Origin of the sequence: Donghicola sp. XS_ASV15, assembly GCF_041224595.1 — a bacterium.
Classification (GTDB): domain Bacteria; phylum Pseudomonadota; class Alphaproteobacteria; order Rhodobacterales; family Rhodobacteraceae; genus Donghicola.
The window spans coordinates 1-57,671 of the sequence record NZ_JBGFGN010000128.1 but is presented as its reverse complement, the minus strand read 5'-3'; the positions used below and the strand labels follow the sequence as shown (position 1 = coordinate 57,671).

Below are 57,671 nucleotides of genomic sequence, written 5' to 3'. Positions count from 1 at the left end.
CCGCGACGCTGGTGTTTGGCGCGGCAGCCGGTTTGGCAACGGGGGGCGATCACGAACTCCGTGCCCGCCGCATCGGAACCGCCCGCAAACCCGCCCGCCGTTGGCCCACCTGGGCCCATATCGTGATGATCTGGCCGTTGCCGTTGCTGATCCTCGCCCATGTTTTAACCAGTTACGCGTTCTAAGGAGGGCAACAGATGTCACGCAACGCCCTTCTTTGGATGCTCTGGAGCCTGCTGACCTTTGTCGGTGCAGGCGCTGTTTTCGCAGCGCTTTATATCGGCGGCGACCGGACGGTCCTGCTGCCAGGTCAAACAGCTGGGGCCCACCACCAGCTTGAGATCGCCTGCGAAACCTGCCACACCTCGGACCCGTTCGACAGTCAAGCCACGGTCCGCAAGGACATCAACAAGACCTGCACGACCTGCCACAAAGACGAGTTGAAAGAGGCTGACGACAGCCATCCGAAAAAGAAGTTCACCAACCCGCGGATGGCCAGCTACTGGGAAAAAATTGACGGGCGCTTCTGTACGTCCTGCCATTCCGAGCACCAGCCGGAAATCACACTGCCGATGATGGTGACCCTGCAAGGCGATTACTGCGTGGCCTGCCATTCCGAAGGCGAGCAGGACATTCGCAAAGACCGCGAGAGCCACGCAAACCTGACCTTTGACACCTGTGCCTCCTCGGGCTGCCACAACTACCATGACAACCGCGCACTTTATGAGGATTTCCTTGTAAAGCACGCCGATACACCGTGGCTGATGGACGAACCCGTGGTGGCCGCAGCCGCCCTGCCCCAACTGCCCCGCGCCAGCAGCACAGACGAGATAGAGAGCTATTTGGCCTCGCTCGACGCGCCTGTTCAGGATGACGAGATCGCCCACGATTGGGCTGGCACGGCCCATGCTGCGGCGGATGTCACCTGCACGAGTTGCCACGCCCCCGAAGAACAGGCTTGGACCGACCACCCCGAAGAGGGCATTTGTGCGGACTGTCACAAACCCGCAGCCAAGAGCTTCTCTCTCGGCCGTCACGGGATGCGCCAGCACTCGAAAATCTCGAAGCCTCGAGACGCAGGCAAACAGCTGAAATCTCTGGGCTGGAAAGATGCCCCCGAAGATTTAGTCACCGCGCTGAATGCCTTTCTTAACGACCCGACACCGCCTGCGATGATGAGCACGGACGAGGCTTTGGTCGACCTGTCGGAGGACGTCCACGGTCTGGGAATGACCTGTACCTCCTGCCATTCTCCGCACAAGGAAGCACCACAGCAAACAGCCGTAACCGCCTGCCTTAGCTGTCACAACGACGATCACAGCCAAAGCTACGAGGAAAGCCCGCACTTTGCCCTCTGGCAGGCAGAAGCCACAGGCACCGCACCCGCGGGCACCGGCGTGACCTGCGCCACCTGCCACATGCCGCAGTCCGAGAAAAAAGGCTTTGCCGTCACCAACCACAACCAGAACGACAACCTTCGCCCGAACGAGAAGATGATCCGCTCTGTCTGTCTAGACTGTCATGGATTGGGCTTTGCGATCGATGCGCTCGCCGACCCTGCGCTGATCGCGAACAACTTCAAGGGCCAACCATCCCGCCACATCGAAAGCATCGATTGGGCGACAAGCCGCGTGGAACCGTCCGACCAAGGCGCCAACCAATGAACGCACGGTCCCACGCAAACCCCTGCCAAATCATAATCCAACAGGAGAGATAGTTATGACCAGCTACGGAACAAAAATCAAAGCAGTCCTTCTCTGCGGCGCAATGGCGTTCAGCGGAGCCACTGCCGTCCACGCCGAAATGGAAGAGCAAGAAGTTGCGGACCTGCTGCACCTTGTCATGTCTTCGGACCGCACAGTCTACACACGCATGATCGTCAACCGTCTGGCGGTCAAAGAAAAAGTCATCACCGCCTCCGAACACTTCGAAGATGAAAAAGCGCTGGTTCTGCCCGCACAGATGTTCCGCTTTGGCGCGGAGATGGTGGCCGAAGAAACCGATGCTTTCTCGTACTCGCTGTTGTCGCTCTGGCCGATTAACAAGCAGAACGCTCCTGCAACCGACCTCGAAAAAGAGGGCCTACAGTACCTCGTCGATAACCCTGGTGAGAACTTCTACGGCGAAGAAGAGCTTGGCGGTCAGAATTACTTTACCGCGTTTTACGCCGACGTCGCTGTGGCCGAGGCGTGCACCTCGTGCCACAACGATCACAAGGACTCGCCCAAGACTGACTTCGAAGGCGGTGACGTGATGGGCGGTGTGGTTATCCGCATCCCTGTGGAGTGATCTGGTGCGGCGTGCGGTGATCTGCGCGGCGCTCCTTGTGGGCGCCCCCGCAGCGGCAGAAGTCGCCTTGTCCGACGTGCTATCTGCACGTGGGCTTGACGGTTTTGTCACAGTGGACCGACTGCCCCAGCCGGACACCCCAATGCTGATAGAAGGCCAAGGTGTCTGGGAGGGCACCTGTATGGCCTGCCACGGCGGGAACAAAGCTACCGGCGCCCCAAAAATTACCGCAACCAACAAATGGCAGCCCCGCATCGCGCAGGGGCTGCCCACCCTAATCGAACATGCCACGCAGGGCTTTGTGGGCAAGACCTACACCGAAATGCCCGCCCGCGGCGGCAATCCCGACCTCAGCGACGCAGAGATCGCAGCATCCGTGGCATTCATGGTTTGGGCGAGCGGCGGCGCGGATGAAGCACTCGCCTTCATCGCAACAAACAAGGAATGAGAGAAATGACCCCTGAGAAAATTACCCTCGTGCAAGACAGCTTCAAAAAAGTCGCACCGATCGCTGGCCCCGCGGCTGACATCTTCTACGACAAGCTCTTCGAACTTGCGCCGCAAGTGCGTCCCCTCTTCCCCGAAGATATGACGGAGCAGAAGAAAAAACTGATGCAGATGCTGGCGATCGCTGTAAACGGCCTCACTAAACTGGACGAAATTCTGCCCGCCGTTCAGGATCTTGGCCGCCGCCACAACGGTTACGAAGTGACGCCCGAGCACTACGGTTATGTCGGCGAGGCCCTGCTCTTCACCCTCGGCAAAGGCCTTGGCGATGATTTCACCCCCGAAGTCAAAGAAGCGTGGGCAGAAACTTACGGCGTCCTCGCAGGCGTGATGATTGAGGCACAAAACGAAGCCGCCGCCTGATCTTTCCGGGCCGAGCGACATAGTTCGGCCCTTCTCGCTCTAGCGCCAGGATGGACCCTCCCACAACGCGTTGCGTGCTTTAAGGCTCTGAAAATCGAGCCGTTCGCTCACCCCGCGTTTCGGACACTGATTTAAGATTCGATTTTTTATCTGCAAACCTCTCGCGGAGAGGAGATCAGAGTTGCCGAAGCCGACGAACAACTCACCCAAGTTCAAAGCGCAAGTCGCGCTTAAATGCACTGAGCTTCATCTGGTCCAAGATCAACATGACCTGCCGCTGAACAATCATAGAGCGGCGTTAACAGCCTGATGGGCGTCAATCTGGCCAAATATCTTGGTCGGCGAACTCAAATCGCCAGATCTTAACGCGACTGTACCTGTTGACCGAAAAATTCAGTCAACAGCCCTTCAATGGATGTTCACAGCACAAAAGTACGGCGATCAGCGTTTGAATAGCTTGCTTCTCGCTGGTCGTTGACCATTTCCAAAACTCTGAGAGTCGTCGCGGTAGAATGAACCACTTCTCGCCATTTCTGCCCCTGCAGTATGCAACTTCAATCCGATCAGAGCATCTGAGTCATCAAGCCCTGAGATTTCGACCGCGCTACCAACCTCTTTACAGAAACCTGCTCTCTCATACAGTGCTTCAACTTCGATACGCTGGTCACGATCAGGGCCATCAATCCAGATTTCTAATCTGGTCAAAGGACGCGCCCGACCGCGCGAGCCGAGGAACTGACCAGGATGCGCCACTTGACCGGTGTTCGCATCACGCACGACGATATTTACATTGTTCTCCGCTGGCAGCAGAAGGCCTTCGATCGTTTGGTTTGCGCCATTGCCGCGCGCCCAATCGCCCGCTTTAACGGTGACATCTCCGACATTTGCAATATGGGCAATGACGCGATCTTCGTAACTGGGCTCACTCCGGTATTGGCTGGAGGCTGCGTTGCGATCTCGATAATCGATGCGCTTCGCCGCAGACGAGGAATTCCATTTCTGGGCAGACTTCTCGCCAAGGTATTCGACCATAACACCAGCGCGCGCAGGTTCACCAGGATGGATTGATTCGATCTCCAGGCTGAGGATCGCTGGCCTTTGGCACCGCACAACCCAGCAATCGCCGGGTTCGGCGAGGACGTCGCTCTGCGCATTGGGATCAGTGATCAAGGTCAAGTTATCGCGAGATTGCGTGGGAATGTGGGCCCGAATGATGGCATTTGAGCGCCCACCTTTTGCTTCGTAGCGAATTAGGGCGAGGCCCGTGGTTAGTTTAATGTCCTCAATCATAGACTTGCTTTCTAATATCTTATTCTTCGCGCATTGCGCTGTCCCAACGCCGCAAAATGGGTGTGAGAACGTATTCCAATGCAGTTCTCTCGCCAGTTGGCAGAATGACTGAGACCGTCATACCAGCAACCAACTTATCCTTAATCTCATCCGGCACAGTTTCTGAAAGCATGTGCACTTCGGCTTCATAATAACTCTCATCAGAGGCTGAATCGACGATTCTATCCCGCGAGACTGCGAAAAGCTCGCCCTTGGCTGGCGCCATTTCGATACTCGCAAACGCAGGGAAGGTAATCAGTGCCTCAATTCCCGGAAGAATGTTCTCAATGTCGTTCGGAGAAATTTTGGCCGAAATCACATAATCCGCCGTGTTTGGCGCAATCTTCATGATCGTCTCACCAGAGCCGATGACAGCTCCGACATTGCTTAGGATGCTCTCCTGCACGGTGCCCGAAACAGGGGCCTTGACCTCGATGCGCTTCAGGGAATCGCTACTGACGATCAGATCACGCTCCAATGCACGGATCTCTGTGTTCACTTCGTCGAGTTCTTCAGCTGCAGTCTGACGATAGGTTTCAACCGACTGACGAATCTGCAACTCGAGACCCGAGATTGACTGCTTCGTTCTTGCAATGTCGATTTCCGCCTGCGCAATCTTCTCCTGAAGCTCTAACTGCTCGCGGAGCAACGTCAGAACCGCCGCCTGATTGGTCAGCCCACGATCAAACAAACTCTGCTGATTCTTCAAATCCCCTTCGACAAGCTCCAGCGCCCTCTCCGCAATACTGCGCCCGAGTTCTAGGCCCTTGATCTCTTCTCGGTACTGCTCGATCTGTGTGCGGAAAAGTTCTTCATTTTGCTCCAATGTCGTTTTCGACAGTGAGAACTGACGCATTTCGTCGTTGAGTTGCTTTTGAAATGCCGGACTATTTTGTGCAGCCATCAAAAGATCCTCTGGGAACTCCAATACGTCTCCAAGCTCGATCTCTTGTTCCAATCGAACGCGTTTTGCTTGTGATCCGAGCAGCTGTGTATTGTAGAGTTCCGCAGTAGCTTCACCGGTCGTAGGGTCAAGGCGCAAAAGAACATCGCCCTGCTCAACTTCTTGCCCATCCCGCACCAAGATTTGGGAGACAATCCCGCCCTCAAGGTGCTGGATTATCTGAGTATTCGCAGCATTCTCGATCACACCTGATGAGACCGCAGCGCTATCCAATCGCGCTGTGTACATCCACCATCCAAGTCCGCCAAAGAAGATAACAATCAGCAGGACACTATTGCGAATAGCGCGGTTTAGAATTCGATCCGTATGCAACAGCTCTGGCCGTTTGCTGGTCTCGGGCGCAGGGAGTGTGTTTGTGTTAACCATGTAACTGCGCTCCTTTGGGGGCATCAGTATCGTCGTTGGTCGCAAGCAAGCGATTTCCCGACTGCTCAAGCCTTCCGATCATATCATCCTTGGAACTGAATGAGTGCATGTAGCCGTCTTTGATCACCAGAACATAGTCGCTGATTTGAAGCATATTGGTCTTGTGCGTGCTGAAAACAGTCGTCGCCCCGGAGCGCTTCATCTCGAGAATGCCGTAGGCGAGATTTTTTTCTCCTTCGGAATCCAAAGCGGAATCGGGCTCGTCCATGATCAGAATTCGGGGCGAGTTATAGTAGGCGCGTGCCAAACCAATTCGTTGCTTTTGTCCACCGGACAGCGGCGCACCATCTGGTGCTAGGTTAAAATTCAGGCCACGCTCAAGGCCTTGGACCATCTCCAACGCCCCGGCACGGCCGAGCGCTTCGAAGATCTTGGTGTTGTCTGTCTGGTTTGGATCAAACCGAGAGACGTTTTGCGCCACCGTCCCCGGCAATAGGTCCACAGTCTGAGGCAAATACCCGATCGAAGCGCCGCGCTGTGCCTCGGGCCACTGCGCCATAGGAAAGCCATCAATTTTCACATTTCCAGCGCTGGCCTGCTCTGCTCCTGCAAGCAACCGGAGCAGAGTAGACTTCCCGGCACCACTCGGGCCGATCACCGCAACAACGGACCCTGCTGGAACACTGAAATGGACCCCAGAAAGCAAGCTTTTACCTGCCTTGGTCCTGTAACCAACATGTGCGCAGGTGAGGTGGCCAACCATAGTCGGCAGAGCGGCTTTCTTCACTTCCTGATTCTTCTCGAGAACCCCGTTCAACCTTTGCATCGCGTCGCGGGTCTCTTGAACCACAGACCAATTCTTTGCAATCGCGACCGCTGGCGACACGCCTCGCATCATAACAATAAATGCAGCCATGCCCGTCTCCGCTGTTACCTTGTCGAGCAAAAACAATACCGCCCCGACGAAAATGACCAGCACCATCATCCCACGGTTCAAAACGTTGATATACGTCTCCACATATCGCGCCGACATCTTGCCTGTTATTAGTTTATCTGAGGCATCTGCTTGTAACTTGCCCCATCGGTGGCGGACACCTTCCATGAGCCCCATTGCGCGGATCACATCGGATTTTGCCGCTGTAGAAAGACCAAAAGCATAGGCTTCATCTTCCAATGGCTTTGCTTCTTTCCGAGCGAGTTTCCAAATTTTGCGCGCCTGAAAACTGAACAGTGTAATCAGAGCGATGAGCACAATAGAGACCCAACCAAATACAGGGTGCAGAATGAAGAGCACACCAACAAATAGGGGCGTCAGTGTCGCATCCATCAAGTTCGCTGTGAAATTTCCAGTGACCCCGTCGCGGAAAATGGCAATATCAGAATAAGAGCGAAAGGCATCTTTCTGACCGCTTCTGTGCACCGCACCAAAAACTAATGATCGTAGGTCATTATCGATCTTGAAACCGATCGCAGAAAGGCCATTGTCACGGTAGTAGCCGATGGCACCCCAGACGATCAAAATGAAAACGACCAGCCCAGTCAGGAACCAGAGCGTCTCCCAACTGTAGCTCACGAACACACGTGAGCTGACCTGCAAGAGGTAGATGAAGGGGCTCAGCGCCAAGATCGCAACAAAAGAGCTTACAAACCACAGTGTGAGGTATTGGGAGCTATATCGCTTTAAAAGACTTGCAATATTCATTATCTGTCCATTGCCCAATATATTCAGGGCCTAGCAAAAAGGTCTCCGAACTTGTATCAATCTTTCATTCCTCTTCAAGAGCTTTGGGATACAGCTCACAGGATCTTTGATCCATTTTCATACAAGCCAACACTGCGCGAGAGATTTGTACCAATCTGCATGGAGGAAAGCTTCGCTCTGAGTAGTCACTACCCGATTGTTTGGCGACGCAACGATGTCGGCGGGCTCGAGCTAGTTGCCGTCCGCACCTTACTGAGAGATGCTGAAATTCCGGGCATTAGGAGGCTGGGACTTGATGCCTTGCCCACACTTTTGCAGGCCTACCCCTTCAGACACAAAAATCACTTGCTTGGAGATTTCGACATCGGCTTGGATCGCGCCGCGCCAGCTTCAGAGCGAAACGCCGGCTCCTACATTTACGACCACCTTGGGAATATGAGCTCGGGTGCTGAGCTGAAACTGAAGAAACTTGAGCTGTTCACGCGTACCGCTAAGTGGGAAAATTCTCTCACATCGGCACTAGTGCGGCATAACATGCTTGAACCGGTTGAGTTGCCATCCGATATTCAGGAGCGGTTTGAGGTTCCTGAGTTTTTCACCGCAATTCTAGAAATCAACCATCCTATTTTACTGGCGGGGATCCCAAGCGAGAGCTGGAAGTTAGCTTTAGCATTTCTCTCAGCCCAGCGGCTATCCCTTTTCCGTATGGGTCAGATTATTCGACGAAACGAGCGGGAAATAGAAATTTCATGACTGAGTGGTACGCAAATCTACCAGGGAAGCCCAGGCCCGATCCCATCAGCGGGAAGCACCTTGCAGCATGGCCAGACGATGGACCACTGAACTTCGGACAATCACTTGGCTTTTGCCCATTGACCTACAGTGAACTTCATATGATCGCCTATCACCTTCCCATCGCAGCGATTGCAGGCAGCGAAGGGCCAGAGATAATGCTTGATTTACGGCGAGACCGCCTTGTCTCTCCTCCAACCAACGTGGCAGGCGAATGGAAAATGCATTATTTACCAATGGCGTTGCGGCTGTTGCCATTCAATGCAACAGCCTCTGGGAAGGAAGAGAGGCTCCTAGACCTGCATATCGGAGAAAACAAAGCTCGTAGCCCCGAAAATCAGGCTTCATTGAAGAGACTTCTCGTCAGATTCGCTCAGGGCAGAAAACGTTTAACGACGTCAGCGAGAATTCTTGTCGAAGAAGGCTTCCTGACAAATGACATCAATCCAGCCATTTACGAAATTGATCAGAACGCTCTGCTTCAAAAAACGTTGCAGCGACCCCACGCGCAAGCATTTCGGCTATTGATGGTCATGTTGTTTTCCCAAAGGAACTATGTGACCACACAGAGGTTCTCTGCCTTTATGCTGCACGACTCTCCGAGTGAAATCAAAGAAAAGAAAGACGGGCTGGATATCTCCAAGTTCCTTTCATCTGGCAGCTCTATTCAGTTTTAAGCATGACAAGATGCGTCTACCAGCGCAGCTCGCAAAGGAAGCTTTATGGCAGTAGATGGGACACGATTTCATCCACTGCTTTCCAAACTTGTCTTTCAGGCGCCATTAGTCGTTTGAAAGTTGCTTTTTTGGGCCTTTCCCCAGAAAGCTGACCTGTTTCGACTTGGTACTCCTTGTGCCAACTCTTCATATCCTCAGCAGAGAACTGGGAGATTCTTTCCGACGCCTCTCGCAGCTTTTTTATCTTCCTGTCTGAAAAAAATTGACTTGCATTCAAAGACTGAGGGGTCTCGATCGAAGTTTCGATTGCTCGGAGTAGTTCACTTTCCATCAAGGGGCGTTGGAAGAACTCAGCATCAAGCGCACGTGCATCATCCTTGAAACGCGCGTACATTTTCTCGGCATTCCGCTTATCAAGGCGAAGCTTGGTCCATAACCTGTTCGATTTACCGCTCAACTGTCTGGCGACGGCCGCTCCCAAAGGAAGTCGCAAGTGTTTGGGAACACCTCCCTGAATGAGCCCCTCTTGAACGATTAATAGGCCCGATAGTTCCTCCAGCGACAGGCTTTCGTTCGACGGCTCAACAGATTCCAGTTTGTACCTTTCGCCCCCCAGCAGATGGGAAAAAAAGTCATCAACGATGTCGTTTGACTTTAACTCACCGTACATAAAGGGACGCAACGTAAACCGCTCTTGTAGGAGCTTTTTCCATCCCAGAAACCTCGGATGATACTGAAGCAGCGTGCCACCGCACATAATACCTGTGAATTCATCCAAGTTTCCGGTGAAGGCCCCAGTTTTGATGCGTTGTGCGTAGCCAGAGATCAAACGACCTGAATGAGATCTGACATATGCGATCGCTCGGACATCTTGAGAATACTCTGGCAAGTGCTCTTTCAGGGCTGCATCGAACTGAGCAGGGGCAACTCTTTCAAAAAACTCTGCAGATATAATCCCCACGTCAGCAGTATTACTTTCGCACCACGCTCGCTTGGCATTCAATAATCTTTTTATTCTCTGCTGATTACCTTTGGCAATTACATTGGCGAGCACACTCGCGTTGGTTTCGGGTTGGCTTACGAGCGTTGTTTTCTCTGGTACACATGCATTTTTACGCATCGCCGCTTGAATTGCAGTCGACCCACATTTCGGATCGCCGATGTGAAAAACAAGATTTTTAATCACGAACAATTCTCCCGCAGAAGGGGTAGCGCAAAGCTATGATTATTGTCTCAGCTTTCACTGAGGTTCTTGGCACGTGTCTGAATGCGCAGATCTTCAAAGTGACGGACCCAAGGTTCGGCTTGCTTCTCAAAAGCACTCGCGAACATTTCTGAAAAGAGCGTAAGCGTTCGCAGTTCTGACTCTGAAAAGTAGTCCTCAGGCAGCATTGATTGTGGCGTATCGCAGGCCGAACGGACAGCGTCATCCAACGCTTCAGCTAAGAATGGCGTCTCCGCAAAAAAGTCTCGGTCCATCGATTTGGCATCCTCGAGGAACCTGTTCTGCGCTTTCTTCGCCAAATCTTTGTGAATCTGGACTTTTGTCTTCGGGCCAGCCTTCGCTTTGTCGTGCCCCTGCGTCATTCCAATCACCCGATGGACTTCCCACCCCAGATGATGACGAAAGATCCAAGGCTTATGCTCTACGAATTCGTGCAGAAAGGAGATCCGAAGGAGATCCTCAAGGCCAAGCGAAACGTTGCTCCGATCAAGTCGTGTCAAATCAGCTATTTCGTAATTTCCAGAGCCAAACGCATATTCAGAGAAGTCGGAAATGACTGACTGAGAAACAAGGAGCCGACGAGAGAAAGGCCGCAGAACAAAAGCCTCGCCAAATACGGCTTTCCATTCCGAGAACCTCGCATGATACGGGAAAATGTTATCTCGCTTCATGCGGCTGAGATAGAAGGCCTCAAGATCACCTTTGAAATTTCCAATCTTCAGGCTTTCTCCAAAGGTCGCCAGAATCCAAGAAATATGCGGTCTAACATATGCAATGACCTTCAGCTCGCTAACATGCGGCGCAAAGAACTCATCGTAAATCTTCTTGAACCGGGTCGCAGAGATGTCCGCCAGCAACTCAGCAGAGATAACACAAATATCCGAGTCAGAATGAGCTATCCCGTTCGCCATTTTGGTCAGCGCTGATCTTGCTTGTTCCTTGCTCTTTTCTTCACTGCCCTCGTAGTTACGGATGTGCTTCACGATCACATTGTGGGCGAGTTTGGAGTTATAATAAGGAAGCTGCCCGTTCACCGAAATTCGGTTTGTCGCAAGCGCGTCTTGAATTGCAGTTGATCCGGTTTTGGGGTCGCCGATGTGAAGAACCAGAGTTTTCTTACTCGAAATAGTCATCTTACTACGCCCCGTCATTCAATGCGTATTCGTCCTGCAGTCGGCCAGCCAGGTCACCCAAGCCGCCCAACCCTTTAGTGGGCGCACTTAGCCAACAATGTCGGGAGGGTGCAAGACCTGAGCCCATAGAGCGCGTTCTCTGTCATCAAACAGCGACATTTTGAGCAGGACAGCGAGCAACCTTGCAAAGATCCGCCAAACATCGTTCGCTGCCACTCATAAGCGCCCTGAATGTTAGGCGTTCAGACCGGTGCGACGAAGAATGCGGGCACCTTGACGCCCTTTTGCTGCGCCTCAACGAATCCACGCGCAGTGTCCAGAGCCTCGCGAATTGTGACGTCCATATCGAGGTAGCGATAGGTCCCCAAGCGGCCAACAAAAGTGACGCCAGACGCCGCGTTGGCCAATTCCACATACTCAGAGAGCAGAGCTTTCTCTTTGACCTGACGGATCGGGTAATAAGGAATGTCTGCAGGCTCAGCCGCGCGGGAAAACTCTCGGTAGCAGACCGATTTTTCGTGGTTTTCCCAAGGGGCAAAGTGCTTGTGTTCGGTGATGCGGGTGTAGGGTACGTCGACCTCGCCATAGTTCATGACGGCGCAGCCTTGGTAATCCCCTTCATAGTTGAAGCGTTCAAAATCCAAGGTCCGATAACCCAGACGCCCTAGTTTGTAGTCGAAATATCCATCCAGTGGTCCGGCATAAAAGACGTGTTCGTAGCCTTCGGCCATCTCGGCGCTGAATGTCGTGTTCAACCGAACTTCGATGCCAGAACAATCCAGCATCCGCTCGATCATCACGGTATAGCCGTTTTGGGGCATCCCTTGAAATTTGTGGAAGAAGTAGTTGTCATCGTAATTAAAGCGCACAGGCAAGCGCTTGAGGATCGAAGCAGGCAACTCGCTGGGATGGCATCCCCACTGCTTCATCGTGTAGCCTTTGAAAAAGGCCTCATAGAGCTCCTTACCCACAAACCGCATGGCCTGCTCTTCAAAGGTTTGAGGATCCTCAATGGACGTGTCCGCCTGCTCTTCGGTGATAAACTGGCGCGCCTCATCGGGGCGCATTGTTTTGTCGAAGAACTGGTTAATGGTGTGCAGGTTGACCGGCAGCGAGAAGACTTGCCCCTTGGACGTTGTTTTCACGCGGTTTTTGTAGGGCATGAACGTCTCGAACGTGTTGACGTAGTCCCAGACTTCTTCGTCATCTGTGTGAAAAATGTGGGGGCCATAAACATGGACCATAACGCCGGACTCTGCGTCCCGTTCAGTATGACAGTTCCCCCCAATGTGATCGCGGCTATCGACGATGGTGACCCCGTATCCGTCCTGAGCGAGGTGGCGGCCAATCACCGCTCCGGACAACCCCGCCCCAACAATCAGAATTTTACCTTTAGACGCAGCTGAAGTGGTCATCATCAAAGTCCCGTACCAAAAATTCAGCGTCGTTAAATCTGATCTGTGCGTTAGGAACAACCGTTATCAATGTGTCCTTAGAAAAAGCGCGGATCTATGCTCTGATGCGTTCCGTATAAGGTGCGGACGCCGCACATGATTCCATCGTCTCACTCCAGGGGTACCGCCGACCACAACAACTCTGTGGCGCGCCCCAGAACTCGGCAAGGTCAGACATAGTGCCTCAGGCTGCTGAAATTCGGCGCTTTTGCTCGACTTTTTGGCGCAAGGACCGTAATGCCTTCGGCAACCTCTTGCCACGTAAATACGTTTGGTATACATCCGCATACAATTAAGCTTGCCGCCGCTCGCCAACCTATATTTTGCCGTCCGGCACCCAAGCTTGCCCCACCACTGAACCGCAGGGATCGCCATGAGCTTGTACACTGCCTATCTTGAAGAAATCGAAACCCGCAAAGGCGAGGGACTGCATCCCAAGCCGATCGACGACGGCGCGCTGGTTGCTGAACTGATCGCGCAGATCGAGGACACAGCGAACGCGCACCGCAAAGACTCGCTGAACTTCTTCATCTACAACACCCTGCCCGGCACCACGAGCGCCGCAGGTGTGAAGGCAGTGTTCCTGAAAAAGATCATCCTTGGCGAAGCAACCGTCGCAGAAATCACCCCCGATTTCGCGTTCGAACTGCTGTCGCACATGAAGGGCGGCCCCTCGATCGAGGTTCTACTGGATCTGGCACTGGGTGATGACGCAGAGATCGCAGGCAAAGCTGCTGACGTCCTGAAAACTCAGGTCTTCCTCTACGAGGCAGACATGGAGCGTCTGGCCGCCGCGTTCAAAGACGGCAACGCCATCGCAAAAGACATTCTGGAAAGCTACGCAAAGGCCGAGTTCTTCACCAAGCTTCCCGAAGTGGACGAAGAAGTTAAAGTCGTGACCTATATCGCTGCCGAAGGCGATATCTCGACCGACCTTCTGTCGCCCGGCAACCAAGCGCACTCGCGTTCGGACCGCGAACTGCACGGCAAGTGCATGATCAGCCCCGAAGCGCAGAAAGAAATTCAGGACCTGCAAGCACAGAACCCTGATGCGCGCGTCATGCTGATCGCAGAAAAGGGCACCATGGGCGTTGGCTCGTCGCGTATGTCCGGCGTGAACAACGTCGCGCTGTGGACCGGCAAGAAAGCCAGCCCCTACGTTCCCTTCGTGAACATCGCCCCCGTTGTGGCAGGCACCAACGGCATCTCGCCGATCTTCCTGACCACTGTTGGCGTGACCGGCGGTATCGGTCTGGACCTGAAGAACTGGGTCAAGAAGCTGGATGAGAACGGCAAGCCGATCCTGAACAATGACGGCAACCCGATCCTTGACCAGAAATACTCGGTCGAGACCGGCACCGTTCTGACCATCAACACCAAAGACAAGAAGCTCTACAGCGACTCCGGCGAAGAGCTAGTGGACGTGTCCTCTGCCTTCACCCCGCAGAAGGTCGAGTTCATGAAGGCCGGCGGTTCCTATGCCGTCGTATTCGGCAAGAAGCTGCAGACATTCGCGGCTGAAACTCTGGGTGTCGAAGCCCCCGCCGTCTACGCGCCTTCGAAAGAAGTTACCGTTGCCGATCAGGGCCTGACCGCTGTTGAGAAAATCTTCAACGCGAACGCTGTCGGCGTCGAAAAGGGCAAAGTGCTGCACGCAGGCTCGGACGTGCGCGTCAAAGTGAACATCGTTGGCTCGCAGGACACCACCGGCCTGATGACCAGCCAAGAGCTGGAAGCCATGGCGGCGACCACCATTTCGCCCACCGTTGACGGCGCCTATCAGTCGGGCTGTCACACTGCTTCGGTTTGGGACAAAAAGGCTCAGGCCAACATCCCCCGTCTGATGAAGTTCATGAACGACTTCGGTCTGATCACCGCGCGCGACCCCAAGGGCGAATACCACGCGATGACCGACGTGATCCACAAAGTGCTGAACGACATCACCGTCAGCGACTGGGACATCATCATCGGCGGCGACAGCCATACCCGTATGTCCAAGGGCGTTGCCTTTGGCGCGGACTCGGGCACCGTTGCTCTGGCACTGGCGACCGGCGAAGCCACCATGCCCATCCCCGAGTCGGTCAAAGTGACCTTCAAGGGCCAGATGGCGGACCATATGGACTTCCGCGACGTGGTACACGCAACTCAGGCGCAGATGCTCAAGCAGTGCGGCGACAACGTGTTCCAAGGCCGCATCATCGAAGTGCACATCGGCACTCTGCTGGCGGACCAGGCGTTCACCTTCACCGACTGGACCGCAGAAATGAAGGCGAAAGCCTCGATCTGTATCTCCAACGATGAAACCCTGATCGGTTCGCTGGAACTGGCCAAAGGCCGCATCCAGACCATGATCGACAAGGGCATGGATAACGAAGCCAAGACCCTGCAAGGTCTGATCGACAAAGCCGACGCGCGCATCGCAGAAATCAAGTCGGGCGAGAAGCCTGCCCTGACCCCCGATGACAACGCCAAGTACTTTGCCGAAGTCGTCGTTGATCTGGACCTGATCGACGAGCCCATGATCGCCGACCCCGATGTGAATAACGCCGACGCATCGCGCCGCTACACCCACGACACCATCCGCCCCGTCTCCTACTACGGCGGCGACAAGAAGGTGGATCTGGGCTTTGTCGGCTCGTGCATGGTGCACAAGGGTGACATCAAGATCGTCGCGCAGATGCTCAAGAACCTCGAAGAAGCCAACGGCAAGGTCGAGTTCAAGGCACCGCTGGTTGTGGCCGCACCGACCTACAACATCATCGACGAGCTGAAGGCCGAAGGCGACTGGGACATCCTGCAGAAATACTCGGGCTTTGAGTTCGACGATCTGTTCCCCAAAGCCAACGCCCGCACCGAGTACGAGAACATCCTGTACCTCGAGCGTCCCGGCTGTAACCTCTGCATGGGCAATCAGGAAAAAGCGGAAAAGGGTGACACCGTTCTGGCGACCTCGACCCGCCTGTTCCAAGGCCGCGTCGTAGAAGACAGTGCCGAGAAGAAAGGTGAATCACTTCTGGCTTCGACCCCCGTGGTCGTTCTGTCAGCGATCCTTGGCCGTACGCCGAACAACGACGAATACAAGGCAGCCGTCAAAGGCATCAACCTGACCAAGTTCGCACCGCCGCAGGAAATCCCCGGCACCTCGCGTTCGGTTCACTTCTGATCCCGTGACACATGACAGTCTTTTTTGGCCGCCCCACTCGGGCGGCCATTTTCGTTTTGCTTGGTGGGCTTTCAAACCATCTCAGCCTAGCCCTACGCCGATCATGGCCAGCAACACTCTCCGCGGCCTCTGAAACACATCCAACACACAAGTGATGATTGGCACTCTTCCTGATCCCGCGCTTCATGGTAATGGCAGCGTATGGACATCGTTATTATCACCACGATCATTGCATCTTTCTTTGTTGTCATCGGCCTCGCAGAGCCTTTGGCGGCGCGGCTACGTTTACCCTACAGTGTGATCCTTGCTGTCTTGGGGACCCTGATCGGTGTTGGCGCGATCTTCTTTCTTCAAACCGAACTTACAGACGCTCTGAACCCGGTAGCAGAGGCGATCCTTGGTCTGCCCATCCGGTCCAACGTCTTCCTCTACGTTTTTCTGCCCACACTTCTCTTTCAGGCCACCTTGGGCATGAACCTAAGGCGGATGCTCGACGACTGGGTGCCGATCCTGCTGCTGGCCGTCGTGGCTGTCGTGGTTGCGACACTCAGTGTGGGATATGCCTTATCAGCGGTCAGCACCTTGCCCCTCGCAGCGTGTCTTTTGGTCGGCGCAATTGTCTCGACGACCGATCCGTCGGCTGTTGTCTCGATTTTCCGGTCGATCTCGGCGCCGCAACGTCTGGCCCGCATCATCGAAGGCGAGAGTCTGTTGAACGACGCCGCCGCGATTGCGCTCTTTGGCCTGTTTATGGGTTTTGTGATGCTGGGTGTGCCTGACCCCGAGCTTGGAGAAGCTTTGGGGCGTTTCCCGATGCTCATCGCAGGCGGCGCCTTGTGCGGTTGGATCCTAGCACGCATCGCGGTGCGCGTGATGTCGCTCTTCCATCACCACGAACTGGCTCAGCTCACGATCTCGGTCGCGCTCCCGTATCTGGCCTATATTGGGGCAGAGCAGACGATTGGCGCGTCGGGCGTTATCGCGGTTGTTGCGGCAGGTCTTACGCTAAACCTCGCTGCACCGGGGCGGTTGCAGCCCCAAACATGGACCAACATGCGCGAGCTTTGGGACGTGTTGGCGCATTGGGCAGGCGCCTTGATCTTTATCCTAGCTGCCTTGCTGATCCCGCGCCTCATGGATGGCGTCCGCCTGTCTGACATTGCACTCATCGGCGTGGTGATCGTGGCGGCCATTTTGGCACGCGCCGTGATCCTCTTTGGCTTGCTGCCGCTGCTGACATTCATGCGGGCGTCCCCTGCGGTGGAGCGGCCCTACCGCACAGCCATTTTGTGGGGGGGGCTACGCGGCGCAGTCACGCTTGCACTCGCCCTTGCCGTCACCGAGAGTTTTCGTGTCCCCGCAGAGACCAAGCGTATGGTCGGCATCCTTGCAACCGGCTTTACGCTATTCACTCTCATCGCCCAAGGGACGACCCTGCGCTGGATGATCGGCCGTCTTGGCCTTGATCGCCTGTCCGTCATCGACGAAGCGCTCTCGCGTCAGGTCGTTGCGGTAGCCCTCCAAAATGTGCGCGAAGAGATGTCCCGCACAACCGACGACTACGACCTGAGCCACGAGATCGTCCGCTCCGAAGCCAAGGGGTTTGGCCAGCGTCTGGACGATGCCGTCCGCAAAGCAGAAACCGGCGTAGGTATCAAGAATCGAGACCGCATTACCCTTGGCCTGATCTCACTGGCGGGCCACGAACGCGACACCATCCTGTCTCGCCTAAACGAGCGGACGATTTCAGCGCGCATGGCCGAGCAACTCCTGTCAGAAGCCGACCGGCTTCTTGAAGGGGCTCGAACTCATGGCCGCAGCGGATACAACCGCGCCGCCAAACGGGGCATCACCTATGGCTTCTGGTTCCGGCTCAGTGTCAAGTTGCACAACCGGATCGGTCTGTCGGCTTTTCTGGCTCGGATGACTGCGGATCGTTTTGAATTTATGCTGTCGCAGCAATTGATCCTGCGCGACCTTGGCAAATTCATCGACGGGCGCATCCGGCGCATCCACGGAAGACGTGTGGCGGAACTGCTGCAGGAAATGCTGGTGCGACGAACGGAACAAGTCGAAACCGCCCTCGACGGCCTTCGCCTGCAATATCCGGGTTACGCCGAAGAACTGGAGCGCCGTTTCATCCGGCGCGCGGCCCTCCGGCTCGAAGAGCGCGAATACCACGCCATGCACGGGGATGGGTTGATCGGAGCAGAAGTCTTCACGACTTTGATCCAAGATCTCTCCGCTCGGCGCGCCTCCGAAGAGCGCCGTCCGAAACTCGACATCGCGCTGCAACGGACGGAATTGGTGCGCCGCCTTCCTCTTTTTGCAGAACTGGACAAAGCCGCAATCAAACGTCTGAGCCGCGCACTGAAAACCCGCTACGTCGATGCGGGCGAAGTCCTGACTCGGAAAAACCACCCCGCAAAGAGCGTCTATTTCATCGAATCCGGTGCCGTTCAGGTCGAGGTCGCCAATCAGGAATGGCGCCTCGGTCGCGGCGAGATGTTCGGGCAGATGGGCATTTTGACCAGCAAAACCTATCGTGCTGATGTGCGCGCCATCGCTCCAACAACCGTCTTGGTACTCAATGAGCAGGCGTTTTTGCGCCTTCTGCGCCGAAGCAAGGCCATACAAGAAGCCGTGCGCACCGCTGCGGTGCAACGCGGCGTCGATCCAGATACGCTTCTTCCTAAACCCCCGCTGCGCGGAAAGAGGCTTGAGGCTGCCGAATAGATTTGGCGACTGGCGAAACTAAAAAAAGAGCCCGGCGAAACGCCGGGCTCTTTATTATCAGCGACTTACCATGCAGAGTTAAAGTAGGATTAAAGCGCTCTCGATCATCGCGGCATCTGTGACACCCTTCAGCGTCAGCGAGTTGCCATCGACCTCGATAATATAATTTCCGTTCACCGCGCTGCCATGGGCCGCAAGGAAGGCGCTCGAGTCCCCTTCATCTGAAACACCCTCAAACTGCAAGACATCCTGCCCTTTGAAGTCAAGGATGACATCAGCACCAAATCCTTCGCCGAACACAAAGGTATCCGCGCCGGCGCCGCCACGCAGCTTGTCGTTGCCCGCACCACCAACAAGCGTATCCGCACCTTTCAGACCAAGCAGGCGATCATCGCCCTCGAGCCCCTCCAGTTGGTTGTCCTTCTTGCTGCCACGGATCAAATCATCCTCGGTGCTGCCAATCGCGTTCTCAATCTTGACCAATTTGTCGCGATCCCCAAAGCCGTCCACACCGAACCGTTTGCCCAGATTGATCGTCACTCCTGCGTCACCGCCAAATTGCGCATCATACTCATAGCTCACTGTGTCAGAGCCCTTGAGCCCGTTCAGAACGTCATTGCCTTTGTGGCCGCTCAGGACGTTATCCTTGGCATTTCCAAACAGCTTGTCTTTGTAATTAGAACCGTAGACGTTTTCGAAGTTCTTGAAGAGATCGACATCACCCTCGCTGCTCTTGCTCGCCCCTTTGCCAAGGCGAACGACGACAGAGGAGGAACTGTTGAAGTAACTCAGCCAATCCTCACCGCTACCACCATTGATGGTGTCGTTGCCATCACCGCCATCAATGGAGTCATCCCCTTCGGCGCCGTCGATCAAATCATCCCCGTCGTTGCCAAACACGCGATTGTCGCCGGAGTCCCCCGCGATTGTATCGTCAAAATCGCCCCCCTCAACTTGCTCAAAGCCAGTGATGAAGTCGGTGTTTCCCCATCCATCAATGGCAATACCAGCGCTCAGGTCGACTGTTACGCCATCGGTCGCTCCGTAGTAGTCTTCGGTCCAGAAGCTCAAACGGTCAAACCCAGCGCCACCTTCAAGCGTGTCGGAGCCGTTCAAACCAGCGATCAGGTTGTCTCCGTCATCCCCGATGATGCTGTCACCCTCCGAGGAACCCTGCACAGATTCAATGCTCTCGAAGGTATCAACATTCCCGTCAGCCTCGGTTGCAATGCCTGACACCATGTCAACAGAAACCGCGCCCGCATCGGCGTAAGAAAGTTCGTCGGAACCCTCACCGCCGTTGATTGTGTCAACACCTGCACCGGGGCGAATGTAATCGTCGCCCGCACCACCATCCAACAGGTCATTCCCGTCTTTGCCATAAAGGCTATCATCGCCGGCGCGCCCATAGGCTGTGTCGTTCCCGCCCGAAAGCCAAAAGTAATTGTCTCCGGCATCGCCGGTTACACTGTCATTTGCATCACCTGTTTCAACATTCTCGAAATTCGAAATTGTGTCGCGGTTTCCCCATCCATCGTAACCGGAACCTTGTGCAAGGTTCACAACAATCCCCTTCGTACCTCCGAGCCGATAGTCGATGTCATAGCGCAGCCAATCCGTTCCGCCGCCACCATCAATCGTGTCGTAGCCCTTGTAGCCAGCAAAAGAGTTATTCTCGTCATTGCCCACAAGCGTGTCGCCGTAGAGCGATCCGCTCACGGATTCGATGTTTTTCAAAACGTCTTTAACGCCATTGCCATCGATCGCCACGCCAGCCGCCAAATCTACGGTAACAGCAGCAGTGTCATAATAATGGCTAATGCGGTCATACCCCGCGCCGCCGTCGAGGGTATCTTGACCGCCCTCGCCGTTCAGGTAGTCGTCCCCGGCTCCGCCTTGCAGTAAGTCATCACCATCACCGCCATAGATTGCGTCATCGCCAGCTTGCCCGACAATTGTCTCATCTTCGCTGGTACCATAAAGATTTTCGCCGGCATCGGTGCCGCTGATCGTCTTGTATTGTGTGGTGGAACGGGCAGAAAAAGTCATCGCCATCTACTGTACTCACTAGAAATTGAACTGACACGTGCGCGCAAAGGCTTAAAGCCGATGCAAGAATGCACCTACACAATTACAAGTAATACTTACAAATGGAAATACTGTGACACCCTAGACGGTTCGCTGAGAAACATTAAAGCGGAGCTTAGTCGCGTGTGCGCTTGCGCACGAGCTTACTCGCCACATGCGATACCGGCATTATTTTTCCTTACTCTCTGGCAGATAATGCGTCCGAAACAGCCTGTCGGTCAGCGTCCGTCACCTCGCACAGATAAAGAACTTGATCTTGAACTTCAGGTATCACGATCGGAGATTGAAGCGCATCACCCGCGGTCGCATGAAATTTCTCGTTCAGAGGTCTAAAGTAGCCCGTCCATTCCGAAACCTGCTCTTTCGTATAGAGTGAGGTTTTCACTTTTCCTGGATGCCGCGACTTCAGCACCGAAGCGACCTTCTCAATCTGTTCGTCTGACGGCTGCACACCGTTCAGAAGTTCACGTCCCAAATAGTATCCCAATGGATCCTCTGAAACATTGTGGCTGTTGAACTGTTGCAAACCCTCGGTGTCACCATACCCAATGTGATCGACAAACGACCCCACGACACCCAAGGGGTGACGGCCAAAACTGCTGTAGTTCAGGAAGGAAATCTTCTCAGGCTCAAAAGCGTGCAGAAGAAAATCGTGCAGCTCACTGTAATCAAAGAATAATCCTGGATTATGAGGGTTCTGGGTCGCGTTCTGAACCCACTCAGGAAAGACTGTCAGGCGATTATGATCACGGATCTGCAGGAAAACAGACTGCAAGAAGGTCACTTGATCCCGCAGGACAACAACGATCTCGTGACTATCAAAACTCGGCGTCAGCTGGATCAGTTGCTCGAAGTCGACAGTCTCTGGCGCTTTACGGCTAAACTCCTCGCTGCTCACAACAACCGTCACCGGCTTGCCAGGCGCAATGTCATTCAACGCACGCCAATCCTGTTCGTATGTCGTGTGAGGGAGGTACTGGCGCAACTGCTCGTTCCACAATGCTACCAGGTGATGCTGCGCATATCCACGAGGCGGAACGGGGTAAACAACGCCGGCCTTTGCCAACGCATTGCGGTTTCGGAAAAGACCATACTGCAGTGAACTGGAGGCCGTCTTATGAAGACCGGCATGAATAATGATGCGACGGTTCGTGGTTTTCATTTCTAATCTTCTGCAGTCCATGCGCTCGGAGCACTGCGGGCTATGGTCAATGCTCAAAGCGAATAGGCAAAGGGGTATTTTTGCAACTCAAGTTTTCTGACTGACTTAGATGAAAGTCACAAGCATCGGAAGTATCAAGTTCGCCATCGTTTCATCACTTTCCCACTTCAGCGCACACACGCGTCCCCACACCCATGCAAACAAGGGAATATGGGAAACAAGTCAAACTAAAGTATCGATCGCAACTTTCACGCACCTGGTAAAAGCGCTTCGCACATTGCTTACGATTCCAGATCGCAGAACGAGAACTGTACAATTGCGAATATATTAGCCTGCAACAATGCAATTCTCCCATTGAGCAACAAGACCACGACTCGCCACCTTCGATCTGCCTCATTTTTCCGCAGCGCGGCACCCGCATAAGCTATTGATAAACAATAGTTATATATCCTTTACCAACTATCGAAAGAAATTCAAAATTCATTTCAGTCAATTTATTGCATTTATATATCCCGATGGTATTAATACTCATGGTTATCGATTCCGATGATAGCGAGTGCATTGGTAAACCACATACAATTGGCTCACATTTTGGGCCCGCATGTTAGGGAAAATTTCATATGGCGGTAAGTGAATATGGCGCTGATGAGCTGCAGAACGACCTGGGTGAGATCCGGGAAGGTGTAGCTGACGAAGTGCTTGAGGCCCTTGAGGGCGAAGAAGACGTAACTGTGGCGGTTCTGGCTCCCGACGAGGAAGTTCCGGATGATGTCGACGTCGTCGTTCGCGGCAACGAAGACGGTTCCAAGACCATCGAAGTCGTTGGTTCGAACAAGCAAACCACAGTTGGCGGTGACGAAGACAACTCGATCGATCTGAGCGACGATGAATTCGCTGAGCAGGATCCTGATGGTGAGGAGCCTGTCAAAGAAGTCTTCGCCGGCAAAGGCGATGACGAAGTCAACGGCAGCGACGGTGGCGACATTGTCAAAGCCGGTCTGGGTGACGATGCGGTCGAAGGCGGCTTCGGTGGTGACAGTGTCTTTGGCGCAGGCGGCTCTGACGAACTCGACGGTGGCGCAGGCAACGACAGCCTCAAAGGCGGCAACGGCTCTGACACCCTGTTCGGTGGCACTGGTCGTGACTTCCTTGGCGGCGGCAAAGGCAAAGACGACCTCGACGGTGGCAAAGGCAACGACACGCTCAATGGTGGCGGCGGCAACGACACCCTCTCCGGTGGCGAAGGCGCAGACAAGATGTTCGGTGGCGTTGGCAACGATGTCTTCTACGGTGGCGCAGGCGACACCATCATGGGCGGCGCAGGCGAAGACACTGCGTACTTCTCGGGTTCCTTGGACTCGAGCGAAGAGCTCACCGGTGGCAAAACCCTCATCACCTTTACCGATGGCTCGACCGTCATCGTCAAAGGCGTCGAGAACTTCGAGTTCGACTACGACGACGGTTCGGACAGCTAAGTACAGTCCCAAAACAACAGAGCGAAGCTACGGCTTCGCTCTACTTTTTTAGTACTCCAATTTCGAAAAATTTATGAATACGTCTCACATTCAAAGGCTCTTGAAACAGGGTCGAGACACTCATGCACTTGCTGCATTTCATCACGTTTTCGCCCCCTTTGACCGCTTAGGCGCCAAAGAACTGATGTTGCGTGCCCGCATTCTAGCGCGCGTCGGAAATCCTGCTGCGGCAGTGCAAGATATTGATCGGGCATTGGAGCTGGATGGATCAGATCCTGACATTCTACTCTTTGCCGCACACCTAAAGCAGAAAGCCAAACCACACATTGCACATGAACTCGGGCTTCAAATTCTGGGTTCAACCAGCACAAGCAGCCGCCACCGCAAGGCCGCGCTGCGGTTCATGGACCCGGCCCAAATCCCGTTTATTGTTCAAACCGAAATGAAAGTCACCGACCGGATCACGGCTGTGCGTTGGGCCAATCAGGCAAGCGCGTTGCATGAACGAGGCTCTGGCGACTTCGAAGAAATGCTCGGTGCCGCCAAGTCCGGTGATGCGGTCCTTTTTGCAACCGACACCTACTTGGACAAACCGTCCGAGGGTAGCAGAACTTTGTCCTTTGACGTCGCTGAACAAAGCTTTGAAATCCACGTCAGAAGCACGAAAAAAGCCATAAACGGCCGGATTGGGCGCGGGACGAGGCATCGAGGCCGGCCCTGGATCGTCATACCAGTCCATGACGGGGGAAAAGCCCTAGCAAGGTGCCTTGCCAGCGTTCTTGCTGAATTGGACCAAACCCCTCGGGCACGTTTGGTGATCGTCAACGATGCCTCCAAAGAAAAAGCAACCGCACGTATCCTCTCCGCAGCGTTGCAGCATGAACGTGTAACGATCGTCAGATCACCAGAGAATTTGGGATTTGTCGGCGCGGTCAACCTCGGGCTTCGCTCCATCGGGCCCGGTCCAGTTCTCTTATTGAATTCTGACACTTACCTTCCCAACGGGCTCTTAAACCGGCTTGTTTTCCATCTCAAGGAAGACGACATCGGGACCGTCACACCCCTGTCAAACAACGCAGGAAGCTTCAGCGCGCCCAAAGCTCGGACCGGTTTCGAAATGCCATCCGAGTCTCAGTTAGAGCAGTTGTCCGCACTGGCGTTCAAACAGAACCCGCGCACCTCGGTAGAGGTCATGAACGGCAATGGCTTTGCAATGCTCATTTCAGAGCGCTGCTTAGAAGAGACCGGCTTTCTCTCGACAGACTTTCAAAGCGGCTATTATGAAGAAGTCGATTTCTGCATCCGTGCCGCAACCAAAGGGTTCCGTCACATCGCAGCAGTTGATTGCTTTGTCGGTCATGTGGGCGCGACCAGCTTTGGCCCAGCGAAACGCAGGCTGGTTTCGGACAACTATCGCACTCTGATCAAGAAGTACCCGTTCTACGCGCAAGCCTATGAGCGCTATGCGCAAATCGACCCGCTGAAGGATTACTGCGAGGCTTTGGTAGACGAATCTGATTGGGAACCAAAGAAAATACCCGATGCACGCGACACCGAAGACACTGAGCTTCGGTCGATTGATGTCAAGGATATCCCGATTTTTCCAGTTCAAGGAAGCTTTGACAGCGCACTTGAACGGCTCCACTTGCGCCGAATTGCCTTACTTCCTCAAGAGGCTCTTGAGTGCGTCGGGCAAGAACTCCGAATTGGTCATGAGTACCACATGGTTCATGACCCAGATGAAGGCCTGCAACTTTTCGATCAATCCGATACGGTCGTTGATCGACTGCCTCTAGAAACAGTATCCTCACAAGATATCGAAGCCTTTGAAGACAGGCTTTTGGAACTTTTGAACGGAACCAAAGATGCCGCTTGAATCCGCCGTAGACTTTTATCAACCCGGCTACATTCGCGGCCATGTCTACGACCCTGAAAAGCCATCTCAGAGATGGGCCGTTGGTCTTTTTCACAACGGCAATTTGGTGGGCACATACTATGCCGATCAAACCGTTGATGACTTAGAAGATAAAATCGACGTCCCTTTCGACTGCGGCTTCGAGTTCAATCTGAACAAAGCCGTTTTCAACGACAAGGATCTCCTGACGATCTCAGTGCTTAATGCAGAGCACACAATTACCGAAGTCTGTATGAAAGACTTTAAAGACTGGAGAGCCGCCGGTGAAGGTTTGAATGCTGGACTGGTGCGTCATGCGAGTGGGCTCACCCTGTCTGGCCATCTCAATGACTCAGTCACGAAGCACCCGTCATACGAAATTCTGGCCTACGACGGTGACGATCTGGTTGGCCGCACCCGTCTTTATCGATGGCAACACATTGGGAACCCTCGGAACGCGAACGGGCAGCGCGTCGGGTTCGAGATACTCGTCGACACGAAATTGGCGGATGGCATTCCAAGAAAGCTCCGAGTCGAAACATCGACCGGAATGGCGCTTGAAGGGAGCCCTGTCGATTTCATCGCATATCCCAATAGCATGAGAGATGTGTGGCTCGACGCGGAAGGGCGACGCAAAACCCGGACCGCCGATATGGCCTTGGATCGCATTCTGGAAAACAGTATGCCCATGACAGCTTATGCCGAGCTTTATCCGGAGCTTCTGTCCAAGTCACTGAGCAACAAAGAGATCGAGCGATTTGGATTCGACGGCAGTTTCTGGGAGCTGTCCGGCAGTGACTGGACGCTCGTCTTCAGCGCAGCCGTCACACCGCGCAAGGACATTCAGACGATCCTGCCCGCGCGCCCCGAAGGCATGGTCTACTTTGACTTGGGCGTGCAGAAGGGCCGGGATGTCTGGCCACTGCTTTTTCCCGCATTCGACCAAGAGCGTCAGCTAGAGCAAGGCTATGCCGCACTCTGTTTCGCCGCTCCGTCCTACTTGGTGGCACGTGCGATGTCCCAGAGGCCACGCTCTCCACTCGAGGTTTTTTTAGAAATCCAAGACCAGCTCGGCAACGAAGACATCCAGCACATTCCGCACCCTGCAGGACTGCTTAACGAAGAAGAATTACGCCTTTCTCGGGGTCTACACGAAACGGTCTTGCGCGATTATCTGCCAAAATTTGCCCCTAACGCGCAGATCCTTAGCAATACTGAAACGCTATTTCCCGCAGTGCACGTCAAACGCCCGCTCACTAGCAACCAAGTCAGCGTGATCATCCCCACTAAAGACCAAGGGGAAATGCTGACGGAGTGTATTGAAAGCCTGCGCAGCAGCAATCCAGAGTTCGACCTTGATATCATCGTCGTCGACAACCGATCAGAAGAAGAAGAATCTGCGCAGTTCTTTAATGATCTAGAGGACACCGGCGTAACGATCCTAGAGTATGACGACGGTTTCAATTTTTCGCAGATCAACAATCTGGCCTGTGAATTCGCAAAATACGAGCGGGTTTGCTTTCTCAACAATGACGTCCTTTTTCCTGAAAAAGGCGTCTTGGCAGAGCTATCCAGCCGCATCGAAGACCCGACTGTTGGTGCTGTCGGTCCACTTATGGTCCGCGCCTCTGATATCATCCAACACGCTGGTGTCGCCCTTGGGCCCAGCAATGGCGCTCTTCATTCCTTTGAGGATCGTATGCGGGGAGATCCCGGTTATACAGAGCTCTTGAAAGTTGCGCACGAGTGCAGCGCCGTTACGGGTGCCATGATGTTGACCCGGAAATCCCTGTTTGAACGCCTGGGAGGCTTCGAAGAGACTCTGTTTGCAGTCAATTTTAATGATGTGGATTACTGCCTTCGACTGCGTGAGCATGGGTACCGCGTGGTATTCACGCCCCATTGCTATGTCCAACATTTCGAATCCGTGAGCCGCGGCAAAGAACACGCCTCTCCTTCGGGGAACAGGATGCGGCGCGAGGTTGATAATCTGCGTATGCGGTGGCGTGACGTCATCCTGAATGATCCATTCACGCACCCGCTGCTCTCGACGGACACCCTACCCTATCGCGCCCTGTGCACCCGCCACAGAGCGCCCACCCCCAGAAATTCGACTATCAAGGCAAGCGCCATAGTCCCGAACTGGATTTAAGAGACGACTTTGGAAAAGATATTTTTGAACCTTGGTTCTGGCCCCCGCAGCGCGCTGCCCAAGGATGCGCCTGAATTCTACGGTTGGCGCGAAGTGCGCGTCGACATCAACCCCATGGCCAATCCGGACAAAGTGGCCAGCCTGACCGACATGAAGGGCGTGATTGAAGACAACTTTGCTGACTTTGTCTTTTGCTCTCACGCAGTTGAGCACTTCTATGCCCACGAAGTTCATTCGGTGCTCGCAGAAACTGTACGGGTCTTGAAACCCGAAGGCGTCGCCGTATTCCGGACGCCTGATCTTGAACAGGTCATGCGCCTAATTGATCCAGAAGACCTTGAAAAACCGATCTATTCCTCTCCTGCCGGAGACATCACTGCCCTCGACATTCTTTATGGTCACCGCGCATCTATCGAGGACGGCGACCAGTTTATGGCGCACAAGTCAGGCTTTACCGAAGAGTATTTTGCCAAGCTGCTTCTTGATGCGGGCTTTTCCGAAGTCCGCACGGAAAAAGGTAGTTCGATCGACTTCTGGGCCCAAGCTGGTTTCAAGCGCCTCGCGATGCAACATCAAGTTGCAGCCCTCAAAGCATCCCTCTGATCATCCGGGCGCCTGCCAGACCCCGCCTTGTGTTAACCTCGACAACCTCCTGATTTGCGCCATGTGTATTGGCGATTGTCAGGAGGGAAGCGGAACGTGGGCAAGGATCACAATACCCTTGGGCGGCCGATCCCCAGCGGCCGCCTAACCAGAGTGCTACGGATGGGCGGGCTCGCTGCTGGCATCTCGGGCGGCGTCGCGGCCGGTGGCCTGCGCTCTCTGGCGACAGGCCGGAAACCGGACCTTGAACAATTGGTGTTTTCTCCGGGCAACATGGCGCGCCTCGCCGAGAGCCTTTCTCATATGCGCGGCGCGGCTCTGAAGCTTGGGCAGATGCTGTCGATGGACACCGGTGTCGTGCTTCCGCCCGAATTGAACCGGATTCTGGCAGGAATGCGGGATAGCGCGGTCCCCATGCCTCCCAAACAGTTAAAGCAGGTTTTGGACCGTGAATGGGGGAGCAGCTGGCAGAGCAACTTCAAACGTTTTGACGTTAGGCCTTTCGCCTCGGCGTCAATCGGTCAGGTTCATCGCGCGACCACCCGAGAGGGTCAGGACTTGGCAATCAAGGTCCAGTACCCCGGCGTGCGAGACAGCATCGATAGCGACATAGACAACCTCGCAGTTCTTCTCAAAATCTCTGGTCTTCTGCCAAAGGACGCGCCGATCGACGACTTATTAGAGGCAGCCAAACGCCAACTTCATGCCGAAGCGGATTATGAATCCGAGGCACAAAACCTGTTCACTTTCGCGGATCTTTTGCGAGACGATCCGCTATTCCGGCTTCCTGATCTCAATACTGGACTGAGCAACGCCCATGTCCTCGCCATGAGCTACGTCCACAGTGAGCCTCTGGAAGCGCTGGCTGATGCTCCGCAAGAGACCAGGGACCAAGCGGCCGAAGCACTGATCACACTTGTGCTACGAGAGCTTTTCGAGTTCAGAGTGATGCAGACGGATCCAAACCTCGCCAATTATCGCTATTCACCAAAGGATGGTCGGATCGTTCTGCTTGATTTTGGCGCGGTGCAAACACTTGCGCCAACTCTGCAAAACAATTTCAAAAACCTGGCCCGCGCGGCGCTCGCTAGAGATGTTGACTGGACGCGCGCGGCAATGCAGAAAATTGGCTATTTCAACGATGCGACCCCCCAGCGCTTTCAGACCGTCTTTCTAGAGATGTTCGATATGGCGATGTCCCCTATTCGGCAGGAAACGCCCTTCGATTTTGGCAAGTCTGATCTCATGCACCGGCTGCGCGACCGCGGGCTCGAAGTCGGGGGCGAACGCGAACTACAGCAGGTTCCCCCTGCTGAAACGCTGTTCCTTCACCGCAAGATCGCCGGAACGTATCTGATCGCTTCGATGCTAAAGGCCAGAGTCAAATTACGTCCATTGGTCGAAGCCTATTGCGCCGAATAGCCCACCGCCAGAGCCTGCACGTGTCCAATGACCCGCGCAGGATTTCACTTGGCAATCTGGCTATTCCTGTGTGTGCGGTTGCTATCGAACTTGGTGCGACCTCGCCGATCGACTGCGGCCCAACAGAGGGTCGCCCACAAATGCGGCAAGCCCACTTACTCTGATGAAGCTCCCTTGGGTACGGTCGGCCGATAATTCAAAACCGGAGCGAGCCAACGCTCCGCTTCGCCGAGCTCCATGCCTTTGCGGGCAGCGTAGTCTTCGACCTGATCGCGCTCGACCTTCGCGACACCAAAGTAATAGGCGTCGGGATGACCCAGATAGAGCCCACTAACCGAGGCACCGGGCCACATCGCCATGCTTTCTGTCAGCGCAACGCCGGTGCTGGCTTCGGCATCCAGTAGTTTGAACAGCGTCCGTTTCTCCGTGTGGTCAGGCTGTGCCGGATAGCCGGGGGCCGGGCGGATACCGCGGTAAGGTTCGGCGATCAGCTCAGTGGGGCTGAAAGCTTCATCCTTGACGTAGCCCCAGTAGTCACGGCGGACCCGTTCGTGCAGCATCTCGGCCATGGCTTCGGCAAAACGGTCGGCCAGCGCCTTGACCATGATGGCGCTGTAATCATCGCCTGCGGCTTCGAATTTCTTGGCAATTGTGTCCTCTTCGGGACCCGCAGTGACCACAAAGCCGCCCACGTAGTCGGGCGTGCCCTCGGGCGCTACGAAATCGGCAAGCGCCATATTCGGGCTGTCTTTGCGTTTAGACGTTTGCTGACGCAGGGTGTGAAGCACATCAAGTGGCTGGGTCCGAGCGTCGTCGGCATACAGCTGAATGTCGTCACCCGTACGGTTCGCGGGCCAGAATCCGACCACGGCGCGGGGCTTGAACCACGTCTCTCCGATAATCCGCTGAAGCATCGCCTGCGCGTCGGCAAAAAGGTTGCGCGCCGCTTCGCCGTATTTCTCATGCTCTAGTATGCGGGGGTAGACGCCCTTGAGCTCCCAAGTCTGGAAAAACGGCGTCCAGTCGATGTAGCGCGCGATCTCCGCCAGATCCCAGTCGTCGATGACCTGCTGACCCGTGAACTTCGGAGCCTGAACAGTGTAATCTGTCCAATCGATTTGCATGGCGTTCGCGCGGGCTGCGGCCAAGGGCAGGCGCTGCTTGGCCAGTTCGGCCCGCTCGTGACGTTCGGCGACCTCGGTGTATTCCGAGCGGATGCCCTCGACGTATTCATCCCGCTGCGTGTCGCTCAGCAAGGCAGACACCACGCCCACCGCGCGGCTCGCGTCGGTTACATAGATCGCTTGATTGCGTTGGTACTGCGGGGCGATTTTTACTGCCGTATGCACCTTCGACGTGGTTGCGCCCCCGATCAGCAGAGGCACGTCGAAGCCTTCTTTTTCGAGCTCGGTCGCCAGATGCACCATTTCATCCAAGGACGGCGTGATCAGGCCCGAGAGGCCGATGATATCGACGTTATGCTTGCGGGCCTCTTCCAGAATTTTCTGGGGTGGGACCATGACGCCAAGGTCGATGATTTCGTAGTTATTACAGGCCAAAACCACGCCGACGATGTTCTTACCGATATCGTGGACGTCGCCTTTGACCGTGGCCATGAGGACTTTGCCCGCAGCCTCGCGGCCATCGCCGCCGTTTTGGCGCTTCTCTTCTTCCATATAGGGCAGGAGCACGGCCACGGCCTGCTTCATGACGCGGGCGGATTTCACCACCTGCGGCAGGAACATTTTGCCTGCGCCAAACAAATCGCCGACCACGTTCATGCCCGCCATCAACGGGCCTTCGATCACATGCAAGGGGCGCTCGGCCTGTTGTCGCGCCTCTTCTGTGTCGGCATCAATGAATTCTGTGATGCCATTGACCAAGGCATGTTCCAACCGCTTGTCGATAGGCCATTCACGCCAGGACATGTCCTTTTCGCGGGTTTTGCCACCGCCCGCGCCGCGATAGCGTTCCGCAATCTCTAGCAGGTTCTCGGTGGCGTCAGGAGTGCGGTTCAGAACCACATCCTCGCAAGCGTCGCGCAGGTCGGCATCGATCTGGTCATAGACCGCCAGCTGACCGGCATTGACGATGCCCATATCCATGCCTGCCTGAATGGCGTGATACAGAAAGACCGCGTGCATCGCCTCGCGCACGGGCTCGTTTCCGCGGAAGCTGAACGACAAGTTCGACACCCCGCCCGACACATGAGCGTGGGGCAGGTTCTGGCGGATCCAGCGGGTGGCCTCGATGAAATCGACGCCGTAGTTGTTGTGTTCTTCGATGCCGGTGGCCACCGCAAAGACGTTGGGGTCAAAGATGATGTCTTCGGGCGGGAAGCCAACCTTTTCAGTCAGCGCCTTATAGGCACGCTCGCAAATCTCGATCTTGCGCTGAAGGGTGTCGGCCTGGCCTGTCTCATCAAAGGCCATGACCACAACTGCCGCGCCATAGGCAAGGCATAGGCTGGCGTGATGGATGAACGCCTCTTCGCCTTCTTTCAGCGAAATCGAGTTCACCACCGGCTTGCCCTGCACGCATTTCAGGCCGGCCTCGATCACCTCCCATTTCGAGCTGTCGATCATGATCGGCACTCGGGCGATGTCGGGTTCAGCGGCGATGAGGTTCAGAAAGTCGATCATCGCCTGTTTGCTGTCGATCAGACCTTCATCCATGTTCACGTCGATGATCTGTGCGCCATTTTCCACCTGATCGCGGGCCACATCCAAAGCGGTGGCATAGTCGCGGTTGGTGATCAGCTTGCGGAACTTGGCAGAGCCGGTGACGTTCGTCCGCTCGCCCACGTTCACAAAGGGGATGTCCGCGGTCAGGACAAAGGGTTCCAGACCGGAAAGACGCAGAAGAGGTTTAGACATCGGCGGTCTCCTTGATCTGGCGGGGGGCGTAGGGCGCGACATGCTCCGCGATGGCGCGGATGTGGTCAGGCGTGGTGCCGCAGCAGCCGCCCGCCACGTTGATCAGACCTTCGCGGGCAAAGACCTCGACCAGTTTGGCGGTTTGCTCGGGCGTTTCATCGTATTGGCCGAACGCGTTGGGCAGGCCCGCGTTGGGGTAGGCGCAGATGCGGGTGTCTGCAACGCCTGCCAGTTCCGCCAGATGCGGCCGCATAGCATCAGCGCCAAGGGCGCAGTTCAAACCCACGGTAAAGGGCCGCGCATGACGGACCGAGTGCCAGAAAGCCGTGGGCGTCTGCCCCGAAAGAGTCCGTCCCGAGGCATCGGTGATGGTGCCCGAAATCATGATGGGCAGTTGCCGACCCACTTTGGCGAAGCTCTCAAACGCGGCAAAGATAGCCGCTTTGGCATTCAGCGTGTCGAAAATCGTTTCGATCAGGATCAGATCAGAACCACCCGCGATCAACCCGTCGATCTGCTGGCCGTAAGCGGCGCTCAGTTCGTCAAAGGTCACGGCGCGGTAGCCGGGATCATTCACATCGGGACTAATGGAAGCGGTGCGGTTAGTCGGCCCCACAGCGCCTGCGACCCAGCGGGGTTTGCCGTCCTGCGCGGTTGCGCGGTCCGCAGCGCGGCGGGCCACCTGTGCGCCCGCGACGTTCAGATCATGCACCGCGTTCTCCAAGCCGTAGTCGGCCTGCGCGATGGTGGTCGAAGAAAACGTATTGGTTTCCAGAATGTCCGCACCCGCTAGAGCGAACTCTAGCTGGATGTCCTCGACCGCTTGGGGCTGGGTCAGAACCAGCAGGTCATTGTTGCCCTTTTGCGGGTGGTCCAAATGGTGGCGGCAGCCAGGACCGTGAATATGACCGCTGGCGGTAAAATCTTCTTCGGTCATGTTCAGGGTCTGGATCATCGTCCCCATCGCACCATCGAGGATCAGAATACGCTCGTTGGCGGCTTTGGCGATGGCATCGTACGAAGGGCTGCGCGGCAGCGAGAGAGAGTTCATGAGGGCACCTGCTTTCTGCGCACGCGCGTACCACGGTCAGGAGACAAAGCATAATTCATGCTTCTTGAGTTTGTTATGAACGAAATTCATATTCAGTCAGCGCACCGCTTCGCGGATGCTCTCATTGACGTTGTGACCAAAGGCCCACCCGGCTGTTTCGCTCGGTTGCGCTCAAACCATTTAAAACGGTTCACAACGCGAAAACGGCGCAGCGACACCCCTCTTCCGAGTCGCGTCCCTGCCCTATCACGTTCGAGATTGACTCGGCTATGAACTCCCTGCATTACAAAGCCGTGAACGGTTCTGCGTGGCGCGACACGGCGCAGCAGAAGTAAAAGGGAACACGGTGCGGCGTACCCATCAGGGACCAAAACCGTGGCTGCCCCCGCAACTGTAAGCGGTGAGTGCGTCCAACACGCCACTGGGGAACACCCCGGGAAGGCAAGGACAGCATAACGACCCGCGAGCCAGGAGACCTGCCGTCACGGGGTCGGGAAACCGGCCTTACCCAACCGGACGCCGGGGTGAGCGTCTGGCTCGGCAGGTCTAAAAATCTACCGTGTCCAGCTTCCCTACTGTCCTTTCATCTGCGGGCCTATGCCCCGCATTCTGAGAGGTTCGAAATGAAGAACAAACTCCTGTCAGCCGCCGCGCTGATCACATTCCTCCCGATTGCCGCGCAGGCGCATTTTCTCCTGCCTTACGCTGACGAAACACAGATTTCGACGCCGGGCGATGTCCCCTTGGCCGTTGTGTTTTGGCACCCCTTCGAGAACGGCCATGTGATGGAAATGGAGGCGCCTGAAGCCTTTTACATGATCCACAATGGCGAAAAAACAGATCTGGCTGATCGTCTGGAAGCCGCCAGTTTCAAGGGTGCAGAGAACGAAAACAACGGCTTTCGCGCGACCCTGCCCGTCAAACGATCTGGCGATTACGTCGTGGTGACCGAACCCGCCCCATATTTTGAAGAGAGCGAAGACAAGTATATCCAGCAGCTCACGAAAGTGGTTTTCAATCGTAACGAGCTCCCGACAGATTGGATGAACCCCGTTGGCCTGCGCACCGAGATCGTCCCCTTGGTCAAGCCTTACAATGTGATCACGGGCTCGAGCTTCACCGGCCAAGTCCTGAGCGAAGGCAAGCCCGCAGCGGGTATCGAGATCGAGATCGAGTACGTCGCTGCGACACCCGACATTCAGACCTTTTCCGCCAGTGAACCGACCGTCGGCACAATGCCCGGCGGAACCGTAGTCGCTATATCTGACGCGAATGGGTACTTTACATTCGGTGTTCCCAAAGCCGGGTGGTGGGGTTTTGCTGCTCTCGAAGCAGGCCCAGAGACAGAACACAACGGCAAACCTCTGAGTCAGGACGCCGTGTTCTGGATCAGAGCCTACAATATGGAATAATCCATGCACATTGTTGACGGCGCTCTTTCAAACTCTGTTGTCATCGCTGGCACCGTTTTGGCTGTCGGGGGCGTAGCCATGGGCCTCAAACGGCTAAGCCTAGAGAGGATCCCCGCAACCGGGATCCTCTCTGCCAGTTTCTTTGTTGCCTCTCTGATCCACGTGCCGATTGGTCCGTCTTCGGTGCACCTGATCCTGAACGGTCTGGCCGGGCTCATCCTGGGGTGGGCCGCATTCCCGGCGCTCTTTGTTGGGCTGTTGCTTCAAACCGTGTTCTTTGGCTTTGGCGGGTTGACCGTCTTGGGGGTCAACGCCCTGAACATCGCTGGGCCAGCGGTTCTGACCTGGCTCTTGTTCGGCAAGTTGGTCGAGCGTAGTTCCCCCACGACCGGCGCGATCTGGGCCGGTGTCGGTGGCGCCTTTGCTATCGCGGCCACAACATGTCTGGTCGCCTTTTCACTGATGCTCACGGGCGACGCGTTCATTCCCGCGGCCAAGCTGGTGTTCTTCGCGCATATCCCTGTCATGGTAATCGAGGCGCTGCTCACAGGTACGGCGGTCTATTTGGTGCGCAAGGTGCGTCCTGACCTTTTCTCGGCGATCAAGGGAGCGGCACATTGATCCGATACCTTGCCCTAATTATTGCATTGATTGCGCTGCCTTTCCCTGCTGCTGCTCACAAGGTAATTTTTGCGATCTTCAAATCCGGAGACTCGATTGAAGGCGAGCTTGGTTTTTCGAACGGTGACATGTCTGCGGGAACCACTATTCAGGTTCTAGATGCCCAAGGCGTGCAAATCGGCGAAGCTGTGACAGACCGCGATGGCTTTTTCATCTTTACCCCCACAGAGCCAATTCCGCACGTTTTCAAAGCGGATATGGGCGCAGGGCACGTGGCCGAAGCCACAATGCCCGCAAACGAGATCGCCGAAATCCTAGGCGTGGCTGCGATCGAGGAAACGTTGTCCCAACAAGCACCCGCCGGAACGGCGGAGACCGCGGCGCAGGTCACAGTGGCCTCTTTGTCCAACGAAGAACGTCTTGCCATCGCAGAAGCCGTACGCGACGAGATGCGTCCCCTACGCCGTGAACTTGCGGCATATCGCGAAAAGAACGACCTTCAGACCGTTCTTGGTGGCATCGGCTACATCTTTGGCCTGTTCGGTCTGTATTTCTATATCGCCGCCCGGCGGCGCATGGCAGGGCAATAGATGATGCAACGACTGACCAGCGCAGAGAAAGCCCCCCGCACAGGATCACTTTTCGCGATCGGTCCGATCCCTGATCTGGATCCGCGCCTGCGGATCGTACTGGCAACCGTCTTTGCGCTGGTCGTGGTCGGCTTATCCGATCTTCTGGCGCTCTTTCTGGCGGTTCTGGTTGCTGGCGCTTTGCTGCCGCTTTCCGGCCTACCCAAAAAGCGCACGCTCAAGCGGATGGCTGGGATGGACGGGTTCATCATTTTCACTCTGATCCTCTTGCCCTTCTCTGTGCCCGGGACGCCTATGCTCTCGGTTTTCGGCATCTCCGCCTCGTGGGAGGGACTGTGGCAGGCGGTCGAGATCGCGTTGACCGCAAACGCAGTAATTCTGGCGTTGATGTGTCTGGTTGGTTCGATGGAGCCTGTCACCATGGGCCATGCACTCCACGCCCTGCGGATGCCAGAGCAGCTGGTTCAGCTTTTGATGTTCACGATCCGCTACATCGAAACCCTACGCTCGGAATATCTGCGGCTCCGATCCGCAATGAAGATGCGCGGCTTCCGTCCTGTTACCAACTGGCACACCTATCGCAGCTTTGGCTATCTGATCGGCATGATGCTGGTACGCGCGCTAGAGCGGTCCGAGCGAGTGCTCGGCGCAATGAAATGTCGGGGCTTTTCGGGGCGCTTTGTCCTGCTCGAGTCCTTTCAGATGCGCGACCGCGACTGGATCTTTGCCGCTTGGATGACTACAGCGATGGTGCTGCTTGTTCTACTTGAGGCATGGCATGGCATTGCTTGATTTGCAGAACATCACCTTTGCATATCCCGGTCACGCACCTGTCTTGGCTGGTGCCTCGCTGACGCTGCGCGACAAAGAGCGTTTGTCGCTGATCGGGCCCAACGGGGTAGGCAAATCGACATTGCTCAAGATTGCGGTCGGTTTGCTACGCCCAAGCGAAGGAACGGTTCAAGCATTTGGCAAAGAGCGCAGAACAGAGCAGGATTTCTCCGAGGTTCGCCAACGCGTCGGCTATGTCTTTCAAGACCCTGACGATCAGCTCTTTTGCCCCACGGTAACCGAGGACATCGCGTTTGGCCCCCTGAACCTTGGCAAATCCCGCGAAGAGGCTCTGGCCATCGTGGATAGCATCCTGTCCCGGCTGCATCTGACCCATTTGAAAGACCGGATCACCCACCATCTGTCCGGCGGGGAAAAGCGCCTTGTGACCTTGGCGACCGTACTCGCCATGGACCCAGAGGTGCTGATTTTAGACGAACCGACAAATGCGCTGGATCAGGAGAACGAGGCGCGGTTGATCGATATTTTGCAAAGCCTGCCTCAGGCGCTCTTGCTCATTAGCCACAATCCCGAGTTCCGCGCCAAGATCACATCAGGCGCTTACGAATTAAAGGCAGGTGCTTTGAGCCGGGCGGATTGACGCTGGATTACACCGTGGCAGAAGCCCTGCGGCTCTGCACAGAACGCCGCACAAAGGCCACCACGAAGAGCGCAGTTAGCACCAGAATGATTGTCGGCGCAGGAGCGCTGTCTAGATAGAAGCTCAGGTAGACACCCGACAACATCGACAGGGCGCAGACCACCACGGAAACTACCAGCATGTGTTTCAAACTGCGCACCAGCAGGAACGCGATCGCGCCGGGGGCGACGAGCAATCCGATCGCGAGGATCAGCCCAGTCGCCGACAAGGTCGCAACGACCGTCAAAGACAGAATTGCCAACAGACCATGGTGCAGCCACCCTACCGGCAGCCCAGAGACCCGTGCCTGCGCGGGATCAAACGCATAGAGCATAAAGTCTTTCCACTTCAGCAGCAGGACCGACGCCACGCCGACCGAAATGATGCCGGCTGTCCACAGATCCTCGGACCCAACGCCAAGCATGTTGCCAAAAAGGATGTGATCCAGATGCACGTTGGTGTCGATCGCCACATACATCACGATCCCCAGAGCAAACATGCCAGAGAAAACAACGCCCATGATTGTGTCCTGCTTGATCCGACTGTTTTCAGTCAGAAAGCCTGTCGCGAGTGCGGTCACCATACCAGCGGCAAACGCCCCAAGGATCAGCGGCAGACCCAGAATATAAGCAAGTACGATTCCGGGCAGGGTTGCGTGACTGACGGCATCCCCCATCAAAGCCCATCCCTTGAGCACAAGAAAACATGACAGAAGTGCCGTGGGCACTGACACCAAAAGCGCTATCCAAAAAGCGTTCTGCATGAACGGAAACATGAAGGGCATCAAAAGGGTGTCGATCATGATGCATCCCCGTTTTGTAGAGCGGCCGCAGCTTGCCTGCGTGCGGCCAGAACGCCGTGCTTTGGCGCCCAAATAAAGACCGCCAAGAAGATCACGGTTTGCAGAACGACGATTACGCCGCCCGTCGCGCCATCAAGGAAATAGCTGATATACGCGCCCGCAAAGCTCGTGATCGCTCCGATCAAGACCGAGGTCACGATCAGCCTTGGGAACCGATCACACAGAAGATAGGCCGTCGCCCCAGGTGTCACGACCATCGCAATCACCAGAAACGCACCGACGGTTTGCATCGCCGCGACAACGCAGGCGGACAAAAGAGTAAAGAAGATTGCCTTGAGCAGCCGTGGGCGAAGGCCGATCGACCGAGCATGGCTTTCGTCAAAAAAAGTGACCATGAGATCCTTCCACTTCAGCAGCAGAACGGTCAAAGACACAAAGCCGATAATCGCAAGTTGCAGCGTATCCTCTGGCGTGATCGCCAGAATATTGCCCATGGTGATGGTCTGGATCGATACCGAAATCGGACTGACCGACGCCATAAAGAGCCCAAGCCCGAAAAAAGACGTGAAAATGATCCCGATGATCACATCATGCTTCAACCCGGACCGATCCGCCAAAAACAGCATGGCTGCTGCGGCCAAACCTCCGGAAAAGAAGGCACCAAGCGCGAAGGGCACCCCGAGGATATAGGCACCCGCCACCCCCGGCACGACGGAGTGAGACAGCGCATCGCCGATCAGCGACCAGCCCTTGAGCATCAGATAGGCGGAAAGAAAAGCACAAACACCACCCACCAAAGCAGACACCCACATGGCATTCGTCATGTAGCCGTAGCTAAAAGGCTCTAGCAGAACGCTCATGACCTTTGTGTCGCTTTGTGGGTACGATCGCCATATTGCACCAGCGGCCGCTCATCATCGGTAAAGATCGACAGGTGCCGCTCGTCTTCATCATCATGCAGCTCGGCGCCGCCAAGGGTGAAGTGCCGCAAAACGCCTCCGAATGCGGTCTCAAGATTCTTGCGGTTGAATGTCGTCTCTGTTGGCCCGTAGGCCAGCACTGTTCCCTTGACCAGAACGGTGCGATCGCAAAATTCGGGAACGGACCCCAAATTATGTGTGGACACCAACATCACCCGCCCCTCTGTCCGCAACTCGCGCAACAAGGTGATGATCTGTTCTTCGGTCTTCACATCAACGCCGGTAAAGGGTTCATCCAGCAGGATGACCTGACCGTCCTGCGCCAAGGCCCGCGCGAGAAAGACACGCTTCTTTTGGCCGCCTGACAGCTCGCCAATCTGACGGTGCCGGAAATCCTGCATATTCACGCGCGCCAACGCTGCGTCAACAGCGGCGTGGTCGGCTTTGGAAGGTCTGCGCAGGAACCCCATGTGCCCATAGCGGCCCATCATGACCACGTCTTCAACGAGGACCGGAAATGTCCAATCCACCTCTTCGGACTGGGGGACGTAAGAGACGAGATTGCGCTTCAGCGCATCCTTCACACTCAGTCCCAGTAGCTGAATTTCGCCTTTCGCCACAGGAACAAAACCCATGATCGCTTTGAACAGGGTCGATTTTCCGGCGCCGTTCACGCCGACCAAAGCAGTCACCGTTCCGCGCGGAATTTGAAAACTGGCATCGCGAAGGGCGGTGTGTCCGTTCCGATAGGTGACCGTCACGTCTTTGGCGCAAATTCCGCCTTCGGCAGTGGTGTCTCCTGACAGTTCCTTGTCGTGCTTCATTGCGATCGGCCTGTAAATGCCCCGAAATCAAAGGCGTTCAAAATATGGTCTCTTCGGATCAATTGATTCCGGCATTCAGGCCGTCAACAACTGTCTGCGCAGTGACCCTCAATAAATCGAGATAGGTTGGGACCGGCCCGTCTGTCGAAGACAAGCTATCCACGTATAGCACGCCACCATAGGCCGCACCTGTTTCCCGCGCGACCTGTTCTGCTGGCGAGGTATTCACAGTGCTCTCGCAGAAAACAACGGGAATATTGTTTTTTGTCACGCCATCGATGACCGCCCGTACCTGTTGGGGCGTGCCCATCTGGTCGGCGTTCATCGGCCACAGATACAGCTCTTTCATCCCGAAGTCGCGCGCCAGATAGCTGAATGCGCCCTCGCAGGTCACGAGCCAGCGCTGATCTTCGGGAACGCCAGCAACCGCCTCCTTCAAGGGATCCAACGTTTCCCGAAGCTTGGCCTTGTAAGCCTCGGCATTCGCTTTGTAGACCTCTGCATTTTCAGGATCCTGATCGGCAAAAGCACTGGCGATATTGTCGATGTAAATCTGCGCGTTCTCTAGCCCCATCCAAGCGTGGGGGTTCGGCTTGCCTTCGTAGGCACCTGCATTGATCGCTATCGGATCGATCCCGTCGCTCAACGTGACCGAGGGGATATCCCCCAGATTCCCAAGGAACTGCTCGAACCAGAGCTCTAGGTTCAAGCCGTTCCATAAAACGAGATCCGCGTCGTGGGCCCGAACGATATCGCGAGGGGTTGGCTCGTATCCATGAATTTCTGCCCCGGGTTTGGTAACAGAGACAACTTCTGCGGCGTCACCTGCCACCTCGGACGCCATGTCGGCCAAGACGGTAAAGGTTGTCACGACCTTCATCTTATCTTCGTCCGCGGATGCTATTCCGGCAGACAACGCGAGACATGCCGCTGCTGACAAGACGCTGTTTCGGTAGGTCATAAAAACACCATTCCTCTGAACTGGATCGATTCCGCACCTCTGGCCGCACCAAAGGGTTAAACAAGAGATAAGCGTGCCACTCCAGAATGCAATTGCAAATCACTCGCAATATAAACAAAGCGTAGTCATGGCACGGTTCCGCCCAGACATGCATCGAAGTCACGTAGAAGATGCCAAGAAACTAAGGTTCAATTTCGCGAGTCTGGCAAAGAAAACGCACCTCACGCAACCTTGCGTTTCGTTATACTATCACAGAAGAATAGCAATGTACGCGGTAGTGACGCGCATTTCGACACCACAAGGATAGCCCATTATGAAAAATTTCATGTTTTCCCTTCTTGCCAGCGTGGCGGCTCTCCCCGCATTTGCAGAAGAAACCCGCGAGATGCAGGCGCACATTCACGGGGTCAGTACACTCGAATTCGCAGTCGAGGGGCAGACCGCCGAAGCGATGCTAAAAGCCCCTGGGATGGATCTGGTCGGGTTTGAATACCGCGCAGAAAGCGAAGAGGACAAAGCCGCCGTTGCCTCGGCACTGACGCAACTCCAAGACCCAGCGACCGTGCTCCTCCTTCCGACTGAAGCAGGTTGCGAACTGAGCGAGGTTGATGCACATCTTTCCGAGGACGCCGATCACCACGATGATCATGACGATCACCACGACGAAGATCACGCGGAACATGAACATGAACATGAACATGAACATGCGGATCACGAAGACGAAGACGCACACAACGAGTTCTTGGCGCACTATCACTTTACATGTGCGAACCCAGAGGCTCTGACCCAGTTGACCTTTAGCTTCTTCGACACGTTCGCACAGGCCAAGGAGGTCGATGTGACATATGTGACCGACGCCGGAGTCGGAGCCGCCGAAGCCACCCGCGACGAACCCGTGATTTCTTTGAAATGAGAGAAGCTCCCGCTCTTGCAGTGAGTGATGTCCGGTTTTCCTGGCGAGGCCAAGGTGGGTTTGAAATGCGCTGTCCCGCCTTTGAGATCGCCAAAGGGGAAACCGTGCTTCTGCTGGGTGAGAGCGGGTCAGGCAAGTCGACCTTGCTGTCTCTGATCTGCGGAATAGTGGCCGCGCAGCAAGGACATATTTTTGTCAATGGAACCGAGTTGGGCGGGCTGAGTGCAGGCAAACGGGATCGATTTCGTGCGGACCAGATCGGAGTGATCTTTCAACAGTTTAATCTGCTGCCCTACGCCACTGTGGCCGATAATATTGCCCTTCCGCTACGTTTCGCCCCAGAACGTCAACGGCGGGCGGGGAACATGACATCTGTGATTACTGATCTTTGCACTGCTTTGGGACTGCCGAAAGGCGCCCCCCAGATGAAAGCAGGCACATTGAGCGTTGGCCAACAGCAACGCGTTGCAGTCGCCCGCGCTTTGATTGGCCAGCCCCCTCTGATCATTGCAGACGAACCGACATCTGCATTGGATGCGGCCACCCAAGCGGGCTTTCTGTCTTTGCTCTTCCATCAGGTCCGCAGTGCTGGCACCTCTTTGCTGATGGTCAGCCATGACGCGCGCCTGTCCGAGCATTTCGACCGTGTGGTTCACCTGACTGACATCACATCAACCCAAAGGAACGCGACATGATCTTGCGCCTCGCCCTCGGCTCGTTGATGGCGCGCGCCTTGACGGTTGGCATGACAATCCTTGCGATCGCGCTCTCGGTCACGTTGTTCTTGGGCGTCGAGAAGATACGGACCGGTGCGCGAACCAGCTTTGCCGATACGATTTCAGGTACGGATCTGATTGTCGGCGCACGATCTGGTTCTGTTCAACTGCTGCTCTATTCGGTTTTCCGCATCGGAAACGCGACAAACAACGTCACTTGGCAAAGCTATCAGGACATCGCCGCGCGCCCCGAGGTCGACTGGAGCGTCCCGATATCCCTTGGCGACAGTCACAAACAGTTCCGCGTCATGGGCACGACGCCAGAGTTTTTTGACCGCTACCAGTATCGCGGCGACCGCTCTCTGCGCTTTGAGAGTGGTTCGGGCCTATCTGACCTCTATGACACAGTGATTGGTGCGGATGTTGCGGCCACTCTGGGGTACAAGATTGGCGATCCGATTGTCATTGCGCATGGCTTGGCCTCTTTTACCGAACACGATGACCAGCCCTTTCGCATCGCGGGCATCCTCGAGAAAACCGGAACGCCGGTTGATCGCACGGTTATCGTAGGCCTGCGTGCCATCGAAGCCATTCATGTGGATTGGCAAAGCGGTGCAAAGACCCGCAACACCACCCCTGTGGAAACGATCCGTCAAATGGATCTGACACCTACCGCGATCACAGCAGCTTTGATCGGAACAAAATCCCGCCTCCAAATTTTTGGCTTGCAGCGCTGGATCAACGAATACCCCGAGGAACCCCTGCTGGCTGTTATGCCGGCCGTTGCCTTGCAAGAGCTCTGGCAGATCGTAGGGATTGCCGAGACCGCTTTGCTCGCCGTTTCAGGGATGGTGGTTATGACTGCCCTGTTGGGGATGATGGCCATGATTTTTGCTTCGTTGAACGAGCGTCGCCGCGAAATGGCGATCTGGCGCGCAATGGGTGCCAGCCCTGCAACTATCCTGGGGCTGCTCGTGCTCGAGGCAATGCTGATGGCTGCGATTGGTGCGGCTTTGGGCATCGCGCTGATTTACGGGCTGCTCGCGATCACGAGACCCTACATTGATGCCTCCTTTGGGATCTGGCTCCCCATCGATCCGCCGACCTTGCAAGAAGCCTCTGTTCTCGCAGGTGTGATCTTGGCCGCCGCTGTTTCCAGCCTTCTGCCTGCATTGCGGGCTTACCGACTCTCGCTCGCGGATGGTATGGTGGTGAAGATATGACAAAGAGACCCTGCATTGACCGACGGACTGTCCTGACGACCCTCTGCGCTGCGGGGGCACTGCCGCACGACGCGCTGGCAGAAGCAGGGGAAACGATCACGTGGGACGATCTAATCCCGCCCGGCCTGCCTTATGGCGAAATCATCGGACCCGGTATCATCGACGAAGCGGCCGATTTCTGGCGGCCCGAATATGATGCCAATTCCTTCAAGATGAACGAGGCACTGAACGGTAAGATTATCCGTATGCCCGGCTACATCATCCCGTTAGAGCAAACCAACGCGGGCGTCCCCAGCTTTCTTCTGGTGCCCTATGTCGGTGCCTGCATCCACACCCCGCCGCCGCCGCCCAATCAGCTGGTCTTGGTCGACGCAAATCCACCTTGGCCCAATGACAACCTTTGGGACCCCGTTTGGGTGACTGGCCTTCTGAAGACCCAACTGCAATCAACAGAGCTCGCCGAAATCGGCTATCACCTGACAGCGCAACATATCGAAATCTACTCATGACGATTTCGCGCAGGAGCTTTTGCCTGACCGCACTCGCAACTCTATCGTACCCAACATTCTCGCGGGCCAAAGAGGTGATCGACCTAGAGTGGCCGGATCTGCTGCCCGCGGATGCGACAGAAGCCAAGAACCCTCTGCGAGGATTGCTGTCCCACGACGAAGCGGCTCCTGCCGCAAGCCAGCCCATATCGACAGGGGTAAAATCAGACTGGAACGGTCAGATTGTGCGCCTTTCCGGTTTCGTCGTCCCGCTAGATTACGAGGGCACCGGCCTAACCGCATTTTTATTGGTCCCGTACGTTGGAGCCTGCGTCCATGTCCCGCCTCCGCCTGCGAACCAGCTCGTGCTCGTATCTACCGAGAGGCCATACGAGAATGAAGGTTTGTTTTCGGCTGTGACGGTTACCGGGATGTTTGGGACAGCGTCCATCTCGACGCAGTTGGCCGAGGTCGGCTACGCTCTGTCAGCAGACAAGATTACGCGCTATCGCTAAAACCCCAATCGGGGAGATGTCGCTCGCACAAAGAAACGCCGCTTTTGGTAGGCCTTTCGGTCTGAGGCTTTGCGGTCTGGAATCCTAAGAGCAGACACTGGTCTGCCAGCATAGGTTCTGCCCACTTTGGCAGGGGCAATATTAATCCCGACGGGGCATCCAGTGCAGCAGTTCGACAGCCGCCGACAGTTCGGCGCGGTTCGTCGCTAGAGGCTTTGGTAAACGATCTTCGATCTGCGCGAGTTGTCGCGTGACGGTGTTGCGATGCAGGCCAAGCACCTCTGCCGTCGCCGTCATACTTTCCCCCTGTCGCAGATAGCAGCGCAACGTCTTCAGCAGCACGGGCGATACCGTCTCGCAGCGGCCCAGAACCTCGGAGACAAAGCGGCGCGCGCGCGGGACGTCCGCCATCAAAAGGGCTGGCAGCCGTGTGTCTTCGTGGCGCGCGACGCGCACCTGATCGGGCGCGGATGCCAAAACCCGCTGAGCGGCCTGCGCCGCAGCATGACTTTGCCGAAAACCGTCCAGCCCCCGCCCAAATGTGCCGACAGCGATCCGGAGATCGGGTGGGCACAGACCGTCTAGCGCAGGCAGCTCGACGCCTTCTCGGACAGGACACCAAACCCAACGGCGCAAGCTGTCGTCGTTGATTGACAACAGAGGGCCATCTCTCAGGTTTGCGAGGTTCGACACCAGTCGATCCAGCACCGAGGGCTCCATGCTGGGATCAATCCCCCAGACAATCAGCGCAAGGTGTTCCTGATCCAGACGATAGCCCAGCCGTCTTCCTGCCGCTTGGACATCAACCTCCAGCCCTTCGAGGATCTGCGTCACCAACAGGCGCCGCCTTTCAGGCGAACCCGCTGTCATATCGGCAAGGACCCGCGCGTTTTCAGCTCGGATCAAGCTGGCGGCTTCGGCGACGAAGGTGGAAATCGAACGATGCGAAAATTCCAGCACCGCACGCAGTTCTTCCGGATCTCGGGTCAGCGCAAAGACCGCCGCACTCCAGACCTGCCAAGCCACGGCATGGCCCGCCTGGAACGCCGCGAGTGCCGTCTCGCCCTGCCCGCTTCGGGCATTTTCTTGCGCAGCGCGCAGAATATCCGGTGTCGCCTCATAAGTAGGGATACGCGCAGGATCGAGAATTGTGCGGCTCAGCCATTGCTCAAGGTTGACACGGTTGGATCGTCGCACCCGCGCAGCGATGATGGGATCTTCGGTCGCGCCAATCGCCGCAACCACGGCCGCATCAAGCGCCCGCAGCCCTGTCTCATCGGCACGAGCGCGCGTCGCTGCCTCGCGCATAAGCGTGTTGCGTCGTTCCTGCGTAACCATCAGTGGCCCTCCGACATGAGCAATATGCACTATAAATTACCATGGGTGATGCATTTTGCACCTGAATTCAGGTTTCGACGGCCTCTAGGGTGAGAACAGGGAGGAATTTACAATGCTTGATACGATGTCTGAACCAGCGTTCAGCGACGTCCTAATCCTTGGTGCAGGCCTGTCCGGCATCGGGTGTGCCGCCTATTTGGCCCAGCAGCGTCCAGACACGTCTGTCCTCCTGTTGGAAATGCGCGATGACCTTGGCGGGACGTGGGACTTGTTCCGCTATCCCGGCATTCGCTCGGATTCCGACCTCTATACGTTTGCATACGGGTTCAAGCCGTGGGACCGCCCCGAAACCATTGCATCAGGGCCCGAGATAAAGCGCTATATCGGAGAGGCCGCCAGCGAGGCCGGCATCCTTGACCGCATCCGGTTTGGCCGCAAGGTCACCACCTGCGACTGGTCATCGGAACAGGCGCTGTGGACCGTAACCACTCGGCAAGCCGACGGGACCATTGAGGTATGGCGCGCACGCTGGATCTTTTCGGCGACGGGTTATTACGACTATGCTCAGGGGTATCGGCCGGACTTTCCCCACGAGGACAGCTTCACAGGTCAAATCGTACATCCGCAGCACTGGCCCGAGGGGCTGGATTATGACGGCAAGCGGGTGGCGGTCATCGGCTCTGGCGCGACCGCGGTGACGCTGCTGCCGGAATTGGCCAAACGGGCCGCCCATGTGGTGCAGGTTCAGCGCACCCCCAGCTATGTCATGCCAATTCCGGCGGTCGACCCCTTGCTCGGCCTCTTTCGCCGCATCCTGCCAAAGGACCGTGTGGCCCCCGCTCTGCGCCGCAAGAACATCTGGAAACAGAATATCGTCTACCGCCTGTGTCAGCGATACCCTAACCGCATGCGCCGACTGATCCGCTGGGTAAACCGCAAGCAACTGCCCGATGCCTATCCCGTCGACACGCATTTCAACCCGCCCTATGATCCGTGGGATCAACGCCTGTGCGCCGTGCCGGGGGGGGATCTGTTTCACGCGCTGTCAGACGGATCTTGTTCTATCGTGACCGGTGGCATCGCCCGCTTTAGGCCCGAAGGCATCGAGATGCAGGATGGTACGTTGGTCGAAGCCGATATCATTGTGACCGCCACCGGCCTGACCCTGCGGCTCATGGGCGGGGCGCAGTTCAGCATTGACGGAGCAAAGGTGCGCTGGTCCGATCACTTGATCTTCAAGGGGATGATGTTGGACGGCATTCCGAACTTCGCGATGGCGGTGGGCTATACGAACTCGTCTTGGACGCTCAAGGTCGATCTGCTGTGCCAATACTTCTGCCGCCTGCTGTCAGAGATGGAGGGACGCGGAATGGCAGTCTGCACGCCGCAGCGCCCCGAAGGCCATATGGAAACGAGACCGCTGCTGGACTTCGCGGCGGGCTATGTGAAACGCTCTATCGACACGCTGCCGCGTCAAGGGCCAGAGGCGCCTTGGGTCATGAGTTTCAACTATCGCTCGGACGAAGCGATCTTTGCCCAAGGCGCGGTGATCGAACCACAGATGCAGCTGACGCCACTGCCACAAGGGGCCCCCGCATGATCTGCGCAGAAGAACAGTTCGCCGACCTACCAAGCGGCATCCGCCTCTGTTACACGGACGAAGGCAAGGGCGTGCCAATCCTCTTGATCATCGGGCTCGGCTTTCAGCTGGTGCACTGGCCGCGCGCATTTATCGATGCGCTCATAGCCGCCGGCTATCGTGTCATCACCTTTGACAACCGCGATTCCGGGCGCTCGACCTATCTCGATGGCCCTGTGCCGAACCTGCGCCAGAAGCTGTTCAGACGTGCGCCGCCAGGTGCCTATGATCTTGGCGATATGGCTCTGGACAGTGTGGCGCTGATGGATCATTTGCGCCTAGACCAAGCGCACATCGTTGGCATGTCGATGGGCGGCATGATCGCGCAGACCATTGCCGCGCGTCACCCTGAGCGGGTGGCAAGCCTGACATCTATCTTTTCTTCCACAGGGGCGAAGAAGGTCGGCCAACCCGGTCTGCGGATGATGCTGGAGCTGTCACGCAAGCCCGCAACAGATCGAACAGCCTTTATCGAGCGCCGGATGGTATTGTCGCGTTTCATCGGCGGCAAAGGCTTCCCAGCGGACCCAGAAGAGGCGCGCGAGACCTTTGCCCTGTCCTTTGACAGGGGCGGACTGGCGCAATTTGCGGGCACAGGTCGGCAGATTGGCGCAATCATCGCTTCGGGCGACCGCACCGCTGAACTGGCAAAGATCCACGCCCCAACGCTGGTGATCCACGGTGACCGCGATCCGCTGGTCCATCCATCAGGCGGCCGCGCCACGGCGTGGGCCATCAACGGCGCACGGCACGAAACGATTACTGGCATGGGCCACGAAATCACCGCCGCACTTGCGCCGCGGCTTTCGGCGCTGATCACGACCCACATCCGAGAAATGGAAGACCCGACATGAAAGACATCTTCACCAATCGCGTCGCGGTCATCACAGGCGCGGGCAGCGGCATTGGGCGCGCCCTTGCGCTTGACCTTGCCGATCGTGGCGCACGGCTGGCCCTTTCGGACGTAGACGTTGCAGGGGTCGAAGAGACCGCAGCAGAGGCTCATCATCGCGGCGCAGAGGTAGTCGCCGATAGGCTGGATGTGGCCGACCGTGCTAGCTATGCTGCTTACAGCGAACACGTATCGGCGCGGTTCGGCAGTGTGAATATGCTGTTCGGAAATGCGGGGATTTCGCCAACCAACGACACCTATACACAGATGCCCCCCGCAGAGTTCGACAAGGTCATGGCGGTGAACCTTGACGGGGTTCTGACAGGCGCGCGGGTCTTCCTGCCACATCTCATTGCCAGCGGCGATGGGCATCTGGTGACGATTTCCAGCCTCAACGGCCTAATGGCGCAGCCGCATATGTCGCCCTATGTGACGGCGAAATTTGCGGTGCGCGGCTTCTCTGAAGCGATCCGCCAAGAGATGCTGTACGACGGCCATCCTGTCGGCGTGACAGTTGTGCATCCGGGCGGTGTGGCAACGCAAATCGCGTCGCGGCGCGCAGCAGAGATCGACTCTCTACCCGCAGACAAGCAGCCCGCCGCCCGCCGCCGCCTTCAGGTCTATCAAGAGAAACTGTTGAAAATGCCCCCAGAGGAAGCGGCACGTCAGATCCTCGATGGTATGGCGCGTGGGAAACGGCGCATTGTTTTGACCGGCAAGGCGAAACGGCTTGATCTGCTCGTGCGCCTGATGCCGGAACGCTATCCGGTGCTCGTCGCCAAGAAGATGGAGGAACTCTTTGGGTAACATTCTTGCAGGCCAATCAGCGGTGTCCCCACAGCGAAGTGCTGGGATCACGCCATCACGTCACTGGGCCGATTTCAGCCAGAAAAAGTCCGACAAACGAACAATGCCAGCATCGTTGCCGTCATTTAACGACAAGCAACACTCGCAAATGCAGTTTGTGGGCACGACAATCCTACGTCTGACACCCATAGAACAGACGGGTTCTAGAAGCCAAACAGGCGTTTCGGGTTGTCCCACAGTATCGCATTCTGGTGTCCGACCTCTGGCACGAGGTCCGCAAAAAGATCCAGAAGGGGTCCGTAATCAACCCGTGACGGGGCGCGCAGGAACGGCCAGTCTGAGCCCCAAATGCAATTTTCGACCCCGAAGGCGTCGATCAGCGCCTGCGCGAATGGTCGGGTATCTTCGAACGGATGCGGCACCTGCGAAAACTTGACGTAGCCCGAAAGCTTGATCGCTGCGCGATCTCCGCGCCCCAGATCCAGTAGGGTTTCGAATGCGGGCTGGCCAAGGCCTTTGTCAATGTTGGGCCGCCCACAGTGGTCAATGAGCAGTTTGGCGCCTGAGTCCTGTAGCATTGGCAAAATATCCAGCAGCATCGTGTCCTCGACCTGCACCTGGAGCCACATGTCCAGCTGTGCGATACGGTCGAAAAGTGCTGCGTGGCTATTATAGTAGCCCGCAGCATAGAATGGCAGGTTGATCGCAATGCCTACGATGCCTTGATCTTTCAGCTCGGACAGGTGCCCGAGACTGGCATTGTCTGGTGCGACGGCCACACCTTTCCAACGCCCACCACTGTTGGCAATCGCGTCCAGCATACAGGAATTGTCATACCCGTAGCCGCTGTTTGGCTGAACAAGCAGCGCGTGTTCGACGCGGTGCGCCGCAAAAACATGCCGCATTTGCGCGGCGGTCGCGATCTCTTGGCCCGCGGGATGGTAGGGCGATGCGGGGTCATAAGGAAAGCGCGCGGGGTCGAAAATGTGGCAGTGGCAGTCGATCTTGGGACGTTCGGAAATGGACATAGCAAGCTCGTCAAATCAAGTGGGGCAATGCGTGGGTGGCAAAAAGCCGATGCTGGAAGGTCAACCCCAACCACGGATAATCACCGCGTTCCGATCGGGCATCGCGGGCTCTAGTGTTCCCACAAAGATGCGATGGTTCATCCAGGCAAAGCGACCCTCGGGTGCGGTCACTTCGATGACGGAACGGCGATAAGGCGCAGGACCAACGGTTTCGTCAATCTTCACGCGGTTATCGATGGTCAGGATCGCCCCATCATCGGTCTGCATCTCGTAAAGTGCATGGAGCGACTTGATCCCCTCCGATGTCACCAGTTGGCGATCTGCGCCGCCGGGCAGCACCTTTCCGAACAGGCCCTCTCCGCCCGGACCTGCGAACACCTGACCGCCCGTGATCGGCACAACGTAGCGATGGCCTCGGGGGGATGGCCCCCAATCCTCGCGGGCTGCAATGTCGACCAAGGCGGTCCAGATCAACGTCAACCCCGGCGCAATGGGTGGGTGACGTGCGATAATCTCTTCTGGTGTCATTCTACCAATGCCTCTTTCAATCAAATCTTGCAGACATACCGGCAGGCCATATCCCCCACCAAGCGGCGGCGATAGGCAAGCTCGGCCTCGGACCCAAGGTCCATACCCAATGAAATCTCGGTCGACGTCCTGTTCGACACCGCGTGAAACGCCACGCCAACGATCGCAAAATACAAATCAACCGTACGAAAATCAGATCGCATGGACCCCTCTTCGACACCGCGTCGACAAATTGCCTCTAGGGCCGATAGGTTTGTCCGCGAACGCTGCCGCACGATGTCTGATTTCTGGATCGTCGATCCGCGCGCCAGATTTTCAGCCATGATCAACCGCACGAAATCTTCGTTCGCGTTAAATTTCTCGAAGGCTTCGCACGCATAGGAGCGCAGTGCCTCCATTGCACTCTGATCGCGCTGAGGAAGCTCTGAAGTCACAACAGCACGCCCCACACGGGCATAGGCGGCTTCTAGCACAGCGGTGTACAGCTCCTGCTTGCAGGCAAAGTGATAGTATATCATGCGCTTCGACGTGTCAGAGGCCTTGGCAATTTCGTTGACACTGGCACCGTCGAATCCGTGGGCCACGAACTCTTTGGTCGCCACATCGATGATATTCGCGCGCGTCACTTGCGCCCGCGCTGCGCCATCCTGATCGGCAGACAGCTTGCGCCGGCCAGATCTAGCCTTTTCCCTACCCTCTGATTTCATTGCCAAAATCCTCCCATGGGGCAGTGTATCTGCCACCAGACCTCTTGCAACGAGAAACTCTCTTTACAGAAATGAACCACGTGGTACATAAATTTCAAGCGATATCTGAATCGCGGTGTCGGGCCGAGAGGACGGCCCTGCCCGATTTGATCGCGCAACATATGTCTGGGAGGAGACACCTGTGATTACCAAGACCATTCTGGCCTGCGTGGCCGCGTGCGCCGTTGCAGCCCCTGCCTTTGCGGCTGATAAAGTCGAACTGATCTATTCGGACACCGTGTCTGAAAACGACATCCGCACCACCACCCTGCGCGAAGCGTTCGGCGGCTGCCTTGGTGATGAGTTCGAATTCAAGTCGTACCACGGCGCAACCCTGTTCAAGCAGGGCACCGAGATGACCGCCATGCAGCGCGGCAACCTCGATATGGCGAACCTGGCGATCTTTGACTTCTACAACCAGATCCCGTCGACTTCGATCCTAGGGACGCCGTTCCTGTTCCGCGACTACGAGCACATGCGCGCTGTGTATGACTCGGACGTGCTGGACGAAATGCTGGCCGAGATCGAGGAAAAGGCAAAAGTTAAAATTCTGGCCTTCCCTTACATTGGCGCCCGTCATCTGGGCTATGTCGGCGAAGAGCGTATCATGACACCCGCCGATCTGGATGGCGTCAAACTGCGTATGCCCCCGGGCGAAGGCTGGCAGTTCGTTGGCTCTGCAATGGGCGCATCGCCCGTTCCTGTCCCCTTCACCGAGGTTTACACCGCGCTTCAGACCGGTGCGATTGACGGTCAGGACAACGGCTTCCCCGCTGTTCGCAGCATGAAGTTTGACGAAGTGATCAACCACATCGGCAAAACCGCGCACCTGATCGCCGCGAACGAGTTCACCATTTCGATGAGCAAATGGAACTCGATGACCGAGGCTCAGCAGGCCAAGGTGCAGGAGTGTGCCGACAACTTCGAAGCGGCGCTGGATCAGGTCACCATTGATCAGGAAGCCAGCCTCGAGGCGGATATGGTTGCCAACGGGATCGACGTCTACAGCCCTGACAATGCGGCATTCCAGAGCCACGTGATCGAAGTCTACCAGAACTCGGATTACTCCAAAGACTGGCCCGCGGGCATGATCGACGCGATCGTCGCGGTCGGTCAGTAAGGTTACTGCACACCACTGCGGCAGGGAGGATGACCCCCTGCCGTTTTCCGCACTCTGTACAGGATCGGTCATGGACACTGTCAGGACCCTCTGGCAACGGCTTGCGGCCTTGCCCCAGCATATCAGCGCCCTGCTTCTGGGCAGCATGTTCGCTGTCTTTATCTTGCAGATCGTATTCCGTTATTTCCTGAACCTGCCCGTGGGCTGGACCGTAGAATGGGTCACCATTGCATGGGTTTGGGGCATTCTGTTCAGCTTTGCCTTTGTGATCCGCCAAGGCGACATGATCCGCTTGGACATCGTCTACAGCGCCGTACCACGGGGCGTGCGCCGAGCCTTTGACGTGTTTAGCGGCCTGATCTGCGCTGGCATCTTTATTTACACTCTGCCCGCTGCTTGGGGCTACGTCACCTTTATGGAGATCGAGCGCACAGCCTACTTGCGCTGGCCCTTTGATCTGGTGTTCGGCATCTACATCCCCTTCCACATCTCGGTGATCATCCGGATGCTACTGGTCGCATGGGGCGGTATCATGGGCTCACGCAGCCGCGACGAGGTTGATCTGCACCCGGAGACTCACGACTATGATTGATCCGTTCCTACTCTCGATGGTCCTGATTGTGCTGCTGTCGATCGCCGGACTGTCCGTTGGTCTGGCCATGATGTGCGGATCGTTCCTCTATCTGATAATGAAGGGGTATGATCCCTCGATCGCATCCGAGCAGCTGCTTCAGGGCCTGTACAATGGGTACACCTTGCTCGCGATCCCCCTGTTTATCCTGGCCGCTGACATCATGAACATCGGCTCTCTGGCCGACCGCCTGCTGAAGTTCTGTCAGGCGTTGGTGGGGCGCTTCCGAGGCGGCTTGGGCCACGTGAACGTGGTGTCCTCGGTGATTTTCTCGGGCATGTCGGGATCGGCGGTCGCTGATGCCGTGGGCATGGGCAAGATCATCATTGGCCTGATGACCCGTGATGGCAAATACACCGCCAGCTATGCCGCAGCGATCACAGCGGCCACAGCCACCATCGGCCCGATCATCCCGCCCTCGATCCCTATGGTTCTGTATGCGCTGGTGTCTGACCAATCCGTCGGCTTTCTCTTTGCGGCTGGTCTCGCGCCCGGCTTGTTGATGGCGCTGGTCATGTCACTGATGAACTATGTGATCGCGCGCCGCCGCGGCTTTCCGACCGATGACGCTGTCCCCATGTCAGAACTGCCCCGCGTGACGATGCAGGCCTTTCCCGCGCTGATGCTGCCGGTCATTCTGCTTGGCGGGATCTACAGCGGCATCGTGACCCCGACCGAAGCTGCCGCCGTTGCTGCTGCTTACGCCCTGATGATTTCGGTCATGTTGTATCGCTCTGTTACCTTCCGCGCGTTCTGGGACACGTTGGCATCAGGCGCGCGCTCGGCCGGGTCTATCGGTGTGCTGATCGCCGGATCGATCACCTTCAACTACGTGATCACCCGAGAAGATATCCCCAACGCGCTCGCCACTTGGTTGGGCAGCATGGACCTGTCGCAAACCGGCTTCCTTCTGGTGGTCAATGTCCTGATCCTTCTGCTCGGCTGTGTGCTCGAAGGTGGGGCGATCCTTCTGATCGTTGTGCCAATCCTGATCCCGGCGGTTCAGGCCATGGGGATTGACCTGATCCATTTCGGCGTGATTGCGGTCGTGAACTCCATGCTTGGCCTGATCACGCCGCCCTATGGACTGTTGCTGTTCATCACGGCCAATATCACCAAACAGCCCCTCGGAGCGATTGTCCGCGATATCTGGCCTTTCATTCTGGCACTGCTGTTCGCCTTGGGTGTGATTACCTATTGCCCTGACTTTGTTCTCTTTTTGCCTCGCCTGCTTGGCTACCAAGGCTGATCGCACAGGAGTTTCCGATGCTGAACCCGCAAATCAAAACCTTTTTGGATATCTGGGGCGAGTCATGGTCTGTGCTGCCCGCTGGCGCCCCAATTTCGGACCGTCGCCTGTTGTTCGAATACATCGCCGACAAAATGCGCCTTCCCCAACCCGAGGGGATCGAAGTCTCGACAGCCTTTGTGCCGTCAGGCGGTCGGAATGTGCTGCTGCGGATCGAACGACACCAGAGCGAAGGTGCGCAGCCCTGCCTGATCTACATGCATGGCGGAGCGTGGATGCAGGGCAGCCCCATGACCCACGCTGATATCACCAGCCGGATCGCCGCCGCGAACGGGCAGACCGTGATCAGCGTGGACTATGCTCTGGCGCCCGAACACCCCTTCCCCAAGGCGATCCACGAAGTCATCGACGTGGCCCGCTGGGTTCACGAGAATGCCGAAACCCTTGGCATTGACCCCGCCCGGATCGCCATTGGTGGCGACAGCGCTGGCGCAAACCTGGCCGCAGCGGCGTGCCTAGAACTGCGCGGGACGGATGCCGCACCGATGGCGCAGTTGCTGGTCTATCCTTGTGTCCATTTCGAGATGTCCCTGCCCTCCTATCAGGAAAACGCAGACGGCCCCCTGATCCGGACCAAGGACATGCCCGGCACCAACCTGATGTATTGCGGGTCCGAAGCGAACCTGAAGCACCCCCTCGCCGCGCCCCTCCACGCCGAAAGCCACTCGGACCTGCCACAAGCCTTTATCGCCGTCGCCGAACACGATCCGTTGCGCGACGATGGTTATGCCTATGCCGACAAGCTGCGCGCCGCCGGAGTGCCCGTCGCATTCGACACAGGCACTGGATTGATCCACGGTTACCTGCGCGCGATGGAGCATTGCGATGACACGCGCACCAAGCTTGATGCAATGGCGGCTTGGCTGAAGCGCTGCTACACCTCCTGAGATTTCCAAGCCGCAAGCGCTCATCATAATTCTGAACATCGCTACCAAGCGGGTCACAAAGCTACCTTGCTTTGCGCCAACTGAGGCAACAGTGTTGCATATGTGTAGAATATTGGCCGCTTCCGAGAAGAGCGGCTGGTGTCAGGGAGAATGTGATGAGCCTAATCCAGTCTGTTGATGTCCGACACTTTCAAGTGCCTCTTACGGAGGTTCTTGTTGACGCAAAGCATGGCAGTCATTCGCACTTTGAAATTATTACTGCGACAGTCCGGCTTACCGACGGAACAGAGGGTACGGGCTACACCTATACTGGTGGGCGTGGGGGCAGTGCGATCGCGGCGATGATCCGGGATGACCTTGCACCTTTTGTGGTGGGACGGGACGCGACTGATGTTGAAGCGCGCTACGAAGAAATGCTCTGGCATCTTCATTATGTGGGCCGTGGTGGCGTCGCCTCATTTGCGATTTCGGCGGTAGACATTGCGCTTTGGGATGCGAGGGGAAAACGCACGGGCGAACCGCTCTGGAGAATGGCAGGCGGGGCCGGCAAACGGTGCAATGCCTATGGCGGAGGGATTGATCTTAATTTCAGCCTGCCAAAGCTTGAAAGGCAAGCGGAGTCCTTTTTGGCGCGCGGCTTGAACGGCGTAAAGATCAAAGTCGGTCGACCGGAGGTTTCAGAAGACATCGCTCGCGCAAAAGCCATCCGAAATGTGATAGGCAACGACAACGCCCTGATGGTTGATGCCAATTACGCGCTCACAGTCGAACAGGCGATCCGTGCCGCAGAGGGCTTTCGCACGGTAGATGTACTGTGGTTCGAAGAGCCGATCATTCCCGACGATTACAAAGGCTATGCCCGCATCGCCAAAGCGGCAGGAGTGCCGCTGGCCATGGGGGAAAATCTACACACCATTCATGAATTTGACATGGCTTTCGAAGATGCTGGGCTTAGCTTTATCCAACCTGATGCCTCGAATTGTGGCGGCATAACCGGCTGGCTACAGGTTGCCAATCGTTCACTAAAGGCAGGTATTCCGATCTGTAGTCACGGGATGCAGGAACTCCATGTGGGGCTGGTTTCGGCGCGTCCGAATGCAGGTTGGCTTGAGGTCCACAGCTTTCCGATAGACGACTACACAAAACGTCCTCTGGTGATAGAGGATCATCAAGCAGTGGCAGCCGACGAGCCCGGCATTGGTGTAGAATTTGACTGGGCTCGTCTTGCGCGTTTTGAGCGCTCTTGATCACGTCTTTTACCAACGAAGAGATATGGGTTAACTGGGGACATCGACAAGACAGAGCGGTAGCGCCAGTCGATCTGAGCGCCCGTTTATGTCTCCGTCGTTTCCCCTGATATCGATTGAGGAGACAGGCGCCCTTCCCAATCTTCTCAAGCTCTATCCTGAGCCTAGGACGGCACATTTACATCAACTTTGGCCTCAAAACTGATTGGGCCAGTCGGGGTGCGGACTGCGCCATAAGGCCAGAAATTGTCGCGATTTCCCGCTGAGGCGGCGTGTAGAAGCCCCAAAATGGGGTGTTTGCAGACAGGCGATGGTTCGGGTAGCGCTGCAGCACTTGGCAGGCCATAGCATGCGTTGGATCAAGAAGCCGAGCGGTTAGGCCGCGCAATCCGGCGACCTTTGCAAATAGTTGTGCGCGGAACCCGTAATGCGTACAGCCAAGAAAAAGGCCGATGCTTCGGTTTGTTGGCGTGCATGATGGGATGTGAACGGCGGAGCAATACTCGGCCACGGTAGCGACGGCATAGTGTTGTCGCGGGCGGCGTAAAAGTCGTCCACTTTTGCCCTTTCGGATTTCGGGAGGGCTTGGGGATATACACCGTGGACTTGTATTTGAAGGT

General features: G+C 56.2%; 50 protein-coding genes and 1 riboswitch (1 of these 51 running past the window's edge). Of the genes, 32 read left to right on the top strand and 18 right to left on the bottom strand.

The genetic code is table 11. The features are described 5' to 3' along the window. The 5 genes in view from AB9K37_RS08305 to AB9K37_RS08285 are tightly spaced (at most 55 nt apart) and all read left to right on the top strand, a layout consistent with a single transcriptional unit that may run on beyond the window. Nucleotides 1-185 carry the 3' end of an FAD-dependent oxidoreductase gene (locus tag AB9K37_RS08305; protein WP_369837083.1) on the top strand. It extends 1,678 nt beyond the left edge of the window, so the window shows 185 of its 1,863 coding nt (coding positions 1,679-1,863); the start codon falls outside the window, past its left edge; the stop codon is at nt 183-185. A gap of 12 nt (nt 186-197) precedes the next feature. Next, nucleotides 198-1,664, top strand: a complete 1,467-nt coding sequence (locus tag AB9K37_RS08300; RefSeq protein ID WP_369837081.1) for an ammonia-forming cytochrome c nitrite reductase subunit c552 — start codon at nt 198-200, stop codon at nt 1,662-1,664. A 55-nt stretch (nt 1,665-1,719) separates the two neighbouring features. Beyond that, nucleotides 1,720-2,289, top strand: coding sequence for a DUF3365 domain-containing protein (locus tag AB9K37_RS08295; protein ID WP_072707661.1), 570 nt, complete (start codon nt 1,720-1,722; stop codon nt 2,287-2,289). Between the two features lie 4 nt (nt 2,290-2,293). After that, complete coding sequence (locus tag AB9K37_RS08290; protein WP_369837078.1) at nt 2,294-2,737, top strand: cytochrome c5 family protein; 444 nt, start codon at nt 2,294-2,296, stop codon at nt 2,735-2,737. Nucleotides 2,738-2,742: 5 nt separating this feature from the next. Next, nucleotides 2,743-3,159, top strand: coding sequence for a globin family protein (locus AB9K37_RS08285; protein ID WP_369837076.1), 417 nt, complete (start codon nt 2,743-2,745; stop codon nt 3,157-3,159). A 441-nt stretch (nt 3,160-3,600) separates the two neighbouring features. Here AB9K37_RS08285 and AB9K37_RS08280 read toward each other — a convergent pair whose 3' ends face one another. From AB9K37_RS08280 to AB9K37_RS08270, 3 genes are read right to left on the bottom strand one after another with little or no spacing between them, the layout of a single operon-like run. After that, nucleotides 3,601-4,449: a hypothetical protein gene (locus AB9K37_RS08280; protein ID WP_369837073.1), complete on the bottom strand. Its 849-nt coding sequence runs from the start codon at nt 4,447-4,449 to the stop codon at nt 3,601-3,603. Between the two features lie 19 nt (nt 4,450-4,468). Continuing rightward, nucleotides 4,469-5,818, bottom strand: coding sequence for an HlyD family type I secretion periplasmic adaptor subunit (locus AB9K37_RS08275; protein ID WP_369837071.1), 1,350 nt, complete (start codon nt 5,816-5,818; stop codon nt 4,469-4,471). Next, complete coding sequence (locus AB9K37_RS08270) at nt 5,811-7,520, bottom strand: type I secretion system permease/ATPase (protein ID WP_369837068.1); 1,710 nt, start codon at nt 7,518-7,520, stop codon at nt 5,811-5,813. The genes AB9K37_RS08275 and AB9K37_RS08270 overlap by 8 nt, the downstream gene beginning before the upstream one ends. 51 nt (nt 7,521-7,571) lie before the next feature. On the opposite strand from AB9K37_RS08270, the gene AB9K37_RS08265 reads away from it, so the two are divergent. Both AB9K37_RS08265 and AB9K37_RS08260 read left to right on the top strand, forming a co-directional pair. Then, nucleotides 7,572-8,273 (top strand): SapC family protein, encoded by a 702-nt coding sequence (locus AB9K37_RS08265; RefSeq protein WP_369837066.1) that lies wholly within the window; start codon nt 7,572-7,574, stop codon nt 8,271-8,273. After that, a complete protein-coding gene (locus tag AB9K37_RS08260) occupies nt 8,270-8,989 on the top strand; it encodes a hypothetical protein (protein ID WP_369837063.1) in 720 nt (239 codons plus the stop codon). The genes AB9K37_RS08265 and AB9K37_RS08260 overlap by 4 nt, the downstream gene beginning before the upstream one ends. Before the next feature lie 43 nt (nt 8,990-9,032). Here the strand turns inward: AB9K37_RS08260 and AB9K37_RS08255 are convergent, their stop codons facing one another. The 3 genes from AB9K37_RS08255 to glf all read right to left on the bottom strand — a co-directional run bounded on the left by AB9K37_RS08255 (nt 9,033) and on the right by glf (nt 12,762). After that, complete coding sequence (locus AB9K37_RS08255; protein WP_369837060.1) at nt 9,033-10,175, bottom strand: hypothetical protein; 1,143 nt, start codon at nt 10,173-10,175, stop codon at nt 9,033-9,035. A 47-nt stretch (nt 10,176-10,222) separates the two neighbouring features. Next, the gene (locus AB9K37_RS08250; protein WP_369837057.1) at nt 10,223-11,347 is read right to left on the bottom strand and encodes a hypothetical protein; all 1,125 of its coding nucleotides are present in this window, start codon (nt 11,345-11,347) and stop codon (nt 10,223-10,225) included. Nucleotides 11,348-11,589: 242 nt separating this feature from the next. Beyond that, nucleotides 11,590-12,762, bottom strand: a complete 1,173-nt coding sequence (gene glf, locus AB9K37_RS08245; protein ID WP_369837054.1) for a UDP-galactopyranose mutase — start codon at nt 12,760-12,762, stop codon at nt 11,590-11,592. A gap of 412 nt (nt 12,763-13,174) precedes the next feature. Here glf and AB9K37_RS08240 point away from each other — a divergent pair, with 412 nt between their 5' ends. Continuing rightward, on the top strand, nt 13,175-15,964 hold the full coding sequence (locus AB9K37_RS08240) for a bifunctional aconitate hydratase 2/2-methylisocitrate dehydratase (RefSeq protein WP_369837051.1): 2,790 nt from the start codon (nt 13,175-13,177) through the stop codon (nt 15,962-15,964). A 201-nt stretch (nt 15,965-16,165) separates the two neighbouring features. Then, nucleotides 16,166-18,700, top strand: coding sequence for a cation:proton antiporter (locus tag AB9K37_RS08235; protein WP_369837048.1), 2,535 nt, complete (start codon nt 16,166-16,168; stop codon nt 18,698-18,700). 78 nt (nt 18,701-18,778) lie between these two features. On the opposite strand, the gene AB9K37_RS08230 is transcribed toward AB9K37_RS08235, so the two are convergent. Both AB9K37_RS08230 and AB9K37_RS08225 read right to left on the bottom strand, forming a co-directional pair. After that, nucleotides 18,779-20,755: a hypothetical protein gene (locus AB9K37_RS08230; RefSeq protein ID WP_369837045.1), complete on the bottom strand. Its 1,977-nt coding sequence runs from the start codon at nt 20,753-20,755 to the stop codon at nt 18,779-18,781. Between the two features lie 211 nt (nt 20,756-20,966). Next, on the bottom strand, nt 20,967-21,950 hold the full coding sequence (locus tag AB9K37_RS08225; RefSeq protein WP_369837042.1) for a hypothetical protein: 984 nt from the start codon (nt 21,948-21,950) through the stop codon (nt 20,967-20,969). A 620-nt stretch (nt 21,951-22,570) separates the two neighbouring features. On the opposite strand from AB9K37_RS08225, the gene AB9K37_RS08220 reads away from it, so the two are divergent. The 5 genes from AB9K37_RS08220 to AB9K37_RS08200 all read left to right on the top strand — a co-directional run bounded on the left by AB9K37_RS08220 (nt 22,571) and on the right by AB9K37_RS08200 (nt 29,496). Next, complete coding sequence (locus tag AB9K37_RS08220; protein ID WP_369837040.1) at nt 22,571-23,425, top strand: calcium-binding protein; 855 nt, start codon at nt 22,571-22,573, stop codon at nt 23,423-23,425. A 73-nt stretch (nt 23,426-23,498) separates the two neighbouring features. After that, nucleotides 23,499-25,301, top strand: coding sequence for a glycosyltransferase (locus AB9K37_RS08215; protein WP_369837037.1), 1,803 nt, complete (start codon nt 23,499-23,501; stop codon nt 25,299-25,301). Beyond that, a complete protein-coding gene (locus tag AB9K37_RS08210; protein ID WP_369837034.1) occupies nt 25,291-27,471 on the top strand; it encodes a glycosyltransferase family 2 protein in 2,181 nt (726 codons plus the stop codon). Before AB9K37_RS08215 ends, AB9K37_RS08210 begins: the two co-directional genes overlap by 11 nt. 9 nt (nt 27,472-27,480) lie before the next feature. Next, complete coding sequence (locus AB9K37_RS08205) at nt 27,481-28,074, top strand: methyltransferase domain-containing protein (RefSeq protein WP_369837031.1); 594 nt, start codon at nt 27,481-27,483, stop codon at nt 28,072-28,074. Nucleotides 28,075-28,170: 96 nt separating this feature from the next. Next, entirely contained in the window at nt 28,171-29,496 is a 1,326-nt protein-coding gene (locus AB9K37_RS08200; RefSeq protein WP_369837028.1) for an ABC1 kinase family protein, read from the top strand. Between the two features lie 155 nt (nt 29,497-29,651). On the opposite strand, the gene metH is transcribed toward AB9K37_RS08200, so the two are convergent. Together metH and AB9K37_RS08190 are read right to left on the bottom strand one after the other, a co-directional pair. Next, complete coding sequence (gene metH / locus AB9K37_RS08195; protein ID WP_369837025.1) at nt 29,652-32,372, bottom strand: methionine synthase; 2,721 nt, start codon at nt 32,370-32,372, stop codon at nt 29,652-29,654. Then, nucleotides 32,365-33,423, bottom strand: a complete 1,059-nt coding sequence (locus AB9K37_RS08190) for a homocysteine S-methyltransferase family protein (protein ID WP_369837022.1) — start codon at nt 33,421-33,423, stop codon at nt 32,365-32,367. The genes metH and AB9K37_RS08190 overlap by 8 nt, the downstream gene beginning before the upstream one ends. Before the next feature lie 281 nt (nt 33,424-33,704). After that, a riboswitch (cobalamin riboswitch) is annotated at nt 33,705-33,922 on the top strand. Nucleotides 33,923-34,046: 124 nt separating this feature from the next. Here AB9K37_RS08190 and AB9K37_RS08185 point away from each other — a divergent pair. Genes AB9K37_RS08185 through AB9K37_RS08165 form a run of 5 tightly spaced genes read left to right on the top strand, consistent with a single transcriptional unit; the run spans nt 34,047 to nt 37,478 of the window. Further along, the gene (locus tag AB9K37_RS08185; RefSeq protein WP_369837019.1) at nt 34,047-34,835 is read left to right on the top strand and encodes a DUF4198 domain-containing protein; all 789 of its coding nucleotides are present in this window, start codon (nt 34,047-34,049) and stop codon (nt 34,833-34,835) included. Between the two features lie 3 nt (nt 34,836-34,838). Next, nucleotides 34,839-35,456, top strand: coding sequence for a cobalt transporter CbiM (cbiM, locus tag AB9K37_RS08180; protein WP_369837016.1), 618 nt, complete (start codon nt 34,839-34,841; stop codon nt 35,454-35,456). Continuing rightward, nucleotides 35,453-36,046: a cobalt ABC transporter permease gene (locus AB9K37_RS08175; protein WP_369837013.1), complete on the top strand. Its 594-nt coding sequence runs from the start codon at nt 35,453-35,455 to the stop codon at nt 36,044-36,046. Before cbiM ends, AB9K37_RS08175 begins: the two co-directional genes overlap by 4 nt. After that, nucleotides 36,047-36,838 (top strand): cobalt ECF transporter T component CbiQ, encoded by a 792-nt coding sequence (cbiQ, locus tag AB9K37_RS08170; protein ID WP_369837011.1) that lies wholly within the window; start codon nt 36,047-36,049, stop codon nt 36,836-36,838. Then, entirely contained in the window at nt 36,825-37,478 is a 654-nt protein-coding gene (locus AB9K37_RS08165; RefSeq protein ID WP_369837008.1) for an energy-coupling factor ABC transporter ATP-binding protein, read from the top strand. The genes cbiQ and AB9K37_RS08165 overlap by 14 nt, the downstream gene beginning before the upstream one ends. Nucleotides 37,479-37,485: 7 nt before the next feature. Here AB9K37_RS08165 and AB9K37_RS08160 read toward each other — a convergent pair whose 3' ends face one another. Genes AB9K37_RS08160 through AB9K37_RS08145 form a run of 4 tightly spaced genes read right to left on the bottom strand, consistent with a single transcriptional unit; the run spans nt 37,486 to nt 41,024 of the window. Further along, a complete protein-coding gene (locus AB9K37_RS08160; RefSeq protein WP_369837005.1) occupies nt 37,486-38,319 on the bottom strand; it encodes a metal ABC transporter permease in 834 nt (277 codons plus the stop codon). Then, the gene (locus tag AB9K37_RS08155; RefSeq protein ID WP_369837002.1) at nt 38,316-39,179 is read right to left on the bottom strand and encodes a metal ABC transporter permease; all 864 of its coding nucleotides are present in this window, start codon (nt 39,177-39,179) and stop codon (nt 38,316-38,318) included. Before AB9K37_RS08155 ends, AB9K37_RS08160 begins: the two co-directional genes overlap by 4 nt. After that, on the bottom strand, nt 39,176-40,063 hold the full coding sequence (locus tag AB9K37_RS08150) for a manganese/iron ABC transporter ATP-binding protein (RefSeq protein ID WP_369836999.1): 888 nt from the start codon (nt 40,061-40,063) through the stop codon (nt 39,176-39,178). Before AB9K37_RS08150 ends, AB9K37_RS08155 begins: the two co-directional genes overlap by 4 nt. Nucleotides 40,064-40,121: 58 nt before the next feature. Further along, on the bottom strand, nt 40,122-41,024 hold the full coding sequence (locus tag AB9K37_RS08145) for a metal ABC transporter substrate-binding protein (protein ID WP_369836997.1): 903 nt from the start codon (nt 41,022-41,024) through the stop codon (nt 40,122-40,124). Nucleotides 41,025-41,337: 313 nt separating this feature from the next. On the opposite strand from AB9K37_RS08145, the gene AB9K37_RS08140 reads away from it, so the two are divergent. The 5 genes from AB9K37_RS08140 to AB9K37_RS08120 all read left to right on the top strand — a co-directional run bounded on the left by AB9K37_RS08140 (nt 41,338) and on the right by AB9K37_RS08120 (nt 44,879). Continuing rightward, entirely contained in the window at nt 41,338-41,937 is a 600-nt protein-coding gene (locus AB9K37_RS08140; RefSeq protein WP_369836994.1) for a DUF2796 domain-containing protein, read from the top strand. 65 nt (nt 41,938-42,002) lie between these two features. Then, complete coding sequence (locus tag AB9K37_RS08135; RefSeq protein WP_369836992.1) at nt 42,003-42,632, top strand: ABC transporter ATP-binding protein; 630 nt, start codon at nt 42,003-42,005, stop codon at nt 42,630-42,632. Next, a complete protein-coding gene (locus tag AB9K37_RS08130) occupies nt 42,629-43,876 on the top strand; it encodes an ABC transporter permease (RefSeq protein WP_369836989.1) in 1,248 nt (415 codons plus the stop codon). The genes AB9K37_RS08135 and AB9K37_RS08130 overlap by 4 nt, the downstream gene beginning before the upstream one ends. After that, the gene (locus tag AB9K37_RS08125) at nt 43,873-44,385 is read left to right on the top strand and encodes a DUF3299 domain-containing protein (RefSeq protein ID WP_369836987.1); all 513 of its coding nucleotides are present in this window, start codon (nt 43,873-43,875) and stop codon (nt 44,383-44,385) included. The genes AB9K37_RS08130 and AB9K37_RS08125 overlap by 4 nt, the downstream gene beginning before the upstream one ends. Continuing rightward, nucleotides 44,382-44,879 (top strand): DUF3299 domain-containing protein, encoded by a 498-nt coding sequence (locus AB9K37_RS08120; RefSeq protein WP_369836984.1) that lies wholly within the window; start codon nt 44,382-44,384, stop codon nt 44,877-44,879. The genes AB9K37_RS08125 and AB9K37_RS08120 overlap by 4 nt, the downstream gene beginning before the upstream one ends. A 141-nt stretch (nt 44,880-45,020) precedes the next feature. Here AB9K37_RS08120 and AB9K37_RS08115 read toward each other — a convergent pair whose 3' ends face one another. After that, nucleotides 45,021-46,217: a PucR family transcriptional regulator gene (locus tag AB9K37_RS08115; RefSeq protein WP_369836982.1), complete on the bottom strand. Its 1,197-nt coding sequence runs from the start codon at nt 46,215-46,217 to the stop codon at nt 45,021-45,023. Nucleotides 46,218-46,329: 112 nt separating this feature from the next. Between AB9K37_RS08115 and AB9K37_RS08110 the strand changes: the two genes are divergently transcribed. Genes AB9K37_RS08110 through AB9K37_RS08100 form a run of 3 tightly spaced genes read left to right on the top strand, consistent with a single transcriptional unit; the run spans nt 46,330 to nt 49,555 of the window. Continuing rightward, the gene (locus AB9K37_RS08110; protein ID WP_369836979.1) at nt 46,330-47,817 is read left to right on the top strand and encodes a flavin-containing monooxygenase; all 1,488 of its coding nucleotides are present in this window, start codon (nt 46,330-46,332) and stop codon (nt 47,815-47,817) included. Further along, nucleotides 47,814-48,710, top strand: coding sequence for an alpha/beta fold hydrolase (locus AB9K37_RS08105; protein WP_369836976.1), 897 nt, complete (start codon nt 47,814-47,816; stop codon nt 48,708-48,710). The genes AB9K37_RS08110 and AB9K37_RS08105 overlap by 4 nt, the downstream gene beginning before the upstream one ends. After that, nucleotides 48,707-49,555 (top strand): SDR family NAD(P)-dependent oxidoreductase, encoded by an 849-nt coding sequence (locus AB9K37_RS08100; protein ID WP_369836974.1) that lies wholly within the window; start codon nt 48,707-48,709, stop codon nt 49,553-49,555. The genes AB9K37_RS08105 and AB9K37_RS08100 overlap by 4 nt, the downstream gene beginning before the upstream one ends. Before the next feature lie 203 nt (nt 49,556-49,758). On the opposite strand, the gene AB9K37_RS08095 is transcribed toward AB9K37_RS08100, so the two are convergent. The 3 genes from AB9K37_RS08095 to AB9K37_RS08085 are packed head-to-tail and all read right to left on the bottom strand — an operon-like array spanning nt 49,759 to nt 51,818. Beyond that, entirely contained in the window at nt 49,759-50,583 is an 825-nt protein-coding gene (locus AB9K37_RS08095) for an amidohydrolase (RefSeq protein WP_369836971.1), read from the bottom strand. Nucleotides 50,584-50,643: 60 nt separating this feature from the next. Further along, nucleotides 50,644-51,111 carry a DUF3237 domain-containing protein gene (locus AB9K37_RS08090; RefSeq protein ID WP_369836968.1) on the bottom strand — a complete coding sequence of 156 codons (468 nt, stop codon included), beginning with the start codon at nt 51,109-51,111 and terminating at the stop codon, nt 50,644-50,646. Nucleotides 51,112-51,131: 20 nt separating this feature from the next. Next, nucleotides 51,132-51,818, bottom strand: coding sequence for a TetR family transcriptional regulator (locus AB9K37_RS08085; protein ID WP_369836966.1), 687 nt, complete (start codon nt 51,816-51,818; stop codon nt 51,132-51,134). A 181-nt stretch (nt 51,819-51,999) separates the two neighbouring features. Between AB9K37_RS08085 and dctP the strand changes: the two genes are divergently transcribed. The 5 genes from dctP to AB9K37_RS08060 all read left to right on the top strand — a co-directional run bounded on the left by dctP (nt 52,000) and on the right by AB9K37_RS08060 (nt 57,051). Beyond that, a complete protein-coding gene (gene dctP, locus AB9K37_RS08080) occupies nt 52,000-52,977 on the top strand; it encodes a TRAP transporter substrate-binding protein DctP (RefSeq protein WP_369836964.1) in 978 nt (325 codons plus the stop codon). 70 nt (nt 52,978-53,047) lie between these two features. Further along, nucleotides 53,048-53,569 (top strand): TRAP transporter small permease, encoded by a 522-nt coding sequence (locus AB9K37_RS08075; protein ID WP_369836961.1) that lies wholly within the window; start codon nt 53,048-53,050, stop codon nt 53,567-53,569. Continuing rightward, the gene (locus tag AB9K37_RS08070) at nt 53,562-54,857 is read left to right on the top strand and encodes a TRAP transporter large permease (protein ID WP_369836958.1); all 1,296 of its coding nucleotides are present in this window, start codon (nt 53,562-53,564) and stop codon (nt 54,855-54,857) included. The genes AB9K37_RS08075 and AB9K37_RS08070 overlap by 8 nt, the downstream gene beginning before the upstream one ends. A gap of 17 nt (nt 54,858-54,874) precedes the next feature. Continuing rightward, nucleotides 54,875-55,804, top strand: a complete 930-nt coding sequence (locus AB9K37_RS08065; RefSeq protein ID WP_369836955.1) for an alpha/beta hydrolase — start codon at nt 54,875-54,877, stop codon at nt 55,802-55,804. Between the two features lie 155 nt (nt 55,805-55,959). After that, complete coding sequence (locus tag AB9K37_RS08060) at nt 55,960-57,051, top strand: mandelate racemase/muconate lactonizing enzyme family protein (protein ID WP_369836952.1); 1,092 nt, start codon at nt 55,960-55,962, stop codon at nt 57,049-57,051. Nucleotides 57,052-57,671 lie beyond the last annotated feature (620 nt).

What these genes read in the sequence shown, in the direction of transcription:
- AB9K37_RS08300 (WP_369837081.1), top strand. Translation starts at nt 198, where the DNA reads ATGTCACGCAACGCCCTTCTTTGGATGCTCTGGAGCCTGCTGACCTTT.
- AB9K37_RS08295 (WP_072707661.1), top strand. Translation starts at nt 1,720, where the DNA reads ATGACCAGCTACGGAACAAAAATCAAAGCAGTCCTTCTCTGCGGCGCA.
- AB9K37_RS08285 (WP_369837076.1), top strand. Translation starts at nt 2,743, where the DNA reads ATGACCCCTGAGAAAATTACCCTCGTGCAAGACAGCTTCAAAAAAGTC.
- AB9K37_RS08280 (WP_369837073.1), bottom strand. Translation starts at nt 4,449, where the DNA reads ATGATTGAGGACATTAAACTAACCACGGGCCTCGCCCTAATTCGCTAC.
- AB9K37_RS08275 (WP_369837071.1), bottom strand. Translation starts at nt 5,818, where the DNA reads ATGGTTAACACAAACACACTCCCTGCGCCCGAGACCAGCAAACGGCCA.
- AB9K37_RS08270 (WP_369837068.1), bottom strand. Translation starts at nt 7,520, where the DNA reads ATGAATATTGCAAGTCTTTTAAAGCGATATAGCTCCCAATACCTCACA.
- AB9K37_RS08260 (WP_369837063.1), top strand. Translation starts at nt 8,270, where the DNA reads ATGACTGAGTGGTACGCAAATCTACCAGGGAAGCCCAGGCCCGATCCC.
- AB9K37_RS08250 (WP_369837057.1), bottom strand. Translation starts at nt 11,347, where the DNA reads ATGACTATTTCGAGTAAGAAAACTCTGGTTCTTCACATCGGCGACCCC.
- glf (WP_369837054.1), bottom strand. Translation starts at nt 12,762, where the DNA reads ATGACCACTTCAGCTGCGTCTAAAGGTAAAATTCTGATTGTTGGGGCG.
- AB9K37_RS08240 (WP_369837051.1), top strand. Translation starts at nt 13,175, where the DNA reads ATGAGCTTGTACACTGCCTATCTTGAAGAAATCGAAACCCGCAAAGGC.
- AB9K37_RS08235 (WP_369837048.1), top strand. Translation starts at nt 16,166, where the DNA reads ATGGACATCGTTATTATCACCACGATCATTGCATCTTTCTTTGTTGTC.
- AB9K37_RS08230 (WP_369837045.1), bottom strand. Translation starts at nt 20,755, where the DNA reads ATGGCGATGACTTTTTCTGCCCGTTCCACCACACAATACAAGACGATC.
- AB9K37_RS08225 (WP_369837042.1), bottom strand. Translation starts at nt 21,950, where the DNA reads ATGAAAACCACGAACCGTCGCATCATTATTCATGCCGGTCTTCATAAG.
- AB9K37_RS08220 (WP_369837040.1), top strand. Translation starts at nt 22,571, where the DNA reads ATGGCGGTAAGTGAATATGGCGCTGATGAGCTGCAGAACGACCTGGGT.
- AB9K37_RS08215 (WP_369837037.1), top strand. Translation starts at nt 23,499, where the DNA reads ATGAATACGTCTCACATTCAAAGGCTCTTGAAACAGGGTCGAGACACT.
- AB9K37_RS08210 (WP_369837034.1), top strand. Translation starts at nt 25,291, where the DNA reads ATGCCGCTTGAATCCGCCGTAGACTTTTATCAACCCGGCTACATTCGC.
- metH (WP_369837025.1), bottom strand. Translation starts at nt 32,372, where the DNA reads ATGTCTAAACCTCTTCTGCGTCTTTCCGGTCTGGAACCCTTTGTCCTG.
- AB9K37_RS08190 (WP_369837022.1), bottom strand. Translation starts at nt 33,423, where the DNA reads ATGAACTCTCTCTCGCTGCCGCGCAGCCCTTCGTACGATGCCATCGCC.
- AB9K37_RS08185 (WP_369837019.1), top strand. Translation starts at nt 34,047, where the DNA reads ATGAAGAACAAACTCCTGTCAGCCGCCGCGCTGATCACATTCCTCCCG.
- cbiM (WP_369837016.1), top strand. Translation starts at nt 34,839, where the DNA reads ATGCACATTGTTGACGGCGCTCTTTCAAACTCTGTTGTCATCGCTGGC.
- cbiQ (WP_369837011.1), top strand. Translation starts at nt 36,047, where the DNA reads ATGATGCAACGACTGACCAGCGCAGAGAAAGCCCCCCGCACAGGATCA.
- AB9K37_RS08165 (WP_369837008.1), top strand. Translation starts at nt 36,825, where the DNA reads ATGGCATTGCTTGATTTGCAGAACATCACCTTTGCATATCCCGGTCAC.
- AB9K37_RS08160 (WP_369837005.1), bottom strand. Translation starts at nt 38,319, where the DNA reads ATGATCGACACCCTTTTGATGCCCTTCATGTTTCCGTTCATGCAGAAC.
- AB9K37_RS08155 (WP_369837002.1), bottom strand. Translation starts at nt 39,179, where the DNA reads ATGAGCGTTCTGCTAGAGCCTTTTAGCTACGGCTACATGACGAATGCC.
- AB9K37_RS08150 (WP_369836999.1), bottom strand. Translation starts at nt 40,063, where the DNA reads ATGAAGCACGACAAGGAACTGTCAGGAGACACCACTGCCGAAGGCGGA.
- AB9K37_RS08145 (WP_369836997.1), bottom strand. Translation starts at nt 41,024, where the DNA reads ATGACCTACCGAAACAGCGTCTTGTCAGCAGCGGCATGTCTCGCGTTG.
- AB9K37_RS08140 (WP_369836994.1), top strand. Translation starts at nt 41,338, where the DNA reads ATGAAAAATTTCATGTTTTCCCTTCTTGCCAGCGTGGCGGCTCTCCCC.
- AB9K37_RS08135 (WP_369836992.1), top strand. Translation starts at nt 42,003, where the DNA reads ATGCGCTGTCCCGCCTTTGAGATCGCCAAAGGGGAAACCGTGCTTCTG.
- AB9K37_RS08130 (WP_369836989.1), top strand. Translation starts at nt 42,629, where the DNA reads ATGATCTTGCGCCTCGCCCTCGGCTCGTTGATGGCGCGCGCCTTGACG.
- AB9K37_RS08125 (WP_369836987.1), top strand. Translation starts at nt 43,873, where the DNA reads ATGACAAAGAGACCCTGCATTGACCGACGGACTGTCCTGACGACCCTC.
- AB9K37_RS08120 (WP_369836984.1), top strand. Translation starts at nt 44,382, where the DNA reads ATGACGATTTCGCGCAGGAGCTTTTGCCTGACCGCACTCGCAACTCTA.
- AB9K37_RS08115 (WP_369836982.1), bottom strand. Translation starts at nt 46,217, where the DNA reads ATGGTTACGCAGGAACGACGCAACACGCTTATGCGCGAGGCAGCGACG.
- AB9K37_RS08110 (WP_369836979.1), top strand. Translation starts at nt 46,330, where the DNA reads ATGCTTGATACGATGTCTGAACCAGCGTTCAGCGACGTCCTAATCCTT.
- AB9K37_RS08105 (WP_369836976.1), top strand. Translation starts at nt 47,814, where the DNA reads ATGATCTGCGCAGAAGAACAGTTCGCCGACCTACCAAGCGGCATCCGC.
- AB9K37_RS08100 (WP_369836974.1), top strand. Translation starts at nt 48,707, where the DNA reads ATGAAAGACATCTTCACCAATCGCGTCGCGGTCATCACAGGCGCGGGC.
- AB9K37_RS08095 (WP_369836971.1), bottom strand. Translation starts at nt 50,583, where the DNA reads ATGTCCATTTCCGAACGTCCCAAGATCGACTGCCACTGCCACATTTTC.
- AB9K37_RS08090 (WP_369836968.1), bottom strand. Translation starts at nt 51,111, where the DNA reads ATGACACCAGAAGAGATTATCGCACGTCACCCACCCATTGCGCCGGGG.
- AB9K37_RS08085 (WP_369836966.1), bottom strand. Translation starts at nt 51,818, where the DNA reads ATGAAATCAGAGGGTAGGGAAAAGGCTAGATCTGGCCGGCGCAAGCTG.
- AB9K37_RS08075 (WP_369836961.1), top strand. Translation starts at nt 53,048, where the DNA reads ATGGACACTGTCAGGACCCTCTGGCAACGGCTTGCGGCCTTGCCCCAG.
- AB9K37_RS08070 (WP_369836958.1), top strand. Translation starts at nt 53,562, where the DNA reads ATGATTGATCCGTTCCTACTCTCGATGGTCCTGATTGTGCTGCTGTCG.
- AB9K37_RS08065 (WP_369836955.1), top strand. Translation starts at nt 54,875, where the DNA reads ATGCTGAACCCGCAAATCAAAACCTTTTTGGATATCTGGGGCGAGTCA.
- AB9K37_RS08060 (WP_369836952.1), top strand. Translation starts at nt 55,960, where the DNA reads ATGAGCCTAATCCAGTCTGTTGATGTCCGACACTTTCAAGTGCCTCTT.